This is a genomic window from Apibacter adventoris (genome assembly GCF_002964975.1).
Classification (GTDB): Bacteria; Bacteroidota; Bacteroidia; order Flavobacteriales; family Weeksellaceae; genus Apibacter; species Apibacter adventoris.
Window position 1 is genome coordinate 1 of the sequence record NZ_PSZM01000003.1, and the last position, 57671, is coordinate 57671.

At 29.5% G+C, this 57671-nt stretch carries 65 protein-coding genes and 1 pseudogene (1 of these 66 running past the window's edge); 21 read left to right on the forward strand and 45 right to left on the reverse strand.

Annotated features, from left to right (window positions below):
- The 29 genes and pseudogenes from C4S77_RS02385 to C4S77_RS02495 all read right to left on the reverse strand — a co-directional run.
- On the reverse strand, positions 1-352 hold a 352-nt coding region (locus C4S77_RS02385), incomplete at its 3' end, for an ankyrin repeat domain-containing protein (RefSeq protein ID WP_181042777.1).
- A gap of 2 nt (positions 353-354) precedes the next feature.
- On the reverse strand, positions 355-573 hold the full coding sequence (locus C4S77_RS02390) for a hypothetical protein (RefSeq protein WP_105245813.1): 219 nt from the start codon (positions 571-573) through the stop codon (positions 355-357).
- Positions 574-661: 88 nt separating this feature from the next.
- On the reverse strand, positions 662-904 hold the full coding sequence (locus tag C4S77_RS02395; RefSeq protein ID WP_105245814.1) for a hypothetical protein: 243 nt from the start codon (positions 902-904) through the stop codon (positions 662-664).
- 94 nt (positions 905-998) lie between these two features.
- On the reverse strand, positions 999-1592 hold the full coding sequence (locus C4S77_RS02400; RefSeq protein WP_105245816.1) for a hypothetical protein: 594 nt from the start codon (positions 1590-1592) through the stop codon (positions 999-1001).
- The gene (locus tag C4S77_RS02405; protein ID WP_105245818.1) at positions 1592-1978 is read right to left on the reverse strand and encodes a hypothetical protein; all 387 of its coding nucleotides are present in this window, start codon (positions 1976-1978) and stop codon (positions 1592-1594) included. Before C4S77_RS02405 ends, C4S77_RS02400 begins: the two co-directional genes overlap by 1 nt.
- Positions 1975-2103, reverse strand: a complete 129-nt coding sequence (locus C4S77_RS13305; protein WP_260209354.1) for a hypothetical protein — start codon at positions 2101-2103, stop codon at positions 1975-1977. The genes C4S77_RS02405 and C4S77_RS13305 overlap by 4 nt, the downstream gene beginning before the upstream one ends.
- Before the next feature lie 90 nt (positions 2104-2193).
- Complete coding sequence (locus C4S77_RS02410; RefSeq protein ID WP_105245820.1) at positions 2194-2586, reverse strand: hypothetical protein; 393 nt, start codon at positions 2584-2586, stop codon at positions 2194-2196.
- Positions 2587-2601: 15 nt separating this feature from the next.
- A complete protein-coding gene (locus tag C4S77_RS02415; protein WP_105245821.1) occupies positions 2602-2799 on the reverse strand; it encodes a hypothetical protein in 198 nt (65 codons plus the stop codon).
- Positions 2800-2998: 199 nt separating this feature from the next.
- A complete protein-coding gene (locus C4S77_RS02420) occupies positions 2999-3490 on the reverse strand; it encodes an RHS repeat domain-containing protein (RefSeq protein WP_105245823.1) in 492 nt (163 codons plus the stop codon).
- Positions 3491-3962: 472 nt separating this feature from the next.
- On the reverse strand, positions 3963-4313 hold the full coding sequence (locus C4S77_RS02425; protein WP_105245825.1) for a hypothetical protein: 351 nt from the start codon (positions 4311-4313) through the stop codon (positions 3963-3965).
- Positions 4314-4381: 68 nt separating this feature from the next.
- Positions 4382-5362 (reverse strand): RHS repeat domain-containing protein, encoded by a 981-nt coding sequence (locus tag C4S77_RS02430; RefSeq protein WP_181042778.1) that lies wholly within the window; start codon positions 5360-5362, stop codon positions 4382-4384.
- Between the two features lie 378 nt (positions 5363-5740).
- Positions 5741-6004: a hypothetical protein gene (locus C4S77_RS02435; protein WP_105245829.1), complete on the reverse strand. Its 264-nt coding sequence runs from the start codon at positions 6002-6004 to the stop codon at positions 5741-5743.
- Positions 6005-6131: 127 nt separating this feature from the next.
- A complete protein-coding gene (locus C4S77_RS02440) occupies positions 6132-6395 on the reverse strand; it encodes a DUF4258 domain-containing protein (protein ID WP_181042779.1) in 264 nt (87 codons plus the stop codon).
- A gap of 316 nt (positions 6396-6711) precedes the next feature.
- Positions 6712-7236 (reverse strand): RHS repeat domain-containing protein, encoded by a 525-nt coding sequence (locus C4S77_RS02445; protein WP_317614903.1) that lies wholly within the window; start codon positions 7234-7236, stop codon positions 6712-6714.
- A gap of 122 nt (positions 7237-7358) precedes the next feature.
- The gene (locus tag C4S77_RS02450) at positions 7359-7865 is read right to left on the reverse strand and encodes a hypothetical protein (RefSeq protein ID WP_105245834.1); all 507 of its coding nucleotides are present in this window, start codon (positions 7863-7865) and stop codon (positions 7359-7361) included.
- 10 nt (positions 7866-7875) lie between these two features.
- Positions 7876-8823 (reverse strand): RHS repeat domain-containing protein, encoded by a 948-nt coding sequence (locus C4S77_RS02455; protein WP_260209357.1) that lies wholly within the window; start codon positions 8821-8823, stop codon positions 7876-7878.
- Positions 8824-9204: 381 nt separating this feature from the next.
- Entirely contained in the window at positions 9205-9666 is a 462-nt protein-coding gene (locus tag C4S77_RS02460; protein ID WP_105245838.1) for a hypothetical protein, read from the reverse strand.
- A 61-nt stretch (positions 9667-9727) separates the two neighbouring features.
- On the reverse strand, positions 9728-10582 hold the full coding sequence (locus C4S77_RS13310; protein ID WP_395855936.1) for an RHS repeat domain-containing protein: 855 nt from the start codon (positions 10580-10582) through the stop codon (positions 9728-9730).
- A 463-nt stretch (positions 10583-11045) separates the two neighbouring features.
- Positions 11046-11429, reverse strand: a complete 384-nt coding sequence (locus C4S77_RS02470; protein WP_105245840.1) for a DUF2750 domain-containing protein — start codon at positions 11427-11429, stop codon at positions 11046-11048.
- Between the two features lie 6 nt (positions 11430-11435).
- Positions 11436-11678, reverse strand: coding sequence for a polymorphic toxin type 8 domain-containing protein (locus C4S77_RS02475; RefSeq protein WP_105245842.1), 243 nt, complete (start codon positions 11676-11678; stop codon positions 11436-11438).
- A 22-nt stretch (positions 11679-11700) separates the two neighbouring features.
- A complete protein-coding gene (locus C4S77_RS12855; RefSeq protein ID WP_181042780.1) occupies positions 11701-11841 on the reverse strand; it encodes a hypothetical protein in 141 nt (46 codons plus the stop codon).
- 70 nt (positions 11842-11911) lie between these two features.
- Entirely contained in the window at positions 11912-12076 is a 165-nt protein-coding gene (locus C4S77_RS12860) for a hypothetical protein (protein ID WP_181042781.1), read from the reverse strand.
- Positions 12077-12162: 86 nt separating this feature from the next.
- Positions 12163-12255, reverse strand: a pseudogene (locus tag C4S77_RS13510) (RHS repeat-associated core domain-containing protein); the annotation flags it as partial.
- 12 nt (positions 12256-12267) lie between these two features.
- A complete protein-coding gene (locus C4S77_RS12865; RefSeq protein WP_181042782.1) occupies positions 12268-12612 on the reverse strand; it encodes a hypothetical protein in 345 nt (114 codons plus the stop codon).
- Between the two features lie 226 nt (positions 12613-12838).
- Positions 12839-13204 (reverse strand): hypothetical protein, encoded by a 366-nt coding sequence (locus C4S77_RS02480; RefSeq protein ID WP_105245844.1) that lies wholly within the window; start codon positions 13202-13204, stop codon positions 12839-12841.
- 2 nt (positions 13205-13206) lie between these two features.
- Entirely contained in the window at positions 13207-14274 is a 1068-nt protein-coding gene (locus C4S77_RS13125) for an RHS repeat domain-containing protein (protein WP_260209360.1), read from the reverse strand.
- 119 nt (positions 14275-14393) lie between these two features.
- Complete coding sequence (locus C4S77_RS13130) at positions 14394-15080, reverse strand: hypothetical protein (RefSeq protein ID WP_221405050.1); 687 nt, start codon at positions 15078-15080, stop codon at positions 14394-14396.
- Between the two features lie 223 nt (positions 15081-15303).
- Positions 15304-16347: a hypothetical protein gene (locus C4S77_RS02490; protein ID WP_105245846.1), complete on the reverse strand. Its 1044-nt coding sequence runs from the start codon at positions 16345-16347 to the stop codon at positions 15304-15306.
- 588 nt (positions 16348-16935) lie between these two features.
- Positions 16936-18060 (reverse strand): GNAT family N-acetyltransferase, encoded by a 1125-nt coding sequence (locus tag C4S77_RS02495; RefSeq protein WP_105245848.1) that lies wholly within the window; start codon positions 18058-18060, stop codon positions 16936-16938.
- Between the two features lie 253 nt (positions 18061-18313).
- Between C4S77_RS02495 and C4S77_RS02500 the strand changes: the two genes are divergently transcribed.
- From C4S77_RS02500 to C4S77_RS02520, 6 genes are all read left to right on the forward strand, one after another.
- Entirely contained in the window at positions 18314-19018 is a 705-nt protein-coding gene (locus tag C4S77_RS02500; RefSeq protein WP_260209362.1) for a zinc metallopeptidase, read from the forward strand.
- An 8-nt stretch (positions 19019-19026) separates the two neighbouring features.
- The gene (gene aroB / locus C4S77_RS02505; RefSeq protein ID WP_105245850.1) at positions 19027-20079 is read left to right on the forward strand and encodes a 3-dehydroquinate synthase; all 1053 of its coding nucleotides are present in this window, start codon (positions 19027-19029) and stop codon (positions 20077-20079) included.
- 541 nt (positions 20080-20620) lie between these two features.
- A complete protein-coding gene (locus C4S77_RS02510) occupies positions 20621-21307 on the forward strand; it encodes a TM2 domain-containing protein (protein WP_105193644.1) in 687 nt (228 codons plus the stop codon).
- A 555-nt stretch (positions 21308-21862) separates the two neighbouring features.
- The gene (locus C4S77_RS02515; RefSeq protein ID WP_105193645.1) at positions 21863-22387 is read left to right on the forward strand and encodes a hypothetical protein; all 525 of its coding nucleotides are present in this window, start codon (positions 21863-21865) and stop codon (positions 22385-22387) included.
- A 472-nt stretch (positions 22388-22859) separates the two neighbouring features.
- On the forward strand, positions 22860-23012 hold the full coding sequence (locus tag C4S77_RS12870) for a hypothetical protein (protein WP_181042783.1): 153 nt from the start codon (positions 22860-22862) through the stop codon (positions 23010-23012).
- Positions 23013-23027: 15 nt separating this feature from the next.
- A complete protein-coding gene (locus tag C4S77_RS02520) occupies positions 23028-24500 on the forward strand; it encodes a T9SS type A sorting domain-containing protein (protein WP_105245852.1) in 1473 nt (490 codons plus the stop codon).
- 277 nt (positions 24501-24777) lie between these two features.
- Here C4S77_RS02520 and C4S77_RS02525 read toward each other — a convergent pair whose 3' ends face one another.
- From C4S77_RS02525 to C4S77_RS02565, 9 genes are all read right to left on the reverse strand, one after another.
- Positions 24778-25554 (reverse strand): succinate dehydrogenase/fumarate reductase iron-sulfur subunit, encoded by a 777-nt coding sequence (locus tag C4S77_RS02525; protein WP_105245854.1) that lies wholly within the window; start codon positions 25552-25554, stop codon positions 24778-24780.
- A 27-nt stretch (positions 25555-25581) separates the two neighbouring features.
- Positions 25582-27597, reverse strand: coding sequence for a fumarate reductase/succinate dehydrogenase flavoprotein subunit (locus C4S77_RS02530; protein ID WP_181042784.1), 2016 nt, complete (start codon positions 27595-27597; stop codon positions 25582-25584).
- Between the two features lie 30 nt (positions 27598-27627).
- Positions 27628-28314, reverse strand: a complete 687-nt coding sequence (locus C4S77_RS02535; RefSeq protein WP_105245855.1) for a succinate dehydrogenase cytochrome b subunit — start codon at positions 28312-28314, stop codon at positions 27628-27630.
- Between the two features lie 194 nt (positions 28315-28508).
- The gene (locus C4S77_RS02540) at positions 28509-29357 is read right to left on the reverse strand and encodes an energy transducer TonB (protein WP_105245857.1); all 849 of its coding nucleotides are present in this window, start codon (positions 29355-29357) and stop codon (positions 28509-28511) included.
- 17 nt (positions 29358-29374) lie between these two features.
- Positions 29375-29914, reverse strand: coding sequence for a biopolymer transporter ExbD (locus C4S77_RS02545; RefSeq protein WP_105245859.1), 540 nt, complete (start codon positions 29912-29914; stop codon positions 29375-29377).
- A 26-nt stretch (positions 29915-29940) separates the two neighbouring features.
- The gene (locus C4S77_RS02550; protein ID WP_105245861.1) at positions 29941-30552 is read right to left on the reverse strand and encodes an ExbD/TolR family protein; all 612 of its coding nucleotides are present in this window, start codon (positions 30550-30552) and stop codon (positions 29941-29943) included.
- 79 nt (positions 30553-30631) lie between these two features.
- A complete protein-coding gene (locus tag C4S77_RS02555; RefSeq protein WP_105245863.1) occupies positions 30632-31447 on the reverse strand; it encodes a MotA/TolQ/ExbB proton channel family protein in 816 nt (271 codons plus the stop codon).
- A 193-nt stretch (positions 31448-31640) separates the two neighbouring features.
- A complete protein-coding gene (gene coaD / locus C4S77_RS02560) occupies positions 31641-32102 on the reverse strand; it encodes a pantetheine-phosphate adenylyltransferase (protein WP_105193653.1) in 462 nt (153 codons plus the stop codon).
- A 22-nt stretch (positions 32103-32124) separates the two neighbouring features.
- A complete protein-coding gene (locus C4S77_RS02565) occupies positions 32125-33105 on the reverse strand; it encodes a D-alanine--D-alanine ligase (protein WP_105245865.1) in 981 nt (326 codons plus the stop codon).
- A gap of 165 nt (positions 33106-33270) precedes the next feature.
- Here C4S77_RS02565 and C4S77_RS02570 point away from each other — a divergent pair, with 165 nt between their 5' ends.
- From C4S77_RS02570 to C4S77_RS02635, 14 genes are all read left to right on the forward strand, one after another.
- Positions 33271-34257, forward strand: coding sequence for a PASTA domain-containing protein (locus C4S77_RS02570; RefSeq protein ID WP_105245867.1), 987 nt, complete (start codon positions 33271-33273; stop codon positions 34255-34257).
- 5 nt (positions 34258-34262) lie between these two features.
- On the forward strand, positions 34263-35312 hold the full coding sequence (locus tag C4S77_RS02575) for an RluA family pseudouridine synthase (protein WP_105245869.1): 1050 nt from the start codon (positions 34263-34265) through the stop codon (positions 35310-35312).
- A gap of 99 nt (positions 35313-35411) precedes the next feature.
- Positions 35412-36230 carry a 3-deoxy-8-phosphooctulonate synthase gene (kdsA, locus tag C4S77_RS02580; protein WP_105193657.1) on the forward strand — a complete coding sequence of 273 codons (819 nt, stop codon included), beginning with the start codon at positions 35412-35414 and terminating at the stop codon, positions 36228-36230.
- A 74-nt stretch (positions 36231-36304) separates the two neighbouring features.
- A complete protein-coding gene (hemN, locus tag C4S77_RS02585; protein ID WP_105245871.1) occupies positions 36305-37666 on the forward strand; it encodes an oxygen-independent coproporphyrinogen III oxidase in 1362 nt (453 codons plus the stop codon).
- Between the two features lie 806 nt (positions 37667-38472).
- Positions 38473-39192 carry a hypothetical protein gene (locus C4S77_RS02590; RefSeq protein WP_105245873.1) on the forward strand — a complete coding sequence of 240 codons (720 nt, stop codon included), beginning with the start codon at positions 38473-38475 and terminating at the stop codon, positions 39190-39192.
- A 42-nt stretch (positions 39193-39234) separates the two neighbouring features.
- Positions 39235-39957, forward strand: a complete 723-nt coding sequence (locus C4S77_RS02595; protein ID WP_105193660.1) for a hypothetical protein — start codon at positions 39235-39237, stop codon at positions 39955-39957.
- Positions 39958-39995: 38 nt separating this feature from the next.
- Positions 39996-40697, forward strand: coding sequence for a hypothetical protein (locus C4S77_RS02600; RefSeq protein ID WP_105245875.1), 702 nt, complete (start codon positions 39996-39998; stop codon positions 40695-40697).
- A 51-nt stretch (positions 40698-40748) separates the two neighbouring features.
- Entirely contained in the window at positions 40749-41468 is a 720-nt protein-coding gene (locus C4S77_RS02605; RefSeq protein WP_146106016.1) for a hypothetical protein, read from the forward strand.
- Positions 41469-41587: 119 nt separating this feature from the next.
- On the forward strand, positions 41588-43171 hold the full coding sequence (gene bshC, locus C4S77_RS02610; protein WP_105245879.1) for a bacillithiol biosynthesis cysteine-adding enzyme BshC: 1584 nt from the start codon (positions 41588-41590) through the stop codon (positions 43169-43171).
- 92 nt (positions 43172-43263) lie between these two features.
- The gene (locus tag C4S77_RS02615; protein WP_181042785.1) at positions 43264-44772 is read left to right on the forward strand and encodes a PBP1 and LysM peptidoglycan-binding domain-containing protein; all 1509 of its coding nucleotides are present in this window, start codon (positions 43264-43266) and stop codon (positions 44770-44772) included.
- 34 nt (positions 44773-44806) lie between these two features.
- The gene (gene fabD / locus C4S77_RS02620; RefSeq protein ID WP_105193665.1) at positions 44807-45691 is read left to right on the forward strand and encodes an ACP S-malonyltransferase; all 885 of its coding nucleotides are present in this window, start codon (positions 44807-44809) and stop codon (positions 45689-45691) included.
- A 405-nt stretch (positions 45692-46096) separates the two neighbouring features.
- Positions 46097-46792, forward strand: coding sequence for an ABC transporter ATP-binding protein (locus C4S77_RS02625; RefSeq protein ID WP_105245882.1), 696 nt, complete (start codon positions 46097-46099; stop codon positions 46790-46792).
- A 10-nt stretch (positions 46793-46802) separates the two neighbouring features.
- Positions 46803-48032 carry an ABC transporter permease gene (locus C4S77_RS02630; RefSeq protein WP_105245884.1) on the forward strand — a complete coding sequence of 410 codons (1230 nt, stop codon included), beginning with the start codon at positions 46803-46805 and terminating at the stop codon, positions 48030-48032.
- A 24-nt stretch (positions 48033-48056) separates the two neighbouring features.
- Positions 48057-49304 carry an ABC transporter permease gene (locus tag C4S77_RS02635; protein WP_105245886.1) on the forward strand — a complete coding sequence of 416 codons (1248 nt, stop codon included), beginning with the start codon at positions 48057-48059 and terminating at the stop codon, positions 49302-49304.
- 54 nt (positions 49305-49358) lie between these two features.
- On the opposite strand, the gene C4S77_RS02640 is transcribed toward C4S77_RS02635, so the two are convergent.
- From C4S77_RS02640 to C4S77_RS02670, 7 genes are read right to left on the reverse strand one after another with little or no spacing between them, the layout of a single operon-like run.
- Positions 49359-50603: a sulfate adenylyltransferase subunit 1 gene (locus tag C4S77_RS02640; protein WP_105245888.1), complete on the reverse strand. Its 1245-nt coding sequence runs from the start codon at positions 50601-50603 to the stop codon at positions 49359-49361.
- Between the two features lie 18 nt (positions 50604-50621).
- The gene (cysD, locus tag C4S77_RS02645) at positions 50622-51521 is read right to left on the reverse strand and encodes a sulfate adenylyltransferase subunit CysD (RefSeq protein ID WP_105245890.1); all 900 of its coding nucleotides are present in this window, start codon (positions 51519-51521) and stop codon (positions 50622-50624) included.
- A 2-nt stretch (positions 51522-51523) separates the two neighbouring features.
- A complete protein-coding gene (locus C4S77_RS02650; protein ID WP_105245892.1) occupies positions 51524-52243 on the reverse strand; it encodes a phosphoadenylyl-sulfate reductase in 720 nt (239 codons plus the stop codon).
- Between the two features lie 32 nt (positions 52244-52275).
- Positions 52276-53088 carry a phosphate ABC transporter ATP-binding protein gene (locus C4S77_RS02655; protein ID WP_105245920.1) on the reverse strand — a complete coding sequence of 271 codons (813 nt, stop codon included), beginning with the start codon at positions 53086-53088 and terminating at the stop codon, positions 52276-52278.
- 54 nt (positions 53089-53142) lie between these two features.
- Positions 53143-53991, reverse strand: coding sequence for a PstA family ABC transporter permease (locus tag C4S77_RS02660; RefSeq protein WP_105245894.1), 849 nt, complete (start codon positions 53989-53991; stop codon positions 53143-53145).
- Positions 53988-54890: a phosphate ABC transporter permease subunit PstC gene (gene pstC, locus C4S77_RS02665; RefSeq protein ID WP_105245896.1), complete on the reverse strand. Its 903-nt coding sequence runs from the start codon at positions 54888-54890 to the stop codon at positions 53988-53990. The genes C4S77_RS02660 and pstC overlap by 4 nt, the downstream gene beginning before the upstream one ends.
- Before the next feature lie 9 nt (positions 54891-54899).
- The gene (locus tag C4S77_RS02670) at positions 54900-55859 is read right to left on the reverse strand and encodes a PstS family phosphate ABC transporter substrate-binding protein (RefSeq protein WP_105245898.1); all 960 of its coding nucleotides are present in this window, start codon (positions 55857-55859) and stop codon (positions 54900-54902) included.
- A 410-nt stretch (positions 55860-56269) separates the two neighbouring features.
- Here C4S77_RS02670 and cysJ point away from each other — a divergent pair, with 410 nt between their 5' ends.
- Positions 56270-57671, forward strand: the 5' portion of a protein-coding gene (gene cysJ, locus C4S77_RS02675) for an NADPH-dependent assimilatory sulfite reductase flavoprotein subunit (RefSeq protein ID WP_105245900.1). The gene runs 380 nt beyond the window's last position; 1402 of the gene's 1782 nt are visible here — the first part of the coding sequence; it begins with the start codon at positions 56270-56272; its stop codon lies off the right edge, out of view.

Below are 57671 nucleotides of genomic sequence, written 5' to 3' on the forward strand. Positions count from 1 at the left end.
TACATGCTACTAATAAGGGGGTTGTTGGACTCCCTTTTTCAAGATTACTCAACTGATTAGGATTTGCCCCTAATTTTAGTAATGTTTCTACGGATCTGGGTAAATTATTAGCAACAGCATTCATTAGTATTGTATTTCCATATTCTGGGTCATAGTATTCTAAATCAAGATTCCCTTGTTTTACTAATTCTTTAATCTTTTCTTCGTCTTGATTTTTTACCGCTTTTGATAAAGATTCTAATGGGGTATTTTTAAAGTTATTTAAATCAAATCCCGGCACATAATAATATTGACAACTATATATCTTCGTTGATATAATTAATATAGCTATTATTTTAAATACTTTACTCATTTTTACCATTTTATATTAGGATTAAATCGTTGCTTTGCTTCATCGCTTGCCCGCTGTTGTTCAGGTGTAAGCATCTTATCTACAGCCTCTACCATATTATCTATACTATGTCCATTCCATTTCCCATTTTTTGAAGCTGGAGTAACATAGTGTCGAGTTCCATCAACTGAAGGTAATATAGTTACCATATTTTGCACTAGGTTTAATGGATCAGTGGTCATAACATAAGCATCAATAGTTTCTTTATAACTTTTAAATATAGATTTGAACCTTAGATGACTTCTTTTAGTTGATTTTCTTAGTCTATGCTTATTTCACCTTTTTGCCTCCTTTGGGCTTTAACCTGATCTCTTTCATAAGTTCCTTGCCCTTAATTCTTACGCCTACGTCCATTACTTTTATCCGGCTATTGTTTACATTCATCATAGGTCTACCTTCTTTGATCTCTCCGTTTTTTAAACATACTTTGGAGGCTACTTTTATGCCTCCTGTTTGTGCGTTGACTCCTATTTCTATCAGGAATATTATACTTAGTAGTAATAACTTTTTCATAGTTGTTTTGTTTTATTTTTTATTTTGTTTTTCTATCTTTAAAACACCTCGCAAATGTGAAGGGTTTACCAATCTATTTTAAAATGTAATATATTTACTCTATTACATTGACTAACTTTATATACTCTCCCCCTTCTTTAAAAAATTTTTTAATAAAATTTTCATCTTGAGTAACTACTAATTCTAAATAAGAATATCTACACATTATTAATATTCTTTTATTATCTCCTGCATATATTAATAAAATATTTTGATTATATATATATTCTTGAAATTCAGAATTTTTTATCAGAGACACATTACCTACCACTCTTGAATCCATATCCCATATCGTTTTATGTAACCATTCCTCTGCATATACTTCTATCTTTTTTATTTTAAAATTTTCTCTGATAAATGAAATTGAACTATTTAATGACTTACGTTCTTTATCTTCCTTTGCTTCTATTGATAATGTGATAAAATCATCTCCCGCATACGTCTCATCATAATTATATTTGAAAAAATAAGAATATAAACCATCATAAATAATAATTTTTATCCATTCACAGAACTTAAAAGTCCCTTGATTTATAAAATCAATCTCCACATTATCAGATTCAATACTCCAAATATTCTTATTTATCAAATGATAGAGAAAATCTATTTCTCTATCATTTATCTTATTTATAAATCTTAATGCTTCCATTATTCTTTAGGAGTAACTCTAATTTTATTTATTTCCCCTCTTTTATGTAAATCAAATTCGGAATATGGTTGCCTTATATCAATATTTGAAACTGGGGTAACATTGTATCGAGTTCCTTCAACTGAAGGTAATAAATACCTTGGATTATCTTGCACTTGGTTTAATGGATCAGTGGTCATAATATAAGCATTAATAATATCTTTATATTTTTTAAATATAGATTTGAACTTTAGATGACTTCCTTTAGTTGATTTTCTTAGTCTATGCTTATTTTTCATCCTTTTACCTCCTTTGGGCTTTAACTTAATCTCTTTCATAAATTTCTCACCCTTAATTCTTACGCCTATGCCCATTACTTTTATCCGGCTATTGTTTACATTGTTCATAGTCTACTTTCTTTGATCTCTCCGTTTTTTAAACATACTTTGGAGGCTACTTTTATGCCTCCTGTTTGTGCGTTGACTCCTATTTCTATCAGGAATATTATACTTAGTAGTAATAACTTTTTCATAGTTGTTTTGTTTTATTTTTTATTTTGTTTTTCTATCTTTAAAACACCTCGCAATTGTGAGGGGTTTTTGTTTTTAATTAAACTTATTTATTATTTTTTTATTTTACGATAACAATTTTGATTTGGTAAACTTGCAGATAAATGACCAATACAAAACTCTAAATTTCCATTGTTATATCCTAAATACCCACCCCAATTACCCATTGTGTCTTGTACTAGTTTCGGATATTTCTCTAAATCATCATCTAAATTCAAATAAAAAGATTGAAACCTTATAGCATCATTACTACGTTGCCATTCCCCTTTCATTTTCAATAATAATTTTCCATTTTTATTATAAACTTTCCTATCATATATTCCATTCATCTTAATACAAATAGTATCAAAATTATTTTTATAATCAACTGGAACATAAACTCCTTCTACATCTCTATCTGAGATACAAGATAAGAAGATTAAACTACATAAAATTAATAATTTCATTATTTAAAATATTTATCACCATTTACTAAATCCTTGTTGACCTTGTTGCATTTTAACCTTTAGCTCTGGAGTATATATAAATTCTCCTTTTTGTATCACTTCATTCATTGTTTCTGTCCAGATGTAAGTTTGATAAGTATTCCCATTTAAATGAAATGTAGACCTTTCCCAACTTGGAAGTATTCTATAATGACCGCATTGATTTAGAATCATTTATCATAAACAACACTTTATCATTACCCAAATTATAATATGAAACATTTGCTCTTCCTAAAAACTGTTCCCATCCATCAAAACCTGCCGTTAATGGATTTACTTCTGTATAATCAAAAGTTACTGATCCTTTACTTTTATTATCTGATAAAACTGCAGATCTAGCTTTTGATGCATAAATTGAACTTTCTTTATCTAATTAGCCAAAAATACCTAAAGTAGAATCTTCAAAATCAGCAAACATACTCTTAGTAGGACCTTCTCCTTTATCAAACTCTTTAAATAACGTCCACCAACTTGTGCTTTTTTTCCTATAAGTATATCCCTGAATAAGAGATTTCCCTCCTGTAATTATATTTGACTCTCCACTTTCTCTATCAACAACTTTAGTACTTCCATCCTTTTGATGATAAAAATCTATTTTATCCCCTCCTAAATTACTTATTTTATTGCCCTTCTCATCAAATTCATCTTCACCTTTCATCCCCGTTGGGTCAGTAAACCTAATTGGATTTTGATAGGTATATTGATACGGAGTCATTGTTTTTTCAAACATCGTATCTACACTTAAAAAGATAGACTCCCTCGGATTGTAGTACCTAGCCCCGTAATAGTATAACCTCGTTTTCTCATCCTGTTCCTTTCCATTAAACAAATAAGGGGTATTCCAACTCTGGTTCCTTTCCTCAATTTATACCTCTCCAAACTGTAAATATTCTACATGCTGTACTATTTGTGCGTCTAAGTTAGTAATATAACTGCTACTTCCCAAATGATCCGCATGATCATAATACTGCTTCTTTTCATATTCTTCATTCCCTTTGCCGATTCCTCCTCCATAGGCTTGGCGTTTTTTATCCTTTCCTACACAGCAGAAGCCTGCTCCGTTTACATAATCATTATGCCCTTTTCCATGGTAAGGCTCTTCAAATAAGAATAGTGGGCTTTATTTAGGGAGTATCCTCTGTAAATTCTCCCTTATCCTCTCTTTGGAACAACCCGAATTTACAGAACACAACATCTGGGATATTTATAATACCATTGAACTCCTGCGCTTGCTCTGCATGGACGAGGGAGATAGAGTGAAATAAAAAAGTCCTCGCAAATGCGAGGTTTTTTTGTGTCTATTTTAGCTTATAAGTATTACTTATTATATATTAACCTTAAAGTATTCTAAAATTAATATCAACATTGGTAAAGATTAAAGTTATATATCTATCATCAAGCGTATTCACTAATATTTCCAATCCTCCTTCCTCTAATTTAACATATAATATCATACTAAATATACCCATATTCTTATCCAAATCAAAAAATCTATTCTCATCTCCAACTTTACTTTTTGCCTTTTCCCAATTTTCTATTGTAAATATACATTGCCTATCTAAAAACCGTTTCTGTTCAATTAAATCTGTATATCCTGTAAAGTAAGTTATAATCTTTTTTTTATCTATATCATAACAAAACTTACTTACAACTTCATCATCAAATGAATAATTAAATTTATTTTCCATACTCTATTTATTCAATTACTTTATCTTAATATGTGCAGCAGGACTTTTATAATTAACTGGGTTAAGGTTTATATCGTAAGTTCCTTTATTTCCCCCATAATTAATGTGCATATAATTAAATGGTGTATTTGCATCTGGTCTCCATCTAATCTTAACTTAACTCCTCCTCTTTGATAATGCAAACTTGGTGAATTAGACGGACTAACCTTCTTAAATTCAGCATCTCCAATTTCTCTAATTAATTGATTTCTTTCTAAATTCCCTGCATTCTTTAACCACTCTTTAGCGGCAGTTCTACTCGCTCCTAAACTTTCTGCCTTACTCGCGTTAACAATCGCAGTACCTTCTACAACACTACCCGCTAACATAACATCCATCAACACTCCTAAAGGCATTAATAAAACAGCTTGTGAATCTGGTTCTGTTATTGCAACATACGATACATCTTTTATAGCGTACAAAGTTCTTTCAAATCTATTCAACCTATCAAACATTACAGTCTCAACTTTCTTTGGGTGTCCATAAGTTTTTACATAATCAGATACTGCATCAGTACCACTATAAGCTTTAACGCTATAACCATCTTTATCTACTACATTTACAAATGACTCATAACATCCTGAATTTGTAACCCCACTATAACTACCTGTTTCTGTTAATTTTCTTCCGCCTCCTTTTATTGAACTTGATGTATAAACATCTGTTCTTCTTTTCTCAGGCGGATCTCCCAAACCATCCCCATCTTCCGGCATCATCTCCGTTGGATCAATAAATTTAATCGGGTTCTGGAATGTGTACGTATACGGAGATACATTCGGGTACTTTTCCGCTAACGGATCCACAGATAACCAAACAGACTCCTTCGGATTATAATACCTAGCCCCGTAATAGGATAATCCCGTTTCCTCATCCAGTTCCTTGCCATTAAACAGATAAGGGGTATTCCAACTCTGGTTCCTTTCCTCAATAAACACCTCCCCAAACGGTACATATTCTACATGCTGTACTATTTGTGCGTCTAAGTTAGTAATATAACTGCTACTTCCCAAATGATCTGCATGATCATAATACTTTATCTTTTCATATTCTTCATTCCTTTTGCCGATTCCGCCTCCATAGGCTTGATATTTTTTATCTTTGCCTGCACAGCAGAGCCTGTTCCGTTTACATAAGCACTATTGTTTTTTTCCATGGTAAGGTTCTTCAAAATAGGCATAGTTGTCTTTATTTAGGGAGTAACCTCTGTAAATCTTCTCTTATTCTATTTTTGGAACATAAAGAACTCCAAGAACATTCCACATGGGATATTTACAACGCTATCGAACTCCTCAAATTACTCTGCGTGGACGAGTAGATTAGTTAAATAAAATAGCCTCACTTAATTAAGCGGGTCTTTTTTATATTTCAATTAATGATTATCTTATAATTTATTTAGGTTTACATACCTGAATTATATTATCTCGAACATCTTTTAAATCTTGTAAATGTATTTCATTAGTTAAATCATATTCTAACTCTAATTTATTAATCAAAATATCTTCTAGACAATTCATCAATAAATCTGGATTATCAATATATTTAAAAAGCTCTGACCCATAATCTTTATACTCATCCATTGCTATTTCTTGAGGAACACCTATTGGATTCCATAAAGCTAAAATACAATTTATTTTTTCAATAATACTATTCATAATATATGTCCTTAATCAATTGGTATAAAATGTCCTTTTCCTAAACCATTTTTTGAGCCAACTGCGCTACTAAACATTGCAACCACTTTTCCTTGCCCATTTACAATAACTGTATTTCCTCCTAATGTTATCTCATCTGTACGCCAAACCTACCCGCAGCTTTTACAGCTTCACCTTCTTTAATTTTTAATATATTACTAGCACTAAAACCTCTCTCTATCATTCTATTTACAGCATGTTTAGTAAAACTTTTTATCGCACCTCCTGACTTACCTTTAGATAAAACCATTACCCCTACTCCTAAAAGTACAGCTTGTTTTCGTGTTATATTTCCTTCTTCTATTTTGTTTACTAACATAAGCTCATATTGCATCTGAAAATCCCGGATCATATCCAAATCCTATATACATAAGCGGTCCATCAGTCAGTGGATACTTTTCTTTGAGAAATTAAAAAATCTAAATTGGGATCGTCTGAATTAGCCCCAAATCTTGCTAATATATTTAAATCCGTTGCTACATTGAATGGTCCCATTTACACTTTGTAAATCTATAGTTACACTAGCCTCTACTGTGAATTTCCCTCTGCCTACTTTATTTACAGTTCCTGCTCCTCCAAAATTCTTTTTATTATACTGCTCAGCACGTATTCCATTAGAATGCTTAAAAATATTATTCCATATCCCAGCTCCCTTTACCCAAGTATCTTTAGCTCCTGTTACCGTTACTCCAGAAAGTTCTTTTTCTGGCGGATATGCAGGAGTCTTTCTGTAGGTTTATATAATTAACTGGATTTAAAAAAGCATATGCATAAGGACTAATTTTAGGGTACTTTTCAGCAAGAGGATCCGTTGATAACCACACAGCCTCCCTCGGATTGTAATACCTAGCCCCGTAATAGTATAACCCCGTTTCCTCATCCAGTTCCTTGCCATTAAACAGGTAAGGGGTATTCCAACTCTGGTTCCTTTCCTCAATTAACACCTCCCCAAACGGTACATATGCTACATGCTGTACTATTTGCGCGTCTAAGTTAGTAATATAACTGCTACTTCCCAAATGATCTGCATGATTATAATACTGCATCTTTTCATATTCTTCATTCCCTTTGCCGATTCCCCCTCCATAGGCTTGGAGTTTTTTATCTTTGCCTGCACAGCAGAAGCCTGCTCCGTTTACATAATCATTATGGTCTTTTCCTTGGTAAGGCACTTCAAAATACGCATTGAACACAACAAATGGGATATTTACAACATTCTTTTTCTCATTAAATCCTTAATTCCTGAATCTGAATTGGAACTGTTGGATCTCTTAAATAAAAAGTAATAAAAAACCCGCTCGATGAGCGGATTTTTTTATTTATCAAAGACTTTAATTATTCCTATTGTATCAATATTGTTATATATAATGTCTACAAATAATGTATCCTTAAAGGTTGGCTCTTTCAAATAAATTACAAAATGAGAAGTTATTAAATTATTATTATCGATTAATCCTTTAGACCTATTATAATCTATAGAAAAATATATATCATTACTTATATCCAATTGATCTACAGATATTTGATATGGAAAATTAAAACCATCTAAAACTCTAGTTGTATTTTCAGAAAAATACCCATATTTATACCCTCGTTCTATATAAGCCTTAAACTTTTTTATAGAAATTTCTTTTTCAAAAAATTCTTTACAAACTAAATCTTTGACAAAAACCCCTCTTTCAATAGATTCCTCCTTATTTCCTCTTGTATCTCTTCTATATTGCCATTTTTTATACCCAAACCAACTAGAGTAAAAATAAATCAATAATAAAACTATAATTAAAACAGTCCATAATAATATCTTTATACTATTCTTTTTCATCAATCAATTATTACAATTCTGTTTTTTCTATTTTTTTTGGCTTACTTACTTCTTTTGATACAGATCCTTTCTGAGATTTAATAGTCAAAGCTCCTTCTTTCTTTAGAATATTATTTACATCGACAATTATACCATCTGCTGAAAAAGTATGTTTATCTTCATCTAATTCTTTATAATATGTATTAGGCACTAATATATTATTTCCAATGCTATTTTGTTCTCTAAAACTTAGTTTTCTACCTATCCTCTTTTCAATTGCTGCTTTTAGTGCCTCTTGAGGAACATCAATACAAGAAGATCCTAAAATACCATAATATTCTTTTCCAGCCTGTCTCTTAGCAGCAGATGCTGCTGCTTGATCTTCACTTTTACTAAAGCTTCCTAAGTAAACCATCTTATCATAATTATGTGATTCATTAGGGTTAGAATCCTGTATAATAGATATTACTTTCTTATGAGTTAAGCCTGTTCCTCTAAAATCATTTCGCCCTTTAATTGTACCTAAATCAGCATTTTGACTCTTTCCATAAACAGTTGCTCCTGGACCTGTTCCATTCATAGAATAGTACCTCCATCCATCTTTATCATTTCCTATTAAAACAGCAGCATGTCCAAAAGCCCCACCTTGAACAGCATTGCTATCTATAAGAATAATAATATCTTTCCCATCAGGATCAATAATATTTATTGGATTATTAGCTGAATATGCATAAGGCGAAATACTTGGATATTTTTCCATTTTCGTATCCACACTCAACCACACAGACTCCCTCGGGTTATAATACCTAGCCCCGTAATAGTATAACCCCGTTTCTTCATCCAGTTCCTTGCCATTAAACAGGTACGGAGTATTCCAACTCTGATTCCTTTCCTCAATAAACACCTCCCCAAACGGTACATATTCTACATGCTGTACTATTTGCTCGTCTAAGTTAGTAATATAACTGCTACTTCCCAAATGATCCGCATGATCATAATACTGCTTCTTTTCATATTCTTCATTCTCTTTGCCGATTCCTCCTCCATAGGCTTGGTGTTTTTTATCCTTTCCTTCACAGCAGAAGCCTGCTCCGTTTACATAATCATTATGGTCTTTTCCATGGTAAGGTACTTCAAAATACGCATAGTGGTCTTTATTTAGGTAGTAAATCCTTTCTTATCCTTTCTTTAAAACATAAAGAACTGAACTCTCCGAGCACAACCTATGGGATATTACAACACACTATTAAACACCTGTTTGTACTTACTATTAAAGATAAAATTGAATAAAATATAAAAAGTCACCTCATTTTGACGCAGTCTTTTGTTTTTTTATGTTATTAATTACTAAGAATCCATCTTATCTTACATCAACTTTATCTTTTTTAACTTTCATTAAAATTGCATTTTCATTCATTTCTTCAGTAAAATAAACCTCTTTATTTAATAAAAAAGATATATCTTGTAAATATTTTACTAACTCTTCATGCTCTAATATAGATTTTATTTGTATTGGACTAATATCTTGATCAAGACTATCTGAAGAATTAAAATAACAATTTACAATTACTTTTCCCAAGTTTATTAATGCATAATAATGTACACTCTCTCCATCATTACCCCATATACTTTTTAACAAATTATAATCTATATAATCTAGGCATACTTCATTATAATAATTCTTAAACTTGACTTTATGCATAATATTAACATGATTTATCCATTTATACCACTCTTCATTATTCATATTAAATACTAAAATATCACGTAAAGAACCATCCAAATAATATAATTTATTTTTTATAATACCCCATTCTAACATAAAAATTATTTTTGTTCTTTTAAATATCTAAATCCATTAAAATTACCATTTCTTGAAACATTTACTCCACGACCAGTATTTTTATCAAATTATTCTTAGTTCCATTATTTAATTCTTCAACAATTTTGTTTTTAGAATCTAATACCTCATTTAAAACATTCATCCCAACTTTGTCCGCAGTTTTTTCCAAAAATTTTATATTACTAAAAGAACTACCTTCTCTTCCCGCATGTTTCTGTAAAGCTTGACCAACAACAGATAAACCATTTTTACTTGGAGCTTTTGCTGAAGCAATAAACTTACACATATTTTTTATTAGCGATCCTTTAAAAATTGCTCCTGATATTCTCTTAGTAACAATTACCGATGCTCCCACAACAATAATCGTACCTGTAATTTCCCCTTGAATATATGAGTCTGAAGTAATTTTATCTATAGCAGCACCTGGATCCGATATAGCCTTACCCATTTTATCTGTTGTTTCCAATAATTGTTCAGTTCGCTTAGTATAAACTTCTACAGCTTTCTCATTTCCTTGTAAGCCTACAGATGCTGGCCAATCTTTTATACGTTCCCATGTATTAGTAGCATAACCAACTATAGCATCTTTCATTCCCTTTAAAAAATTACTTTGCTTCCCATTCGGATCTATTAATACGACAGGACTTTGATAACAATATCCATATGTATTAAGGTTTCTTGAGTTAAATACTCCTCCGTTATGTTGACCATCGATGTAGTGCTCCGTTTCCATAATAGGGTTATAACCGCTTAACGGATCAGTACTCAACCACACAGATTCCCTCGGGTTGTAATACCTAGCCCCGTAATAGTATAACCCCGTTTCTTCATCCAGTTCCTTTCCATTAAACAGGTAAGGGGTTTTCCAACTCTGGTTCCTTTCCTCAATTAACACCTCCCCAAACGGTACATATTCTACATGCTGTACTATTTTGCGTCTAAGTTAGTAATATTACTGCTACTTCCCAAATGATCTGCATGATAATAATACTGCATCTTTTCATATTCTTCATTCCCTTTGCCGATTCCGCCTCCATAGACTTGGAGTTTTTTATCCTTCCTTTCACAGCAGAAGCATGCTCCGTTTACATAATCATTTTGGACTTTTCCATGTTAAGACTCTTCAAAATATGCATAGTTGTCTTTATTTAGGTAGTAAATCCTTTCTTATCTTTGCTTAGGAACATCCCGAATTTCGAGAACATTCCACATGGGATATTTACAATACCGTGGAACTTCCTCAGATTGCTCTGCATGGACGAAGAGAAAGAGTGAAATAAAAAAGCCCGATATGTAAATCGGGCTTTTTTTGAGTTTAATTTGTCTAAACTTTTTGGGGCAGTCCAAAAGCAGGAAAGTTAATAATACTTATCTAATTCTTCTTCTAAGTCCAACTTAAATTCATTCAAACTAACAACAAATCCTGTTATGTCATTTATTGGAAAAACATTTATTAAATATTCATTATTATCAATTATCTCATACCATTCATCAATAAAGTCATCCAAAGGAATTTCTCTTATAGTGAAATATTCCCAACCGTTAATCTTACAACTCTCTGCAAATTCTGTAGCGGACCATACTGGCAACATAATATATCCATCCAATTCAGATATAGCTATATCCCCTTCTTTGCTAAATAAAAGATAAATGAATTCATTATCTGCAACTTTTTTAATAAAGTATCTATATCTCTCTAAAGGTGTTAATTTAATAACATTGTCAAATTCATACTTATTCATTATACATTATTTTATAGGTCTTTCTTTATTTTTTCTTCCCCCATTATCATATTTATGTTGTGCTCTATGATCTTTCTTATTTTGAAGTTTAGAATGTTCATAAGAATATCCCTTTGCTGCCTCTCTACCTCTCTCATGGGCTAATTCTTTACCAGGAGGATTCCTTATACTTTTTCTTTTACTTTGTTTTATTAATTTTAATTTCCTGTTTAATCTAAGCCCTATTTGTTTTCCCCAATTTAGGATCATTAGCCAATTGTCTTAATCTTTTTTATTTCCCTAACCTAGCTGTAGATTTTCCCTTTGAAACTGCAATTACCAATAGATCAGTTGCTAACTGAACATCTCCTGCATCTGATTTAGATATATTTTCTCCTAATATTAGCTCTCCTATCCTTTGAATTTCTTGCATCGTTATTTGCTCCGATCCTGAAAAAGGATCTCCCCCAATAGTTTTAACATCAAGTCTAGGCCCATCATAGTTATTCCAATAATGAAATTATCCATATATCATCAATATATCCCAAGCTTTCTACATTTACAACTGAACCTGAACTTTCTCTTGAAGAATTAGAATTAATCTCAGGAAATGGATTGAATAAATTTCTAAAAAAATTACCTATAGGTTCTGATATATTTCTTCCCAACCAACTTCTTTTTTTAGGTCCAGGATCTCTTCATCTTCTGCACTCATCCTTGTCGGATCGGTATATCTAATTGGATTTTTATATGTTTACTTATATGGAGTTCCTGTTTTCTCAAACATCGGATCCACGCTCAACCACACAGACTCCATCGGGTTGTAATACCTAGCTCCGTAGTAGTATAACCCCGTTTCCTAATCCAGTTCCTTGCAATTAAACAGGTATGGGGTATTCCAACTCTGGTTCCTTTCTTCAATAAACACCTCCCTAAATGGTACATATGCTATATGCTGTACTATTTGTGCGTCTAAGTTAGTAATATTACTGCTACTTCCCAAATGATCCGCATGATTATAATACTGCATCTTTTCATATTCTTCATTCCCTTTGCCGATTCCGCCTCCATAGGCTTGGAGTTTTTTATCATTGCCTGCACAGCAGAAGCCTGCTCCGTTTACATAATCATTATTGTCTTTTCCATGGTAAGGCACTTCAAAATAAGCACAATGGTCTTTACTTAGGGAGTAATCTTTGTACATCTTCACTTATTCTCTCTTTGGAACATCCCGAACTCCAAGAACACATCCAATGGGACATTTACAATATCCTGCAACTCATTCGCTCCCTTATCCCTAAAGACGAGTTAGAATTGTTGGATTTGCTTAACAAAGAACTTTGAAAACAAAAAGCGACCGATTTATCGGTCGCTTTCTTTTTAATATTTACTGAATTCTTGTAATTCCTTTTTAGGAAATTTATTCTCCTTTATATAGCTAAAACTTCTATAAACTCTATGTCTATTAATTCCATTTTATCATCATATAAAAATTCACCAACACATTTTTCTAATTTTAAAATTCCTGATTTATATACCTCAAATTCACCAATAATTACTTCAATCGTTATAAGTGGTATTTGATCACTTTCTTTTGAATAACTTTTCTTAATTCTCAAATTTAATACTTCCAAACTATCATCAAAAGAAATTTCTCTTGTGTAAATTTTTTCTAAACCATCTACATCCACTTCAATAACTGGATTCTCAGCAGATAAAGATAAATAAGCATTTAAATCTTTTTTTAACTTATCTAAATCTATATTCACTGAAATATTAAATATAATATTATTCATATTTATTTATTAATTAATTTATCAAAAATTATAACAGGTTTTCCGTTATGTGTTCCCATATTTCCTAATATTCTGTAAGAACCAAACTGCCCTCTACCCAATTTAATTTCATATATTCTTCCTTCTATACCCTTACCTGCTAATTGCTTTATCCCTCCTACTCCTTTTGCTCTAACAAAGCCTTTTTCTCCTGCTCTCAACATTTGATCCAATAATTTAGGTGAAATACCTGCTAATGTTTGATATGTTGATTTTGTTATCCAAAAAGCAGTCTTTGATCCAACTCCTTTTCCTTTAGATATAATAAGTCCTAAACTTCCTAATGCATATTTTTTAATTTGACTATCTCCTTCGTTTGATTCTTTATCAAGATAAGCGAATGCAGCATCAGCTAATCCGGGATCAAAGCCAAATCCTGTATAAATAAGTGCTCCATCTGATGATACATTTCTTTGAGAAATTGAAAAATCTAAATTAGGTTCATCTGAGTTAGTTCCAAAACGTGCAGAAATATTTAAATCTGTTACTTCGTTATAAGGTCCGTTGCCTGGAGTTACATCTACAGTCGCACTTGCTTCAACGGTAAATTTACCTTTACCAACCTTAGTTACTGTTCCTGAACCTCCAAAATTTTGCTTATTATATTGCTCTGCACGTATCCTATTAGAATGCTTAAAAATATTATTCCATATACCTGCACCTCTTATCCATTTATTTTTAGGAGGCGTTACTGTTATTCCTGGAAGTTCCTTTTCTGGTGGATCGGCCGGAGCCATTCCTGTTGGATCTGTATAATTAACAGGGTTTAAATTTGCATAAGCATAAGGGCTAATATTTGGAAACATTTCCGCCAACGGATCCACTGATAACCACACAGATTCCCTCGGATTATAGTATCTGGCACCGTAATAGTATAACCCCGTTTCCTCATCCAGTTCCTTGCCTTTAAACAGGTAAGGGGTATTCCAACTCTGGTTCCTTTCCTCAATAAACACCTCTCCATACGGTACATATGCTACATGCTGTACTATTTGTGCGTCTAAGTTAGTAATATAGCTGCTACTTCCCAAATGATCTGCATGATCATAATACTGTATATTTCATATTTTTCATTCCCTTTGCCGATTCCGCCTCCATAGGTTTGGAGTTTTTTATCTTTGCCTGCACAGCAGAAGCCTGCTCCGTTTACTTAATCATTATGGTCTTTTCCATGGTTAGGCACTTCAAAATAGGCATAGTTGTCTTTTATATCCTGCAGGCTGTGTTCGTATTTTTCTTTCCAGTTTATTTTTACTCCTCGTAGGTCATCGCCGGCATATTCTATTCTGCGAGGATCGGCCCCGAAGCTTTCTATATCGCCGAGTTTACTTACTATTCGTTGGCTTCCTATGTAGTAATGTTTGGTGTATTTCCCGTTAGGGCTCACTACTAAATACGGATTGATATAGGCGGTGAATCGTCCGGTTTGGGTGTTCCCTCCGGCAAATAGTGCGTTTACATACATCTGCTCACTCTCTCCGCTGGTTTTTATCACTCTTTCTCCTGCTGCATCATACCAATAGTTGCTTACATATCCGTTGTCATCAAGGGCACGTAGGCGGTTTTCTTTAGCATTCTTATTCCCGTAGTAATAGGTTACATTGTTTTCAGGATGTTCCGGATAGGTAATTTTCTTTAGCCGTGTATATTCGTATTCATAGTTTATAGTTTTGCCGGTTGGGGCTAAGTTTGAGGTCTGGCAGCTAATTACATTTCCTAGGTCATCATAATATAAGAATACGGTCCCGGCAGAAGGATGGGTAATTTGTATCCTATTTCCCTGCATATCATATCGGGAAGTGGTCTTCTGTCCTTCGGTATCGATTACCTCGGTCAACTGTTGGATGCCGTCGTAGGTGAAACGGGTGGTTATAGTTCCTGATGGACCGGATAATTGTTCGGTTTTTACTGTTAATCCGGATCCGTTGGTATAGGTGGACTGTTTTCCTCCTAAGGCATCGGTGGTAGTGGTTATCCGGGTACGATCCGAAGGGTTCAGGGTATAGGCTGCGGTGCGGTACTCTGGGTTTCATCCGGAAGGGTGGTTTCCTTCATTCGGTCTAAAAGTTAGGATTTTCTTCATATGAGGTGGTCCCGCCTTTTTGGAATAATCCGCTTTTATCATCACGTATCATGCCTGTGATCCTTTTGCTATATTTTCTATCTTGGTCAAGATCCCATATTAGGTAACTTTCACTATCTAAATAGGAGCGTTCCATGGTAAATCCATATTTTACGGCTAGGTAACTTTCTGTTTTTATCCTTTCTAAAGGGGTTAATATACGTCCGTATATAAATAATTCCGGTATATAGGCTTCTGCATAGTCTCCGTCGCCCCCGGGTAGGTCAAATGTGGAAGTGTTATTTACATTGTCGGGATAAGATCTTTGCCCTAAGGATATTACTGAATGGTTTCTTACTCCCCACAAAGAGGTATGGGGTTTACCGGTCCGGTAATAGACAAAGGAACGAAGGGCTCTTTCTCTAAATTGGTTCATATCGGATTCGGGACTCTTCCCGCTATGGTACATAAAGTCATAGCCTTCTTCGGACCCATAATCTAATATGCCTCTTTGGCTTTCTTTGCTGTTGATTACCTTATCTGTACTTAATATAAAGCTATTCCCCGGGACTCCGTTGAATGTAAACATATTCTTGGGTTGGTCCATTGGGTCGGCCCTTAATGAAAACGCTCCTATTATCGTCGTTGTGGTTAGATTTGATCCTTTAATGTATATTTCTTTGGATATTTCATTGTCGGAATCACAAAAATTGGATATGTTTTCTAATTGATTCTTTATCGCCTCTTTATCATTGGCATTAAAACTTAATGCCGGATTAAAGTTATAATTGCGCAGGTAGTTATCGGCTTTACCTAAATATTCAACTCCATAAGCAGCTCCTCGCGGATCGTAATATCTTACTTGTAGTAAGTCTCCGGAATAATCTTCCCATTCATATGATCCATACCAATCTTCGGTACGGGGATGGGCTACCGGCTGCATCCATAAAACCGCTCCGGGCACTCCGCCTGGACCTATTATTTTTTCTTGGGAATATAATAAACAGCTACATAAAGACATCAAGGTGTTGATCTTTTTCATAGTTATATTAGTTTTTTTAATGAATAGCAAAGCTAAAAATTTATATTTCACACCCTAAAATTATTAATGTATATTATTTTTTTCTTGTTTACTGTTTTAAATATAACCCCTCATCCTTATTTTTATTGCAAGATGTGTATTGATTTTTTATTGTGTTTTTATATTTTTTTCTTTATTTTTTTTATTCATTATTATAAATATTTATGTTTCTATGTTAATTATAAATAAATCAGAATTGGATTGATTAATATTTTTGTTTTTTAGGTTTTTACTAAAAGTTACTAAAAAATATTTAATCATTATATTATCCGAAAGTAAAATGTTTATTTATTAAAATAAATAAGTAAATATATTAGAATTATTATTGTATTCCAAAAATAGGCCCAAATCTATATGCTAAAAAAATAGATTTTAAATATTATTTGGATAATGTTATTTATATAATTACTTTTTGTAGTTTTTTTAATTATTTATATACAAACAATTATATATTTAATAAATGATAAAAGTTCATTAAATCTATTTATATAATAATTTTAAGCTTTACATTACATATAATAAGTAATAGATTTAAAAAAAATGTAGTTTTTATATTTCTTTAAAATAAGTTCTTCTTCTTTTATGATTTATGGGATTATAATCTTTCCACAAAAGCTGAATGCTTTTATTGTTTTCTAATTCGGGATTAGTCTCTAAATACCTAATACCCTTAGAATTAAAAAGCTCAAAAAATTCTTTAAGTACTATAGCAGTGATGCCTTTTCTTTGATAATCCGGATGTATTCCTATAAGATAAAAATTTGCCCATTCATTATGTCTAGACGCTTTTAATAAATGATACCAGCCCCAAGGAAACAATTTACCTTTTGCTTTTTGTAATGCTTTAGAATAAGAGGGCATGGTAATAGCAAAACCTACTAATTTATTATTCTCATCAGCTATACAAATTACATAATCTTTATTAATAAAGGGAATGTATTTTTCTTTATAATAATTGATCTGTTTTTCTGAAAATGGAACATAAGTAGGCAAAACCTTATAAGTTTCGTCTAATAGTTTAAACATTTCATCTGCATATTTTATCAATTCCTTCTTGGTATTGAAACGTAAAGCTTTTAATTTATATTTTTGTTGTAAAAGTTCAGAAAATCGAATTACTTTTTCTGGTAAAACATCTACAACCTTAATATAAAACTCTACCCATTCATTAGCTTTAGTAAATCCTAAAGATTCAAAATGTGTTGAGTAATAAGGGTAATTATATAAACCAATCATTGTGGCTAATTTATCATATCCCTTAATCAGTAATCCTGCTTTATCTAAATTAGTAAACCCTACAGGTCCTTCAATTCTTGTAAATCCGTTTTCTCTGGCAAATTCATAAGCTTTATCTAATAAAGCTTTGGTTACATTAAGATCATCTATCACATCAAACCACCCAAAACGTATTTTTTTTATACCTAATAGATTTTGTTCATTTTTATTAAGAATAACAGCAATTCTTCCTACTATTTTTTCATCTTTATAAGCTAAATATTTTTTACATACAGAAAATTCAAAAACAGGATTTTTCCTCTCATCAAAAATTTCCATTTCTTCGGAAATTAAAGACGGTACATAATATGGATTATTTTTATAAAGGAAATTAGGATATTCAACAAATTTTTTTAAATCAGATTGTGTATAAACTTCTTTAATTATTATTTGATCCATACTGTTATTAAATAAGACAAATTTAAATATTATAAAAAAGGAATTACATCAAAAAAAATAGTAATAATCATTAATTATAAAAAAAATGAAAACTTAAAAAAATTACTTCTATTATTTTTTGATGCAAAAATAATATAATAATTTAAAATGTGAGATTTCTAAGATAAATCAGGAAATTTTTTAAATTTAAGATATTTTGCTAATCGATAAAAAAAGGCATAATTTTAGTATTTATCAATAAAAATTTAATTTAATGATGCACGATCCAATTTATATTGCAATTACAGCGGTTATTTTTATAGTGAGTATGATAGTTCAAGGGCAGTTAAAGTCTAAATTTGAATTATACTCAAAAACGAGTCTTTCTAATGGAATGAGTGGAAAAGAGATAGCGGAGAAAATGTTGAGAGATAATGGGATTATAGATGTTCAAGTAATTTCTACACCGGGTATGTTGACAGATCATTATAATCCGGAAAATAAAACCGTAAACCTTTCGGAAGCAGTATACAGTCAGAGATCTACTGCTGCTGCTGCAGTTGCAGCTCATGAATGCGGACACGCTGTGCAACATGCTGTTGGATATTCTATGCTTCAATTAAGATCAAAATTAGTACCTGTGGTAAGTATTAGTTCTAATTTATTACAATGGGTTTTATTGGCAGGTATTGCCATAATGGCATTTTCAGGAAATACAATTGTTTTAGGTATAGGAATTGGTTTATTTGCTCTTACTACTCTTTTTGCGTTTGTTACGTTACCCGTAGAATATGATGCCAGTAATCGGGCTTTGGCTTGGTTAGAAAATAATCAGATTGTAAGACCAAATGAATATAATGAATGTAAAGATGCTCTTACTTGGGCTGCTAGAACTTATTTAGTGGCTGCTTTAGGTTCTTTGGCTCAATTATTATATTTTTTAATGATTTTATTAGGTAACCGAAGAGGAAATAATTAATATTTTATATGAATTTTATCAATCCCATTTATTATAAAAAAGAAGCAATAAAAAAAATAAATAATTTTATTTTAGAATATAATCCTTCACAATTAATTTTTTTAGTAGATTCTAATACTCATCAATTTTGTTTTCCGAAAGTAGTATCAGATATAAAATCTGAATGTAGAATAGAGGTTTTGGAAATAGAGCCCGGTGAAGAAAATAAAAATCTTTATACTTGTATAAATTTGTGGGAGGCTCTAACTGAATTAAAAATAGACAGGAAAAGCCTTTTAATTAATATTGGTGGAGGAGTTTTGACAGATATGGGAGCTTTTGTTGCAAATTGCTATAAACGAGGGATTAAATTTATAAATATACCTACAACTCTTTTAGCTATGGTAGATGCTTCTATTGGCGGTAAAACCGGTGTAGATTTAGGTAGTCACAAAAACCAGATAGGAAATTTTGTTTTACCTGAAATGGTAATGATAGATTCCGATTTTATAAGAACTCTTCCACAAGCACAGATATTAAGTGGATTTGCTGAAATTATAAAACATGGATTAATAGCTGATAGAGAATATTGGAATAAAATCATTCAAATACAAGATTTAAATGCTGAAAATTTAGAAAGCTTAATCTCTGCTAGTATTGATATTAAGAAAAAAGTAGTAGCTGAAGATTTTACAGAAACAGGATTACGAAAAATATTAAATTTCGGGCATACAATAGGACATGCTGTAGAAAGTTTTTTTCTGGAAAATAAAGAACCTATTTTACATGGACAAGGTGTAGCAATGGGAATGATAGTAGAAAGTTATATTTCTGTAGAAAAAGGTTTTTTAGCCTATTCAGACTATCAACTTATTAAACAGTATATTAATTCTCTATATTCAAAAATTTCTTTCTTGAAAGATAATTTTAAAGAAATTTTCATGTATATGCAAAATGATAAAAAGAATGTAAACAATGAAATTAAGTTTGTTCTCTTAAAAAGTATAGGTGAAGCGGTATATGATATCTCAGTAAATCATGAATTGATAGAAAAAGCTATTAATGTATATATAGAGATGTAAACATATCAAATTTTTATCAAAAAATAATTTATTCTTTTTATTTTAATATCAATTGAACTACTTTTTCTTAAGAGTTGAAAAAAATAAGCGGTTTTATTTAAGTTTTGAATTAAATAAATGAATAGTTTTTTATTTACAAAATTTCGAATATCTTAATATATCCTTTTTTTATTAGATTTTAAAAATTTTGTAATTAGTTTAAAATTCATTTTCCTAATAGAACAAAAGAATCAAAAAAATATATGTGATGTTTATCATTTCAGGCTAAATACAGGGATTTTTATTTATATTTGGCCAAAAATTAATATTATGAAAGATTTTAACAACTTAATTACAAATTTTTTATTGCTCATAATCTATCATGCTAGTGAGGTAAAATCAGCCATAAATAACATCTTTTACAACTTTAAAAATATTACTTTTTTACAGACTATATAAGTTTAAATAGTTTTTTTATGTTAAAATAATTAGTATTTCTAATTAAAAAAATAGAGAAGATCTGCAATACTCAATTTATCTATAATTAAATAATTTATTTATAATGAAAAACAAAACTACAGCTGCTCTTTTAGCTTTTTTCTTAGGCGGTATAGGTGGCCACAAATTTTATTTAAACAGACCCGTAGAGGGATTTATATATTTAATATTTAGTTGTACATTGATTCCTGCTATTATAGGTTTTATTGAAGGTATTATTTATTTATGTATGAGCGATTATTCATTTAATCTCAAATATAATGAAATACCAATTCAAACTAATAGTAATAATATTTATTTGTCCCTTAATCAAAATTTAGCTCATGGTAATGGCGGGTATCACTCTCAACAAAATAATACTATTTATGAGAATAAAAATATATTACCTAAGACTCAATCTGAAGCCTTTTATTTTATATTAATTAAAACATCCCAATTAGATGGAGAGGTAACAAAAAATGAATATCAACGTATGGAAGTTGTTTTAAAATTATTTTTTAATGATAAGGTTTTAAATATGACTACAGACGAAAATAGGATTAAACCTATATTACATGAAGATACTTTTGTGGTAATTGACAAATGCCTTGAATTTATTGATGATAATGAAAATTTATTAAAAGTTATTATAGAATTCAGTAATAAAAACGGAATAATAAATGAAGAAATAATGAACATTATCAGGTATATTTCTAAAAAGTCAGGAATGTCTAAAAATGTTTACACAGAAATAATTAATAATTATAAATAAGTAGTTTATACTACAAAAATTACTATCGCAAGTAAAAGACTAATTTTATATTGAATGAAATAAAATATTCAGATTATAATATGTGCAAAGTTATTTTCAAATCAAAAAATAGCTTTTGAAAGTAAATTTAGTTAATGTATAAAATATCTTATAATGTAATGATGGTTTAAATTTATTTTTTTTCCTTATTTATGATGATGACAGTATTATTATAAATATAAAAAAAGATAATCATTTTAAAAAATATAGATTAAATTCTTAAATTATACAATTGTTAAATCAAAAAAAGATCTTTTTAAAGTTCACAAATTTTTTTAAATTTACTTTTCTTAAAGCATACAAATTTGTGACCTGAAATTTAACTGATATTTTGCTTGAAAATAAGTTTTTAACCATTATAGATCCAGATAAATATGATCAACTTATTTAGAATTAAAAGTTTTGAAAATTAATAGATTCTTAGTTAAAGTTCATTTTAAAAAATAAACACACATAATATATCACAACCAGCTAAATACAGGGATTTTTATTCATATTTGGAGTAAAATTAATATTATGAAAGTATTTATAAATTCAATATCGATCTTTTTTATAGGATTAATCTTAATTTCATGTAATGATTCATTTCTTAAAAATGCTGATTTATTACTAATTAACTTAAATAAAATGAATTATGCCTCAAGTAATGTTTGTTCATATTATTCTAATGTATGGAAAAATGCAATATACAATGAAGAAGAATATTTAGATGCTTCCAGTCCTTACTACCTCAAAGACTATAATCAGGCACTTATTATAGCAAAAGATACAAAATATATAAAAGATGAAGTAGCTTTTATTGTAAAAAGCAAAAAGAAAGTTGACAGTTTAATGAAATATATTAGTGAACATTCAATTAAAAATCAAGCTTTGTATGATGATTTGTTTGAGTTATATGTAAAATCTAAAGAACTTACTTCATTGGCTCTAAAACCTTCCGGATCATTGATCTATTTTGATGATAAAACAAATAATCTTTCGTATGAAATTGTAAATCTTTCTAATAGAATTAAAATTGAATTAGAAGCGAAGAAAAAATAATTAAAAAAAATACTTTCTTTATAAGAATAGTAATTTCAGAATAAGTACAAAATTTACATTTTATTCTATAAAATATATTCCTACAAATAAAAACGACAACAGTTTTATTAAAAACTTATTTCTTATTTAATAAAAAATGTTCAGTGAGGTTTCTTTCAAAAAGAGAAAAGCTTTGTCTTAGGTTTATAACCCCTAAGTGAAAACAGCATCCATTTTCAAACCGGAAACTTATTTAGGTAAGAATTTTAATAATAAAACAATCTAATTATTTTAAAGATGAACTAAATAATACAATAATAACTAAAATATAATAGCAAAATTTTTCACCTTAGATAACAGAATAATATTAGAACAAAAACACAATAAATAACAAATATATTTATATAAGTATTTCTTAATCTTAATATATATTATATAATAATATTAAATATTATCCCTATATTAGCTATACAACCAATTAAATATATTACTTATGAAAAAAATTTTATTATTTATGTTAGTATTGAGTGTATTCAGCACTCATAGTTTGGCTTTTGGAATTTATTCTGCCGAAAAACAAAATTATCTTAAAAAGAATTTTGTAACTTCTACAACTTCACAATACGACCCAATGGATGTATTGTGAATATTGAATTTTTTAATGCAGTATTCTGAAGATAATAAAAAATGGAATTACGAAATCGCAGGTTTTACCTGGAATGATATGGTTGAAGCTATAAATGGAAATCCAGATGTGGTTTTAAATAAGTGTAATAATATATATTATACTTTTACTTGGGAAATATCAGGAAATCTAAAAGTTTTAACTAAATTAAATTTTATTAGTTATAATATTTTTTCTAAATATTCAGGAACATTTGATGGTAAATATTTTAAAAATTTACAAGTTTTAGATCTTTCTCATCTTAAAATTACTTCTCTAAATGTATCTAATAACGCTAAACTAGTAGATCTTCGTTGCGCAGATAATCTAATTACCATTTTAGATGTATCTAAAAATTCTAATTTAGAAATTCTTTGGTGTGAAGTTAATAATATAAAAACTTTAGATGTTTCTAAAAATCGTTACCTATCTAGTTTTGACTGTAGTTTTAACGAAATTAAAGTTTTAGATATATCTAAAAATAATCAATTAGAAGAAATTTACTGTTCAGGTAATAAAATCAGGAGTTTAAATATTCCGAAAAATCCAAGACTAAAATATCTTGAATGTTATGGTAATGAACTCAAAGTTTTAGACGTTTCAGAAGCTTTTAACTTAGTAGATTTAAATTGTAGTGATAATAAACTAAATGCTTTAGATGTTTCTAAAATTACCGGGATAAAAAGAATAGATTGTGCTGGAAATTTAATTAACACCTTAGATTTATCTAACAATTATAATTTAGAAGCTCTTTTTTGTTATGACAATCAACTAACAGCTTTAGACTTATCTAAAAATAAAAATTTTTATAATTTAATTTGTTATAATAATCAATTAAAATTCTCAACTTTAAAAGGAACTTTTACTGGATTAAAAATCAAACCTTGGATAGGTTCTCAAGCTATACTAAAAGGAGATACTAAAGGTTTTTTTGAATTAATCGACCTTTCTACTGAATATAACATCAACGGAACTTTAACAACCTTTAAATGGTATGATAAAGCCACCAATCAAGAAGTGGGGGTATTTGCCTCTAAAGGAACTTTTTATGCAGGTCCGGCCAATGCAGGAAAAACCCTTATTTGTAAAATGACTAACACTTTATATCCTGATTATATAAATCAGAATTTTATTTTAGAATATGAAGTAAAAATTAGCAATTCTACGACTCAAGGATTCTCTGCTAAAACTAAGGATTTTAAAATACCTGAAAATTTTATTTTAACAAATTCTAAAGCAGAAGCTTCTAACTTAAAAATATTTCCTAATCCGATAATTGATATATTGAAAATCAATACTCCTTTACATATTGAAACTGTAAGTGTTTATGATTATTCCGGTAATGAAGTAAAAAAAATAAGTCCAGTTTCAAGTAAGGAAATTAATCTACAAGGTTTATCCAGCGGCAATTATATACTCACCATACAAACCTCTCAAGGGGTTATTACAAAAAAGATTATTAAGAAATAAAAATTCTTAATAAAAGAAAAGAACCCGCCAAAGTGCGGGTTTTGTTTTTTAAAGAAAGACAAAACAGACAAATTTCAGCTTTAGTAAATATTTTAAAATTTATATCTGTATCTTATCAAACGGGTAATCTAAACTGTATAAAAAGATAAAATTGATAGTTTTCACCAAAATTAGATTTATTGTATTTAGGAAGTAATATTATTATAAAAATATTAAGCATAAAAAACTCGAATTGTAATAATTCGAGTTTTTTATGCTTAATTATAAAATTTAATATTTATTCAGCTTTAATGTCATTTACTATACTTGCATAAATAAACTCTCTATTCATTCTAGCAATATTTTCTAAGGAAATTCCTTTAGGACACTCTACTTCACAAGCCCCTGTATTAGTACAGTTTCCAAAACCTTCTTCATCCATTTTTCTTACCATATTTAATACACGGCGAGTAGCTTCTACCCTACCTTGTGGAAGCAAAGCAAACTGAGATACTTTAGCTGAAACAAATAGCATAGCTGAACCATTTTTACAGGTAGCCACACAAGCTCCACATCCTATACATGCTGCAGCAGCAAATGCTTTATCTGCTTTTTCTTTTTCAATTGGAATTGCATTCGCATCTATCGTATTACCTGAAGTATTGACAGATACAAACCCTCCCGCATGTTGAATTCTGTCGAAAGCAGTTCTGTCAACAATTAAGTCTTTTATTACAGGAAATCCGGCAGATCTCCAAGGTTCAATTACAATAGTATCTCCATCGTTAAACATTCTCATATGTAACTGACAGGTTGTAATTCCCCTATCCGGTCCATGTGCTCTTCCGTTTATAAATAATGAACACATACCACAGATACCTTCTCTACAATCATGATCAAAAGCTACCGGTTCTTTATCAGAGTCTACTAATTGTTCATTTAGCATATCCAACATTTCTAAGAAAGAACTTTCTGTAGAAACGCCTTGTAATTTATATTCTTCAAATTTTCCTTTTTCAGTTTTACCTGCTTGTCTCCAAACTTTTAATGTTAAGTTTAATAATTTTCCTGCCATTTTATTTATATTTTTTTACAGGTTATTTTATTTATAATTTCTTGCTGCAATTTTAATATATTTATAATTCAACTCCTCTTTATGAAGAATTTCTTTATTTATATCCTCTCCATTATATTCCCAAGCAGCTACATATGAATATTTTTCATCATCACGAAGTGTTTCTCCTTCTTCTGTTTGATATTCTGTTCTGAAATGCCCTCCACATGATTCGTTCCTATTTAAGGCATCCATTGCCATTAATTGTCCTAATTCAAGAAAATCTGCTACTCTTCCTGCTTTTTCTAATTCTAGATTAATGGTTTTATCTGAACCCGGAACTTTTACATCTTTCCAAAACTCTTTTCGCAATTCTTCAATTTCAACAATTGCTTCTTTAAGACCTTTTTCATTTCTAGCCATACCCACTTTATTCCACATAATTTTACCTAATTGCTTATGAAAATAGTCTACTGATTTAGTTCCTTTATTATTCAAGAAAAATTCTATTCTCTCTTTTACATGCTTTTCAGCTTCATCAAACTCCGGTGTATTCGTACTAATTTCTCCAGTTCTAATTTCATCAGCTAAATAATCTGCCATGGTATAAGGTAACACAAAATAACCGTCTGCTAAACCTTGCATCAATGCTGATGCTCCTAATCTGTTAGCCCCATGATCGGAAAAATTAGCTTCTCCTGCTACAAAACATCCTGGTATAGTACTCATTAAGTTATAATCTACCCAAATACCTCCCATAGTATAATGCACAGCCGGGTAAATTTTCATAGGGGTTTCATAAGGATTATCACCTGTAATCTTTTCATACATGGTAAATAAGTTCCCATATTTAGCTTCAACTACCTTTTTCCCTAATTTTATAATCTCTTCTTCAGAAGGATTATGTATATCTAATTCGTTAACTTTTTCTTTTCCATATTTAACAAAAGAAGCTGAAAAATCAAGATATACCCCCTCTCCTGTCGCATTGTTTTCAATTCCGTATCCTGCATCACATCTTTCTTTAGCTGCTCTTGATGCAACATCTCTTGGTACTAAATTTCCAAAAGCAGGATATCTTCTTTCTAAATAATAATCTCTATCTTCTTCTTTTATCTCTGTAGGTTTTAACTTTCCAGCTCTGATAGCTTCAGAATCTTCTTTTTTCTTTGGTACCCATATACGTCCGTCATTACGTAATGACTCTGACATTAGAGTTAATTTAGACTGTTGATCTCCATGAACTGGTATGCAAGTAGGGTGGATTTGTGTAAAACAAGGATTTGCAAATGCTGCTCCTTTTTTATGTATTTTCCAAACGGACGTACCGTTAGACCCCATAGCATTGGTGGACAAGAAAAATACATTTCCATATCCTCCTGAAGCTATTACTACAGCATGAGCAGAGTGTCTTTCTATTTCACCGGTAACTAAATCCCTTGCAATAATTCCTCTTGCTTTTCCATCTATAATTACAATTTCCAACATTTCATGTCGGTTGTACATTTGAAGACGACCTTTACCGATCTGTCTATTCATAGCTGAATAAGCTCCTAATAATAATTGTTGTCCGGTTTGCCCTGCTGCATAAAAAGTTCTTTGTACCTGAGTTCCACCAAAAGAACGATTATCTAATAATCCTCCATATTCTCTCGCAAATGGAACACCTTGAGCTACACACTGGTCTATAATTGCACCCGATACTTCTGATAATCTATATACATTAGCTTCTCGTGCTCGATAATCTCCTCCTTTAATAGTATCATAGAAAAGACGATATACACTATCGCCGTCATTTTGATAATTTTTTGCTGCGTTAATTCCTCCTTGTGCAGCAATTGAATGCGCACGTCTTGGAGAATCTTGATAACAAAAGGCTTTTACTTTATACCCCATTTCTGCTAAAGAAGCTGCAGCTGAGCCTCCTGCTAATCCTGTTCCTATAACAATTACATCTATTTTACCACGATTATTGGGAGCAACTAAACGCATGTGGTCTTTATGATTTTTCCACTTTTCATGGATATCTCCTTCTGGAATTCTTGGATCTAATTTTATACTCATAATCGAACTTTCTTAATATTAATAAAACTACTAAATTAAACTATTGCCTTTTAAGTAAAAATAAATTGCTATTGAGGCAAATCCGATAGCAATAAATATAAAGTAGGCTTTTCCTACTATTTTTATAACTGGAGTATAAATACTATGATTAACTCCTACTGATTGAAAAGATGATGCAAAACCATGACTTAAGTGTAATCCTAAAAATATAAAAGCTACCACATAGATTAATGTATATATAGGACTTTTAAAAAGTTCTGTAACCAATAAATAATCATCTTCTACACTTCCAAACTTAATCGGTAAAAAATAATTATATAAGTGTAACACCAAAAAAACCAGAATTAATAATCCGGTATATATCATGGTTCTTGAATTAAATGGTGTATTAGCGGAAAATTGATTAATTGCGTATCTTTCTTTTCCTCTAGCTTTTAAATTTTTACGGGTTAACACAATTCCTAAAATAATGTGATAAATAAAACCGAAAGCTAAAACAAACTGCATAATCTGAATTAACGGATTAGTAGCCATAAAGTGTGAAGCTTGGTTAAATATCACTTCTTCTTTAGGTAATAAAGTTCCCTCACTATCTGTATTACCGGCAAATAATGTTAAATTAAGTCCTAAATGCACCAATAAGAAAATCATGAGAAAAAAACCTGTCAAAGCCATCATAAATTTCCTTCCAATCGAGGAAGAGTAAAATCGAGTCATATTATTTCAATATTTTAATTTGATAGCAAATTTAAAAAAATACAGAGGTTCATGTGTATGACAAATGTCAGATTTACTACTTTTAGACTATTTCTAAATAATTTAATTATTATTTTAGACCTACTATATGTAAAAAATATAAAAACTGTATCTATTTAAAGAAACAGTTTTTATAAATAATTTTAATTAAAATTTTATTGAGGTGGGATTCTAAACACAACCGGAAATCTAAATATAGATCTAACAGTTTTACCGTTCACCATGGCAGGCTTCCATTTTTTAGTTTGTTTAATAACCCTTACGGCTTCCGCTCCACATCCATCACCAATATCTTTAACAATACTAACTTGGGAAACAGAACCATCTTTTTCTACCACAAATTTTATCATTACACGTCCCTCAGTATTCCTATCTATAGCTCTTGAAGGATACTCTATTCTACTGGCAACAAATTTCCGTAAAGATTCAATTCCACCGGGATATTGAGCTTCCTGTTCAACATCTCCGTCAAAAATTCTATTATCATTAACAGGTGGGGTTACCGGAGGAGGAATAGACGCCGCTGGAACATCATTTTGCTTACCATGAGCAATAGCTGCATCACCTGTTCCTTTACCGTCTTTATTTTCTAATCCAAGAGCTTTATCTTTTGTTTCCTGTACTTGAGGAACGGTTTCTTCTTTTACTACAACTTTCTTAGGTTCCGGCATTACCATCTTAACTTGAGCCACTTCATCCTGCTGTGGAGGAGGTGGAGCTTTAGGTTCTTCCGGCTTTATTTCTACCACATCATCTTTTTCATCAGGAGGATTTAAATCACTTAAATTTACTTTTACTGCTTCTTTAGATTTTTCATTCGATTCTGCTTCCTTTCTATTATAAACGTATAATAGCAATATGAACAAAATAAAAATGGCTGCTCCTATAAAAAAAGCTTTAGTAAGATAGCCTTTTTCATTATTTCTCAGTCTGTAAGCTCCGTAATTTCTATTTTTATGTTCAAATATTATATCGTCTAATGACTGTAAATGCTTATCTGACATTTCATTACTTTTTATAGTTAATTTTTAACTTTCTCAATATACACAGATTTTTCTGTTGAAGAAAGATCTTTAATTCCGTATCTAGTAGAATTCGTTATTTCCATCTCATCCAAAATATCAACTAGATTTTTATAATTAGAGTCATCCGTAGGTTTAATAATTATAGTAAACTTATCCGGATCTGCCTCTTTCTGAGCTCTCAATATTTCTTTTCTTATTCCTTCTTTTGAATAATTAGTTTCTATTAAATTTGAAGGACTTAAATCTTTAAGTTCTTGTTGATGCCAAAAAACTTTATCTTTTTTTCCTAGAATTATAGTAAACGAATTTTTAATTTTAATTTCAGGAATATCTTTTGGGGGAATTTCTACCTTGGGTGGCATATTTAAATGCATAATATTGGGCTTACTAAAAGTGGTTGTAAACATGAAGAATGTTATAAGTAAGAAACCTAAATCACACATGGGAGCCATGTCTACATTAATACTCATTTTTTTAGATCTTACTTTCCCTCCGCCTTTACCTTTACCACTACTTGTGTCTACGCCTGCTGACATTTTATTAATTTTTAGTTAACATTAATTTATTCTGGTTTACTTTCTGAAGCAGTAATCAATTGAAATTTATTCATATTCTTATCTTGTAAACGATTCATCAAATTTTTAAATTTAGGATATTGGGTTTTTACGTCACCTCTTATACCTAAATCTAAAGAATCATTTGAATCTTTCGCAATCTTTCTAGCTTCAAAAACCCAATCAGTAATTTGCGGATTCAAGCTATCTCCGGGAATTCCCGGAACATTCATTCTTTCTCTGACATTTTCAGGAGCATTTAAATATTCCTTTAAGTTTTGAATAGGTACGCCAAAATCATTGATTTTCTTAAACTCATTTTTCTCTTTTTGGGTAAATTTAATGTTATATTTTTTTCCTATAGCTTCTAATAAAGGAATTCTATATTTTTCTTCATCCATAGAAAAATAATATTTCCCATCTTTTGTCATAGATATTCTCATAACTCCATGATCTTTTATTTTGATCTGTGATATGGAAGATGGAGGATCAATGGTTACGGTTTCTTTAGTTTTAAATTGAGTTGTCAATATAAAGAAAGTCAGTAATAACCACGCCAAATCACTCATTGGCGTCATGTCTATATGTATACCTTGTCTCTTTGGTTTTACTCTTGCCATTTTTTTATTATTTATTTATAAATAATTTTAAATATTAATAATATGTTTCTTAATTGTATTAAGAAATTATTATTTATTATTAATGGTGAGAAGCAAAAGACTGTTGTATACTTAAACCTACTTCATCAATTTTAAAGGTTAATGTATCTATCTTAGAGGTAAAGAAATTATACATAATAATTGCTAAAGCTGAGGTACCAATTCCTAAAGCTGTGTTTACAAGAGCTTCTGAAATACCTACAGATAATGCAGCTGCATCTGGTGATCCACCGCCATCTCCTAAAGCAAAGAAAGCTTTAATCATCCCGATTACTGTTCCCATCAAAGCTACTAATGTACCTATTGAAGCAATAGTTGCTAAAATAGTCATGTTTTTTTCTAACATAGGCATTTCTAGAGTTGTAGCTTCTTCTATCGTTTTATTTAAAGATGCTAATTTTTGTTCTTTATTTAAAGTGGTATCATTAGCTAATGCTTTATAAGAAATTAGCCCTTCTTTTACCACGTTTCCTATAGATCCTTTCTGTTTATCACACAAAGAAATAGCATCGTTTATTTGGTTTTTATCTAATAATTTTCTAATTTCGTTTACAAACCTGGTCAAACTTCCGGTACCTTCTGCTTTTCCAATAATAAAAAATCTTTCTATTGAAAATACTAAAACCATTAATACAAAAGAAATTAGAATAGGAACAATAATTCCTCCTTTATGAATAATACCCATAAAATTTGATGGTTTTCCATCTACTGTTTCTCCTTGAAAGTTCCCTTTTGCTCCAAAGAAAAAGATATATATTAATATACCTAGAGCTATTAAAATTAAAATTGTTATAAACGGATTTAAGCCTCCAGTTTTTCTAGCTGAATTTGTTTGAGTTAATTGTTGTTTTTCCATTTGATATAAAATTAAATTTTTGAATATTTTTCTTCTTATTTATTAATTATATTAATTTGCATTCTTTTATTTGGCTTCCTCTAAAAAACAAAAACGTTAACCTTTTTTTAACTTCAAGATTTATGCCAAGACTTACGAAATAGCCTTTTATTCCCATAAGGATAAATATAAAATATAACTAAATTGTTTTTTTTTATATTCTTACTGGTTTTGGCACTAAAATTTCATAATGTCCTTTGTATTTCATAATTTCTCTAACAATACTTGAACTTATAAAAGATTTTCCTGAGGAAGTTAAAAAAAACACTGTCTCTAAATTTTTATTTGCTAAGGTTCTATTGGTATGAGCTATTGCTTTTTCAAATTCAAAATCTGCAGGATTTCTAAGTCCTCTAATTATATATTGAGCTTTTTTTTCAAAACAATAATCGATGGTCAATCCTTCAAAATGATCCACTTCTATATGGGGAAAATGCTCTACAGTTTCTTGTATCCATTGCATCCTTTTTTCTAATGGAAACATATATTCTTTATTTGAGTTATTTCCTATTGCTACGATAATTTTATCAAATAATGGTACTGCTCTTTCTATTATATCAAAATGCCCCAATGTTATAGGATCAAATGAGCCTGGAAACACAGCAATTTTTTCCATATATATAATTTAATTTTCAAATTTATTTATTAAATCTATGCAAAGCCAAGTTTATTTCATTATCCAATAAGTCAGAAAAATTATATCCAGCCTCTTTCACTTGTTGAGGGAATATACTTGCAGGAGAACAGCCAGGTGTTGTATTTATTTCTAAAAAATATGGAATTTCGTTTACTATTATAAAATCTAATCTTGAAAATCCTGTCATATTTAATAATGTATAAATACGAGCTGCCATTTCCTTTATATTTTTATTTTCTTGACTGCTTAGCTTAGCAGGAGTTATTTCTTCAGATGCTCCTAAATATTTAGCCTCATAATCAAAAAATTCATTTTTTGAAATAATTTCGGTGGTATTGATTACCAATACCTTTCCTTGATAGTTTATAACTCCTACTTGAACTTCTTTTCCATTCAAGTAACTTTCTATTAATATTGAACTATCTTCTTCAAAGGCTTTTTGAACTGCAGGTAAAAAATCTTCAATGTTTTTTACTTTAGATACCCCTAAACTTGATCCCGATTGATTGGGTTTGACAAAACATGGTAATTGTAACTTGTCAACTATTTCTGTCGGATTTATATTTTCTCCTTTGTTTATATAAATGGAGGAAGCCATGGGTATATTATATTTTTTTAAAACAGAAAGTGTGTCTTTCTTATTAAAAGTTAGGGCTGAATTATAAAATGAACAGCCTGAATACGGAATTTCTAATAATTGCCAATAAGCTTGCATTAAACCATCTTCTCCCGGAGTGCCATGTATTGTATTTAACAAAACATCAAAATGAATTTTACTTCCATTTAAATTAAAACTAAAATCACCTCTGTCTATAGGATATAATGTGTTTTCAATAGAGACCCCCCACCCTTCTTTTAATATAATTACTTTAAATACTTCATATTTCAATTTATCAATCTGACTATAAAAATATTCTCCACTTTTCAGTGAAACATTACTCTCATCGGAGTATCCCCCCATTACAATTCCGACTTTCAACATAAGAATTTATTATATTATTAAAAAATAGATTTATTTAAAATTATTGTATAATCAAATAATGTGATGAATCATTATTTTCTATTGCTACACAAAATTAAACATATTTTTAACTATTAAACCATATTATTTTTATTTATTTATATATTTGCTTAGTAAAAAGCATATATGAAAATATTAAAATTCATAATTTCCTGGCAATTCTGGGTTAGTGTTATAATAGTTATCGCCATTTCATTTGTACTATTACAAGGTACTTTTCTTTGGTTGAATGCATATACTAATCATGGAGTTCAAGTAGAAGTTCCTAATTTAAGCAACCTTAATTTAGAACAAGCTATAGTCAAACTCGATGAAAGTAATTTGGAATATGAAATTGATACTTCAAAATATGATCCTAAATATAAACCATACCAAATATTAGATATATATCCATTAGTAGGCTCTAATGTTAAGAAAGGAAGACGTATTTTTATCCGAGCAAATGCAAAAACTTGGAAACCTGTAGTAGTTCCCAATATAATAGGCAAATACAAATATCTAGCTTTCAGTCAATTAGATTTAGTTGGTTTAAAAGTTTCCGATACTATCTATGAGCCTAATTTAGCTGTAAATACAGTTATAAAAATTTTATATAAAGGAAAAGAAGTTCAACCGGGCGTAACTTTACCCAGGTTTTCTCCTTTAACTATAGTTTTAGCAAAGGGGTTGGCTAAAAATGTTTCTGTGCCTAGTTTTATTGGTTTGGATGAAACAACAGCAAAAGGAATGATTACTGAAAATTTATTTTCGGTAGGTTCTATAATTTACGATGATCCTGAAGATAAAGGCAATGCCCGAGTTTATTATCAGGTTCCTGTACCTTCTTCCACATATGACCAAGGTCAGGCAATAGATCTATACTTAAGTTCTAAACCTCTTGAAAAATTAAAAGATAAAATTAGAAATTTAGATCAAACATTTAATAGACGCTTTATTAATGATTCTGATTCTTTAAATTTAAGTAGCCCCGTTAATGAATTTGAAAATAGTCCTTCCACTCATAATAATACAACTAATACTCATAATTCCGAAACCAATACTTCTCCTCCTCCCCCTAAAACAAATACATCTAGAGAAGAACATAGAAGACCCAACCGAGTTATTATAGAGTAATAAATATGGGAGATACAATAAACTTAATACCAGAGGTTGATACTGATGAAATGTATGAACACTATAAGTTTGTAGTTGATAGGGGTCAAAATTCTATGCGTATTGATAAGTATTTGGTAAATTATATTGAAAATTCTACTCGCAATAAGGTACAACAAACTATTAAGGCAGATAACGTTCTAGTCAATAATTCCCCTGTTAAATCCAATTACAAAGTAAAACCCAATGATATAATCTCCGTTGTTTTAGCTCATCCTCCTAAAGAAACCAATATAATTCCTCAAAATATACCTTTAAATATTGTATATGAAGATGAAGATTTACTTGTTGTAAATAAAGAGGCAGGAATGGTTGTGCACCCTGGTTTTGGCAATTTTGAAGGAACATTAATTAATGCTTTAGCCTATCATTTTAACCAACTTCCATATTTTCAGAATGATTTAGATAAACGTCCGGGTTTGGTTCATAGAATAGATAAGGATACTTCTGGATTATTGGTCATAGCTAAAAATGAATTTGCTATGAACTTCTTAGCTAAACAATTCTTTAATAAAACTACACAACGTGTATATCAAGCCTTAGTATGGGGTAATTTTGAAGAAGATGAAGGAACTATAACCGGACATATTGGAAGAGATATAAAAGACAGAATGCAAATGTCTGTATTTCCTGATGGTACGCATGGAAAACATGCTGTTACTCACTATAAAGTTTTAGAAAGATTCCGTTATGTCACTTTGATAGAATGTACTTTAGAAACTGGAAGGACACACCAGATTAGAGCACATATGAAATATATCGGGCATATTTTATTTAATGATGCCAGATATGGTGGAAATCAGGTATTGAAAGGGACTACTTTTAGTAAATATAAACAATTTGTTGAAAATTGTTTCCAAATTATTCCTCGTCAGGCTCTACATGCAAAAACTTTAGGATTTATTCATCCAACAACAAAAAAAGAAATGTTTTTTGAGGTGGATTTACCTGAAGATATGCAAAAAGTTTTGGAAAAATGGAGAACTTATATAAATTATTCATCGCTATCTGAATAGCTATTACAATGTATTAAAAAACCATCTAATTTTAAATCAAAATATTTTGGTAACTTTGTAAGTGTATACATACCTATAAAATACTCATTAAGATTAAAGATGAAAAATAGTTTATATAATATACCAAAAATAAAAAATACTGAAACAAATAATTTCGTACTTATAGCCGGACCATGTATTATTGAAGGAGAGCAAATGGCAATGGATATAGCCGGTAAAGTAATAGAAATAACCAACAAGCTAGGGATTCCCTATATATTTAAGGGATCTTTTAAAAAAGCCAATCGGTCTCGTGTAGATAGTTTTACAACTATTGGAGAACAAAAATCCTTAGAAATACTTAAAAAAGTCGGTGATTCTTTTCATATTCCTACAACTACAGATATTCATGAAAATCAACATGCTGCCTGGGCTGCTCAATACGTAGATGTTTTACAAATTCCTGCATTTTTAATTCGCCAAACTGATTTATTAGTAGCAGCAGCTAATACTGGAAAATACATCACATTGAAAAAAGGTCAGTTCCTTTCTCCGGAATCCATGCAATTTGCAGCACAAAAAATTAAAGATTCTGGTAATAATAATTATGCTATTATTGATAGAGGCTCTTCCTTCGGATATCATGATTTAATTGTTGATTATCGTGGAATTCCAACCATGAAAAAATTTGCTCCAGTACTTTTAGACGTAACTCATTCTTTACAACAACCAAATCAAATTTCTGGTGTAACCGGTGGTCGCCCAGATATGATTGAAACCATTGCTAAAGCAGGTATTGCTGTAGGTGCCGACGGTATATTTATAGAAACTCATCCTAATCCTGGCAAGGCTTTATCTGACGGAGCCAATATGTTGCAATTAGATTTATTAGAAGATCTATTGGAAAAATTAGTAAAAATCAGAAAAGCTATTTCTTAAATTTATAAAGTATTCTTTAGGTTTATATTCTTTACTTATTATTAACGTTAAGTGATGATATTGACTAATTTAAAATGTTAAACTATTTAATTAAAAAATATAATGTTCCTGGTCCGAGATATACCAGTTACCCTACGGTTCCATATTGGGACTTAGAAGGATTTTCTACAGAAAAATGGATAAATACCTTAAAAAAATCTTTTTTAGAAAGTAATTCAAAAGAAGGGATCAGCCTATATCTACATCTTCCATTTTGTGAAAGTTTGTGTACTTTTTGTGCTTGCTATAAGAGGATAACCAAACAACATAATGTGGAGCTTCTTTATATTGAAGCTATACTAAAAGAGTGGAATTTATATATAAATCTACTTCCAGAAAAACCTATTATCAGAGAATTGCATTTAGGGGGAGGAACTCCTTCCTTTTTTTCTCCTAAGAACCTTAAATTTTTAATTGAAAATATTTTATCTAAAACAAATATTCATCCTAAAAAAGAATTCAGTTTTGAAGGACATCCAAACAATACTACCCATGAACATTTACAAGTATTATATGATTTAGGTTTCCGAAGAGTCAGCTTTGGGGTACAAGATTATGACTTACAGGTGCAAAAAGCTATTCACAGAATACAACCTTTAAAAAATGTGAAACAAGTTACAGAAACTGCCCGAAAAATTGGTTATGAAAGCATTAGCCATGATTTAGTTTTTGGTTTACCCTTTCAAAATTTAGACAAAGTCATTAATACTATTAAAATAACTGAAACGCTACAACCTGACAGAATTGCTTTTTATTCTTATGCTCATGTTCCCTGGATTAAAGGAGTTGGACAAAGGGGGTTTAAGGAAAAAGACTTACCCAGTGGAGAAGAAAAAAGAAAACTTTATGAGAAAGGTAAAGAATTATTAGAAAATATGGGATATTCAGAAATAGGAATGGATCATTTTTCACTAAAAAGCGATTCTCTTTATCAATCGATGATTCATAAAAAAATACATCGAAATTTTATGGGGTATACTTCATCTTCCACTCAAGTGATGATCAGTTTGGGGGTTTCCTCTATTTCTGATAGTTGGTACGCTTTTGCTCAGAACGTAAAAACTTTAGAAGAATATTATCAAAAACTGGAAAATAATGAATTACCTGTATTTAAGGGACATATCCTTACTAAAGAAGATTTGTTTATAAGAAGGCATATATTAAATATCATGTGCCTATTGGAAACACATTGGCAAAATTCTATTTTACAAGAAAATTTTCCTGAAATAATAGATAGACTTAAAGAATTTGAAGATGACGGATTATTAACATTAAAGGATAATCAAATACTAGTTAAAGAAGAAGGAAGATCTTTTATAAGAAATATATGTATGGCCTTTGATTTAAGAATGATGAGAAAAGCTCCGGAAACTAAACTGTTTTCAATGACAATCTAAAATTTATTTATTTTAAAATAAATTTTAAAACAAGTTGAATTTAAATTAAAACCTTAATTTTCATTCCAAAAAATTAAATCAAACATAAATTTTACGCTTCACTAAATTCTTATACATTTTCATTAATCATTATTGTGCTTAATTAGTTCTACTTTAAATATTTTTTATTAAAAAAAGCATAAAAAATTAAAATGTTTTTTTACCTCATTTAGACTTGCTAAAATTGAAATTTTAAAGATTATTCATATTTGTATATAGTATTTATCTGAGGAATATAGACCTATTCAAAATATTTTTTATTTTATCATATAATAATTAAAGTTTGTTATATTATATAAAAATAAATAAAATCGCATTATATTCTATTTATAAACCATAACTATTTTTTTTATTATATAAATCAATTAATACACATATAGTACACATACAACAATAATAATATAAAACAAATATAGAATACTTAAAAATAATATAGTATAAATTAATAACCAAACTACTTTAACACAAAAATTAAAAAATAATATTAAAAAAAATATACACATTTAATATAACATTTAACCTTTTTTCATATTTATTGAATAAATTATTTGGTTTGTAATAAATTAATTTATAAATTCACATGCTGAAATTTTTGAAATACAACATTTCTAAACTAAAGCATGATTTAACTAAATAAAATAAGACAGATAAATCAAAGCTTTGTTAATGAGTGTTTTATGATGTAAATTAAATAACGAGTAAAAAATATAATAATTAACACTACTAAACTCTGTTATAAGATAATTTTATTAATTTAATATATAATTATGAAAAGAAGTTTAGTTGCTTTAATTATGCTGTTTAGTATTTCATTTTCGGGAAATGCCCAGGTAGGTGTAAATACTAACACTCCTATGGCTACTTTACATATCGAGAACCTGCCCTCCTCAGCTACTGTTGCCGAGGGCATATTAATACCTCGTGTAACAGTAGCTGATCTTGATGCTCAAGATTCTAAGTACCAAAATGATCAAAATGGTTCTTTAGTTTTTGTAACCGACAATTCTATGGGGACTCAAGGAAAAAAAACAAGTAATATCAATGGAAGAGGTTTTTATTTTTATGATGCAAAATCTTCAAAATGGGCTTCTGCAACCCCTTCTTCTAACGGATATGGAGATAGTGGGAGCTTTACCGCGACTCCAATTTCATTTGATCTAGTAAAAACAAATCCTACAACTTTAAATTTAAATAGCTATGTAAATGATTATAACTATTTTGAATTTAATAAAGATTCAGCACCAGTGGATGCTAAAGCTGAAATTTATAATATAACATTTCCTTCAGCTCTAGTTTTTAAAAATAAAACTATATATTTCTTCTCTAGAATACCTGACAGTAAAAACGGAGGTGTACGTTTTACTAATGTCCCTTCAGAATTTATTAACTCAAATAACCTTGGGTTAAGTGGAAATGCATCAATTCGTCTTTATTCAGATGGAACCAGATGGTATTTAATGTCTGGAAATTTTTATGTCAATCATTAAAAAATAATTTTTCCTTTATTATAACTTCTAAAAATTGAATTAATGAAAAAAATTATTCTATCAATATTTATTTTAGCCGGAATTTCTTTTGCTAGTAATGCTCAGATTTTAATTGGTGATGATGGAAATACAACCAAAGCCCATGCTAATCTGGAAATAGTTAAATCAAAAAATACAGATAACATACCCAGTGGAATTTTAATTCCGCGTCTTACTGTAAGTTTTCTTGAAAATAATGAAATTGCTAAATTATATGGAGCAAATCAAAATGGGGTATTAATATTCGTTTCTGATAGTCCAGGGAATAGTTCTATAACTAGTAATATTACCAAACCTGGATTTTATTATTTTGATGCTACTCAAAATAAATGGTTTAGTATAGATGCTAACAATTATGGAAAAGGAAATTTTAAACCTATTCCGGTTAAAATTACTTTAAGTCCCGGAATTACATGGAATAACTGGAAATCAAATACACCCGAAGGAAAACCTTACAGTAATTATAATTATTTTGAATTTCAAGGAACAGTTGATGATACTACTAAAATTTATATGCCGGATCCTTCTGTTTGGCCAACAGGTGCTACTATCTATATAAGAAATAATACGAATGGAACAATTGGATATGATAATATAGATCCAAAAAATTTTGTAGCTAATACTTTAACAAACCATTTTGAACAAATTCCCAATAGTGCTACTCATCAATTATATTCCGATGGTACAAGATGGTATCTTATGGGAGGGACTGCTTCGGATTTATAAAATTTAATATTAATTTTTATTATTTAAAAGATAAAAATATGAAAAAAAATTTCTTACTTATGACATTATTGCTTACTATGTGTATAATGGGAAAAGCACAAATAGGCATTAATCAAAATTCGCCGATGGCCAATTTAGATATAAAAGCATCTGTCACCCCTACTTTTGCTGAAGGTTTATTAATTCCTAAAGTAAGTGTGAGCTTATTAGATGCTATGTCTTCGCGTTATAATCAAGATCTGGACGGCGTTTTGGTAAATGTTACACAAATTACGAATTCTACAGATTCCAAAACAATTGATATTAAAAATGTAGGATTTTATTACTATGATCAACCTCAATCTAAATGGAAAAGAACCGATGTAAATCTAGGTAATGGTAGTTTTACACCCAACATTATTAAAATGGCAGTATCTAAAAATACAAAATGGAGCAATTATGTAAATTATAATTATTTTGAATTTTATGAGGATGGTAGTTTTAATAGTACAATTAACATGCCTGCTCCTAATGTTTTCGCAAATAAAACCATTTATCTTAGAAATAATGCCGGAGGTAATCTAATGCTAGATTGTACCGATAAGACAGATTTCCCAGATACCATCAATCCGGACAATTCTGTAACTCAAAACATCGGTTTAGGCGGTTTATTATCCTATTCTTTATATGGAAGTTCCGCAATTCAAGCCTATTCTGACGGAAATAGATGGTATCTTATGTCAGGTCAAAAGACTTTCTAAACAATAATTTTACAAATTAAAAATAAATTATAATTATTTAACAAATAAATTATGAAATCAAAAATATTTAAACTTTTTTTATTATTAACATTATCCATGACCGAAATCATAAATGCTCAAATTTCAGTCTATAATGCCCCTGATACCAAAATTTCAGAAACTAGTTATTTTTTTGATGCTTCTCTTACTGAAGGTTTAAATAACCCAAATTTAGGTAGACTATTTGGATTTCCTGGAATAGATTTGACTAGATTTAAATTTGATGTCGATAATGTAAGGGGTAAGGTTTATCCCTCTTTCTATGATGGGGCATTAGTATTTAATAAAACCCCCGGAACAACTGTTGATGGTATTCCTACTGTAGTAGGAAGAGGTTTTTATTTCTTTGATAACCCAAAAGGTAAAAATATAACTAATGGACAATGGATAAGATTAGGTGGTACTGATTATTCTTCTAACGCTCCAAACGGAATTATAACTAGTAATACTATAGATGGAAAACCTATTTATAGTTATAAGAGTACCTTTACACAAAAAGCAGGGGAAACTAAAACTGAATTTGATCTAACAGTACCAACCGGAATCACAGGGTTATTTAAAATTACAATTTATAACACAGACCCCAGTGTAAACTACTATACAAATAGTGTTTACTCCTTAACTATGGACGCTAATAGTAGTAATACAGTCAAATTGGTAACAGGTGTTCCTCATATTTCTATAGTATATCCTGAAGGTACATATAATTATATATTAGAATATTTAAAATAACCTAGTTATTTTGCTTATAATAAAAAAATGACTTCTTTCCGAAGTCATTTTTTTATATCTTATTCTGAATCGTTTATTTCTTATTTCTGACTTTCAGTTTTTTATTGTAAATTTGCTAAGTGAGAAATCGTATTAATATTGCAGAAATACCTGGTATCTCCCCTACAATTAAAGATTACCTTAACCTTGGGGAATCGCTTGCCCCATATTATAAAAGAACCCTTTCTTTTGATAATTTATTAATACAAGCTAAAGATAAACTATCTTCCTTTTCTTATAGGAGTGAACTCTCTGAAGAGTTATACAATCAACACAAAAATTTAGATTTATCAGATAAACAAAAAGAAAATTTATTAAAAATATCCCAAGACTATACAGTGACCATAACTACCGGTCATCAATTGAACTTAATGTCCGGACCTTTATATTTTATCTATAAAATTTTGCATGTAATAAAACTATGCGATGTTATAAATCGTGATCAAAAGGATTATCATTTTGTTCCAATTTACTGGATGGCTACTGAAGATCATGATTTTAAAGAAATTAATCATTTTTATGTACAAAATAAAAAGTATGAATGGAAGGGCGAACACACAGATTTTGTAGGAGAACTTCCTACCCAAGAACTTAAAAGTGTATTATCCGAATATTATGAGAGCCTAAAATATTTTCCTAAAGGAAAAGAGCTAAGATCAATTATAGAACAATCATATTTTTCTCAGTCAAATTTATCAGACGCCACCCGTTACCTTGTTCATAAGCTATTTAAAGAATATGGTTTATTAATTATAGATGGAAATAGTAAAAATTTAAAAAAACTTTTCATTCCTTGGGTGGAAAAGGATATTAAAGAGCAAAAATCATATCAAATTATTTCTGATACTATTAAACTACTTAAACCTTTATATAAAATTCAGGTTAATCCCAGAAAAATAAACTTTTTTTATCACGAAAATAAAGAACGACATCGAATAGATGAAACTAACGGAAAATATTATATTTTAGGAACTTGTAATAATTTTTCACAAAAAGAAATTTTAAATCAACTGAACGAAAATCCGCAAAAATTCAGTCCAAATGCCTTAATGCGTCCGGTCTATCAAGAAGTTATTCTTCCCAACGTTGCTTACATTGGCGGAAATGCAGAAATATCTTATTGGCTGGAATTAAAAAAATATTTTGATAATCAAAAAATTCCTTTTCCTATATTAATCCCCAGAAATTCATTTTTACTTATTAATGAATCTCAGGAAAGAAAAATGGATATTTATAACTGGAAAGGTAAAAGATTATTTCTTCCTAAAAAAGACATTATAGATTCTGTTGTACAACAAAAATCAGATTTTAAATTTGATTTTCTTAGTTATAAAGAAAGAATACAAAACATTTTTTCAGATCTTTTAAAAGAATCCGAACATACTGATCCTTCCTGGAAAAACATGATCTTAGCCCAACAAAAAAAACAGTTAAATGGACTTAATAAAATCAATACCCGCTTCTATAAAGCTGAAAGAATAAAAAATCACGAACTTATTTCTAACTTTGAGAATCTTCATTTAGAAATATTTCCTCATAGTACATGGCAAGAAAGAATCGAAAATTTTTCTTATTATTATTCTATCTATGGAAAAAAATTCTTTAATTATTTATATAACGAAATTAGTGAATTTGAATCTGTTATGAATATAATAACTATATAAAAAAAATAATTATTTACATTTGCATCAAAGTTATTAAAAAAATGAAAAAATATTTTTTACTATCAATAATATTGCTGTTTAACTCTTTTATAATGGCACAGCAAAAAAAACATATAGTAGAAGCTAAAGAAACTTTATATGGATTAAGCAAAAAGTACCAAATTTCTATAGATGAATTAAGAAAGTCTAATCCTCAACTTAAAGATCGGGCTCCTCAAATAGGAGAAACACTCATAATTCCAGATAAAACTTCTAGCCCTAATCAAAAAAAGAAAGATAACGCTGTAACTACAAACACATCAAATAAATCATTTGAAAAAGATATAGACACATCTAAAGAATTTATCTATATAACTGTAGAACCCAAAGAAACTCTTTATAGGATAAGTAAAAAATATAAAATAAGTATTGATTCCATAAAAAAATTAAACCCTAATATGGACGAAAAAGGTCCTAAAATTGGGGAAATATTAAAATTATATGCAACCACTAATAAAATAAAAAATCAGAATTCTAAAGATTCTGACTCAACTAAATCAAACGCAAAAGAAGATAATGTTGCTATATCTAAATCAACAGTTAATGATAAAAATGAAAATGTTATCAATGTTGTAATGTTTTTACCCTTTCATACTGAAACTACAGAAAAAAATGAAGAAAGAAATATAGCTAAAGAATTTTATTCAGGAGCTTTTATCGCCTTAGACTCGCTAACCAACAAGGGGAGAAAAATTAATGTAAATTTATTGGATAGTGGAGAAGATAATAAATTTAAGGAAACCCTTAATACTTATGATTTTTCTAATACTCAACTAATTATTGGTCCGTTGTTTAAATCAGGAATCATATCTGTTGCCAATAAAATCAAAAAAATACCAATAGTTTCTCCTTTTACTTCTAGTGACGAATTAGATAATTATTCTAATTTAATTCTCTATGACACCAAAGATCAAATTTTAGCAGAAAAGCTAGTAGAGGAAATGATGAAAAAATATTCCGGTGAAAAAATATACATACTATATGATAATGATCATGTTGAGGTAGCACATTATGTAAAATCTTTACTTCTAAATAAAAAGAAAAATATAGAAATTGTATTAACTCAAAAAGCTGAAGATATTAAACCTCAACAAAATTTGGTTACTCAAGAATACAATAAAATTTATTCTATAATAATTTCAGAAGATAACAATTTATTGACAAACTATTTAAATAATATTATAAACTGGAATACTGATCAATTGCAACCTATATCTTTATATTATTCTTCCTTATTTGATAATAAAAAATATAGTGGAAAGTTATTAGATTTCGGACTTATTTATTCAGATACAAAATATGTTAACGAATATGGTTTTAATGAACAAAAAACAATAAATGCATATAAAAAGAAATTTTGTAATACTCCCGGTAAATATGCTATTGTAGGTTTTGATGTAACCTATGATATTTTAAACCGAATGGATAACAATGGAATTTTATATGATAAATATATGAAGAGTGAAGCAAAACAATTAAGCAATAAATATTCTTTTATAAGGATTAAAAATAATGGTGCTTGGGCAAACCAAGGAGCTAGAATCATACAACTTCTTAAATAATAACAATTAATTTATATAAACACAGAAAAATTTAATGAATTCGTTAGTATTTCCTGGACAAGGAACTCAATTCCCTGGTATGGGAAAAGAACTGTATGACAGTAGAACTGATATTAAAGAAATGATGAATTCTGCTAATGATGTATTAGGGTTTGACATTATTAATATTATGTTTAACGGTACGGAAGAACAACTTAAGCAAACTAAAGTAGCTCAACCTGCAATTTTTATTCATTCCATTGCCGCCGCTAAGATTAATGAAAATGCTAGAATAGAAATGGTTGCCGGACACTCTTTAGGAGAATTTTCTGCTTTAGTCGGTAATGGAGTGTTATCTTTTGACAGTGGATTAAAACTTGTGTATGAAAGAGCTTTGTCTATGCAGGAAGCTTGTGAAGAAAATCCGTCTTCTATGGCTGCTATTATAGGACTTCCGGATGAAATTATCGAAAATGTATGCCAAGAAATATCTACAGATAAAAATCTGGTTGTACCGGCAAACTATAATTGTCCGGGTCAATTAGTTATATCTGGTCATACACCTGCTGTAGAAAAAGCTTGCGAAATCTTAAAAGAAAAAGGAGCAAAAAGAGCATTGATTTTACCTGTACATGGAGCATTTCACTCTCCATTAATGCAAATGGCGCAGGATAGACTTGCTAATGCAATTAACAATACCAAGTTTAATACTCCAAGTGTTCCTATTTATCAAAATGTTACAACTACTCCTGTAAAAGAAGTAGAGCAAATCAAAAAAAATCTCATCAAGCAACTCACCCTTCCTGTTAAATGGAAACAAACTATACAAAATATGATTGCTGATAATTGTTCTGTTTTTATTGAAACAGGTCCTGGTAAAACCTTACAAGGGCTTATTAAAAAAATTGATAATTCTGTAGAAGTTTCTTCATTATCTTAATTTAAAATATATAAAAAGCTAACTTTATTAAAAAAGTTAGCTTTTTTATAAAAGAATTCTATCTAACTTCTTTTTCATTTTTATAATTTTTCTTTAAATCTTAAATTAAAATTAATCAAATCAATTAAGTTCTTTTATTACGAAATCTTCCTTCAATTAATTATTTAAAAGAATAAGTTACCTACATAATTTACTCTATACACGTAGTTTCCTTATAATTTTTTAATAAAAATTCATACAAAGTAAATATTTTTAAACCTTTTATACAATTATTACCTATACATTTTTACTAATATTAATTTACGGAATATTTTTTAATAATGTTATTTAAATATTTATAATTTAGATATCTATATGTAACATTTAATAATAATCTTATACAAATTAAGTAATATATAATATACCATGATCTCATTAAAAAATATACAAAAATATTATGACATAGGACACAACAAATTACATGTTTTAAAAGGAATAAATTTAAATATAGAGGAAGGAGAAATGGTAGCTATTATGGGCTCTTCAGGATCGGGAAAATCAACTTTATTAAATATTTTAGGAATTTTAGATTATGCAGATTCAGGGGAGTACATTTTAAATAATGTCACTATAGGAAAAGGATTAAGTGAAAATAAATCTGCAGACTACCGAAATAAATTTTTAGGTTTTGTATTTCAATCTTTTAATCTTATAGGATTTAAAAATGCTTTGGAAAATGTAGCTTTACCTCTTTATTATCAAAAAATTAAACGAACCAAAAGAAACGAAATAGCTAGAGAATTTTTAGAAAGTGTGGGTTTAGGAGATCGTGCAGATCATATGCCAAATGAGTTATCTGGAGGTCAGAAACAAAGAGTAGCGATTGCTCGAGCTTTAGTTACACATCCTAAAGTAATTTTAGCTGATGAACCAACCGGAGCATTAGATAGTCAAACTACCTATGACGTAATGAAATTTTTACAGCAGATCAATAATGAAGGTAAAACCATTCTTATAGTTACTCATGAGTCTGAAGTTGCACAACAATGTAAAAGAATTGTTCATTTAAAAGATGGGATAATTGAAAGTGACGAAATTATTTCTCAAGATGTTTTAATTTAATATATAATCTATGTTTGATATAGATCGATGGCAGGAAATATTTTATTCAATTAAACAAAATAAGCTTAGAGCTTTTCTATCTGGATTTACTATCACTTTGGGTTTATTTATATTTATAATCTTGTTTGGAATAGGCAATGGACTTCAAAATGGTTTTATGTCACAGTTTATAAGAGATGCTACAAACCTTATCAGTATATTTCCGGGAAGAGCTACTGAAGCCTATAAAGGATTACAGGAAAACCGAAATATAACTTTAAAGAATGAAGACTTAAATCTTATTAAAAAAGTTTACAATAAAGAACTTGAATATAAGACATCTGTTATTTCTACATCTGATACCGTACGATATGGTATGGAAACAGGTAAATATCCCATTCAGGGGATCTTTCCTGAAAAACAATATATTGAAAAAATAGTAATGATTTCAGGTCGCTTTATTTCAAAAAATGATATGAATAATGATCAGAAATTTGCTGCCATAGGCAGATTAATAGAAAAAGATTTATTTAAAAATGGAAATGCCTTAGGGAAATATATCTCAATCGGAGGCATAAATTATAAAATTATTGGAGTATTTTCTGACAGTGGAGGAGATAGAGAAGAAAGAATTATTTATGTACCTATAACTACTTTACAATTAGCAAAAAAAAATTCTGATACAATAAATCAGATTGATTTATCCTACAACTCTTCAATGAATCCTCAGCAGGCAATTAAATTAGGAAAAAATATTGAAATGAATTTAAGATCTAAGCTAAAAATATCTCCATCAGATAAATCAGGCTTGTATGTAAGAAACAATGCAGAAAATATGGGTGATACATTTGCTTTTTTTGCTGTCATTTCTTTTTTAGTTATTTTTATTGGATTTGGAACTATTATGGCTGGTATAATAGGCATTAGCAACATTATGGTTTATATTGTTAAAGAAAGAACTAAAGAAATTGGTGTAAGAAAAGCTCTGGGAGCAAAACCATCTAATATAATTGGTCTTATATTGCATGAATCTATATTTATAACTGTTATTTCGGGAATTTTAGGAGTTTTACTAGGCATTTTAACTCTATATTTAATTGGAGATCATTTATCGGATTATTTTATAGTGGATCCATCTGTAAGTTGGACATTAATATTATTTGCAACTTTCTGCTTAATTATTTTTGGAAGTATTGCCGGCTTTATACCTGCTCGTAGAGCTGCTAAAATTAAACCTATTGAAGCTTTAAGAGCAGATTAATATAATAAATTTAGACAAAGTATTATGCTTATTTTTGAAAGAGAAACTTGGAGCGAAATTTATTATTCTTTGAGTAAAAACAAATTAAGAACCATACTAACAATGATAGGGGTTGCCTGGGGAATGTTTTTATACGTTTTTCTTTTAGGAGCTGCTAAAGGTGTTGAAAATGGATTTAATAAAATATTTGATGGATTTGCTACAAATAGCATTTTTTTATGGGCTGATTATACAGGTGAACCCTATAAAGGTTATCCTAGAAATAGAGAATTATTTATACATATTAATGATGTAGATTATTTAAAAAAAGAAGTGCATGAAATAGATTTTATTGTTCCTAGAAGTGTACGAAATTCAGCTCAAGGATTAGTGTCCCATGGAAATATAAGTAAAAATTATAACATTTATGGAGACTACCCTATTGCTTCTAAAATTGAAAAAAAGGAATTAATTGATGGAAGATTTCTAAATGAAAACGATATTTCTCAAAATAGAAAAGTAACTGTTATCGGAAAAGAAGTTGCAGATCAATTATTTAAAAAAAATGAAAAACCTATTGGAGGTTTTATTAAAATAGGAGGAATTTATTTTCAGATAATAGGTATTTACCGATTAGCCAATGCCAGCATAGAAGGAGAAAATACAATATATATCCCATTCAATACTTTTCAAATTCTCTATAATAAAGGAGATAAAATTAATTGGATGGCAATTTCTATAAAACCTCAATATAATGTAAAAACCGTAGAAAAAAAAATCAAACTATTACTCAAAAAAAAATATGATGTTGCACCTACTGATGAAAAAGCTTTTGGAGCATTCAACTTTGCAGAAAATTTTAAAAAAGTTACAGGCTTTTTAACTGGTATGCAAATATTAACCTGGGTTGTTGGAGGGCTTACTATTTTAGCTGGAGTAATAGCCATTTCCAATATTTTATTAATTACAGTAAAAGAAAGAACCCTTGAAATTGGAATTCGAAGGGCTTTAGGTGCCAAACCTGGAGAAATAAAACAACAAATTTTATTAGAAAGTGTTTTTTTAACTGTTTTTTCAGGAATAATCGGATTTATCGGAGGTATTTTACTTCTTATTTTCATACGTTCCTCTATAGGAGAAAGCCCTAGTTTTCCATTTTATAATCCTACGGTTAATTTATGGAATGTCTTAATAGCTTTAACAATTATGGTTGGTTTAGGGGTTCTTATTGGACTTATTCCGGCAAAACGTGCTGTCCAAATTAAACCTATTGAAGCTTTACGTACTGAATAAAATCAAAAGAATTTATCTGTAGATAGATAAATTCTTTTTTAATATTATTATTTATTATTTAACAAAACCAACTGCTACAGTATTATTGGTTTGCATGTCTATTAAAATAAATGCTCCATTCATTTTGTTATCTTCATATTTATCCAAATATAATGGTGAAGCTAACTTTATATTTACCTCTGAAATTTCATTCATAGATATTTCTGAAGCTTCAAATTTAGCAGATGGATCTTCCGGAGGAATAATATAATGAATTTCATGTAACTTACATACTCCCATTCTAGCTCCTGCTTGTATACCATATTTACCACTTAAGGTAGCTTTTTGCTCGTCTAACCAAACTAAATCTGCCAAAATATCTTTATTGATAAGAAAATCTTTATTTTCTTTAATTAGCATGCTCCCTCTACTAATATCTATATCATCAGACAGTCGTATTTGTATAGATTGTCCTTGTTCTGCTTTTTCATAAGTGGTTTTATACTTTCTTATTTCCTGCACTTTACTTTTTTTCCCGGAAGGTAATACTATAATAGTATCTCCTAATGAAATCGATCCACTTATAATTCTTCCAGCATATGCTCTATAATCAGTAAATTCTTCATTCTGAACATGTAAAACTTGTTGTATATCCATTCTAAAGTCAAAATGTTCCGATTGTGTTTTACCTATGGTATGTAATAGCTCAGATAGAGTTTTTCCTTTATAAAATGGCATATTATCAGATTTATACACGATATTATCACCTTTTAAAGAGCTTACAGGAATAATAGCTATTTCTTGATCTTGTTTAGGATACTGTTCTAACATATTATTAATCTGACGTGAAATATTCTGAAACACTTTCTCATCATAATCTACTAAATCCATTTTATTAATACAAAATAAAATATGCGATTGCCTAAGTAAACGATTAATAAAATAATGTCGATAAGTTTGTTCTAACAGTCCTTTTCTGGCATCTATTAAAATAATTGACACTTCAGAATTTGAAGCTCCTGTAACCATATTACGTGTATATTCTACATGTCCCGGACTATCTGCAATAATAAATTTACGTTCGGGAGTAGAAAAATATATATGGGCTACATCAATAGTTATTCCCTGTTCCCTTTCAGCTATAAGCCCATCGGTAATTACTGAAAAGTCAAGATCGGATAAACCTTTTTCTTCAGTTTTTTTCTTTATTAAATCTTCTTGTTCTTTAGTAAGTGCTCCATTGTCATAAAGTAGTCTCCCTATTAAAGTGCTTTTTCCATCATCTACACTACCTGCTGTATTTATTTTTAATAAATCCATCTATTCGTTTAATTAAAATTAAAAATATCCTGTTTTTTTACGTTCTTCTAGAGCTGCTTCGGATCGTTTGTCATCCATTCGAGCTCCTCTTTCAGATGTCTTTGACGATTTATTTTCTTTCATAACTTCTTCAATAGTTGTTGCATTTGAAAGAAGAGCTGCTGTACATGTCATATCTCCCACAGTTCTAAATCTTACTATACCTTCTAGAACTTTATCTGAATCCACTAAATTAAGATAATCAGAAAACGCTATATAGCTTCCATCTCTTTCTACTAATTTTCTGGAATGTGCAAAATAAATAGAGGGTAATTTAATACCTTCTTGTTTTATATAATTCCAAACATCTTCTTCTGTCCAGTTACTTATAGGAAAAGCTCTAACATTTTCACCAAAATGTATTTTACCATTTAATATTGTAAATAATTCCGGTCTTTGTTTTTTTGCATCCCATTGTCCAAAATCATTACGAACAGAAAATATTCTTTCTTTTGCCCTTGATTTTTCTTCATCTCTTCTTGCTCCTCCCATGCAAACATCAAACCCAAATTCCTCTATTGCATCTAGAAGAGTCACTGTTTGTAACGAATTTCTACTGGCATATTTCCCGGTTTCTTCTTTTACTTTCTTTTGATCTATACTATCTTGTACATATCTAACAATTAATTCTACCCCTAATTTTTTAGCTAACCAATCTCTAAATTCTATAGTTTCCGGAAAATTATGTCCGGTATCTATATGTAAAAGCGGAAAAGGAATTTTAGCCGGGTAAAATGCTTTTTGAGCCAATCGAACTAATGTTATGGAATCTTTACCTCCTGAAAATAATAGTACGGGTTTGTTAAATTGAGAAACTACTTCCCGTATTATATAAATACTTTCATTCTCTAAAGTTTCTAAATGTTTATCTAAACTCATTATTAATTATTTTTATCTTTATGTATGTGTAAACCACATTCTTTTTTTCCGTTTTCCCACCACCATCTTCCAGCTCTGAAATCTTCACCTTCTTGTAAGGCACGGGTACAAGGTGCACATCCAATGCTAAGATAGCCTTTTTTATATAAGCGATTAATGGGTACTTGATTTTGTTTTATATATTCTTCTACTTCTTTTAGAGTATAATTTAATAAAGGATTAAATTTAATAAGATTATGCGTATCATCCCATTCTAAAAAATGCATGTTTTCTCGATTCGGTGATTGTTCTGCTCGTAAACCTGTTATCCACAAATTTGCTTCTTTTAAAGCCCTAGCAAGTGGAATTACCTTTCTTATATAACAGCATTGTTTTCTGTTTTCTATACTTCTATAAAATCCATTTATACCAAATTCTTCAACGTATTCTCTTATATCTTTTTCATCCGGATAGTATATTTTAAATTTAAAATTTTTATATTTTATTTGTGAAGACTGAAACACATCATAAGTTTCTTCAAAATTTCTCCCTGTATCTAATGTAAAAACTTCTACTTTTTCTACATAATTATACAATATATCTGTAATCATTTGATCTTCAATACCAAATGAAGTTGAAAAAACTTTTTTTCCTGGAATAGTATCTAAGATATATTTTATTTTTTCAAATACTGGGAGTTCTTTAATTTCCTTATTCCAATTTAATAAATCTTCATGCCTCATTTTATTTAATTATAACATATTTAAACTAATCATTAACTAAATGCCCCTGAAAGATATTTTTGTGTTAATACATTTTTAGGGTTATTAAAAACTTCTTGAGCTTCTCCTTGCTCAACTATTTCACCTAAATACATAAATATTACATTATCGGCAATTCTTAATGCCTGAGTTAAAGTATGTGTGACTAAAACAATGCCATATTCTTTTTTTAAATCCAAAAATAATTTTTCGATGGTATTACTGGAAATTGGGTCTAAAGCAGATGTAGACTCATCCCCTAAAATAAACTCAGGCTCTACAGCTAAACCTCTTGCTAAACATAGTCTTTGTTGCTGTCCTATAGATAAACTTGAGGCAGAGGTATGTAATCTGTTTTTTATCTCTTCCCATAATCCGACTGCTTTAAGATAATACTCAACAATTTGGTCTAATTTCTTTCTTCCTCTAACTCCATGTATTTTACAACCATAAGTTATATTATCATAAATCGACATTGGTAATGGAGTTGGACGTTGAGATAATAATCCAATCTTTTTTCTTATATGAGTAATTTCGACATTTTTATCATAAATATCTTCATTATCTACTAAAATGTTTCCAGTAATCTTTACTTTATAAATTGTATCGGTTAGTCTATTAATACTTTTTAATAAAGTTGTTTTTCCACATCCTGATGGTCCTATAATACAGGTAATTTTACGATTAGGAATTTCAACATTTATATCTTTTAAAATATGTTGATCTTTAATGTAAAGATTAAAATTTTTAATTTTTATACTAAAGGGATTATGTATTTCTCCAAATTTATTGTTAGGTAAAAATGATTGACTTATTTTACTCTTCATTTTTTTAGAATCAAATAATAAACGATTATTTATAAACGATTGCATTATTAGGAATCATGAAATTTTATTTTTTGAAAATTTATATAAAAATAATCTACCCAAAATACTTAATATCAAAACTATAATAGTTAACAATAATGCTGCAGCATAGGCTTTATTCTGAACATCATCGGATGGACTACTCAACTGAAAAAATATAGATAAAGGCAAAGTAGCGGCCGGTTGATTAAGTGATGTGGGTATATTATCCGTAAAACCTGCTGTAAACATAACTCCGGCTGTATCTCCTATGGCTCTACCTATAGATAAAAAGGTTGCTGTGGCAATTCCCGGTGCAATTTGTCTTATTACAATTTTTAAAGTTTCTAAACGAGTAGCTCCTAACGAATATGATACCTCCAATAATTCTCTAGGTAACTGTTTAGTCACCTCATCCATAGATCTAATAAATATAGGAATTATTAAAAGCGAAATTACTATAATACCTGCCAAAAGAGAGGTTCTTAATCCCAGAAAAACCATAATAGTGAACCCAAAAGCTCCATACACAATTGAGGGTATTCCAAATAATACATCATAGGTTAAACGTGCAAATTTTGCTAAAAAATGTGTTTTCTTTAAATATATATTTATATAAAAAACTACAGGAATGCTAATTAAAAGGCCAATTAAAGTAGCCCCGCCTACAATATACAAGGATCCCACAATAGCATTAAGTATTCCTCCTTCTTTACCTATATAAAACCCACCACCAGGAAGTTTTGAAATCATATCCCAAGATAATACAGGTATTCCTTTTTTTATAACAGTCCAAAGTATACTTCCTAAAAAAGAGATTACTAAAATGATAGAAATTATCATTAAAATATTCATAATCTTTTCTTCTAAAAATTTAATTTTCATAAGATATATTTAGCTTCTACTTTCTGAAGTATTATTCTGGCTCCTACGTTAAATATTAATATAATCATAAACAATATTAAAGCGGCAAACATTAATGCTGATTCATAATTTGGTATAGATAACATTTCTCCATAATTATTAGCTATTAATGCTGGTAAAGGATAACAACTATCTAAAATAGAAGTAGGTTTTGCTGGTACATTACCACAAACCATAACTACGGCAATCGTTTCTCCAAAAGCTTTGGATATTGATAAAACTATTGCGGCTAATATACCAGGAAAAGCTCTCCTTAAAACTACAAACTTAGAAGTTTGCCAATGTGTGGCACCTAAAGATATTGAAGCATCTTTCAAATCTTGTGAAACATTTGATAATACTTCTACAAAAAGGCTTATAAGAATTGGGATAATCATCACACCCAAAACGATTCCTCCTGCTAAAACTGAATATCCACTAGTAAAATCGGAAAATTTAGGTCCCAAATAATCTGAAATCCATGGTACTATAATTAAAACTCCCCAAACTCCATATATAATTGAAGGAATACCAGCCAAAATATCTAAAACAGGAAAAATTATTTTTTTCATTGTCCTATGCGATTTTTCTGTAATATATAAGGAGGTTAAAAGAGAAATAGGCAATGCAAACAAAACAGATAGCATTGTAACACTAAGAGTTCCATATATAAATGGTAAAAAACCAAATTGTCCTTTTAAAGGCTTCCATTGTGAAGAAAATAGCAATTCAGAAAGTGGAAAGTTATCTAAAACAGGAATTGATTTTGCATACAATCCTATACCTATAAGAAATAATAACAATATAGAGGCTACTGTTATTAATAACATATATTTTTCTGCAAATTTATCTTTAAATATCCGCCACTTTAAACGAGACATCCGTGTACTTTAATTTAATTTTTTTAATTCTTCTTTTCTATCTTCCTCAGACAAGGCTACATAACCATTTTCTAATGTGTATTTTTGTCCTTTAGATAATACAAATTTTAAAAATTTTACTACTATAGGTTTTATAGGTTTTCCCTTGGTAATTATATACAGATTTCTTGCTGGAGGAGACGGGTATTTTTTTTCCGAAACAGCCTTTAAAAGCATTTTTAAATCATCATAAAAATTTTCATCTTTATCAATAATTCCATTGTTATTAATATCTATAGGGAGAATAGTTAATCCTTTATAAGGTTTTTGGCTTTTCAAATCATATACATAAGCAATATTATTAAATCCTATAGCAAATTTGTCTTTTTGTACAGCAGATGCAACTCCAGGATCTCCATATACTGCTATTCCTTCCAAATCTTCTTGTTTTTTATTAATCCATGCTGCCCATGTTTCTGCTGCTCCACATGCATCAGCCCTAGTATATATACGAATAGGATAATTATTTTTACTACTTTTATCAATCTGATTCCAATACGAAATAGTATTATTCCATAATTTACTAGCAACTTCTTTTTTTAGCCCTATTTTTTTTATGTGATCTAAACCTGGATTATTTTCATTAATAGTCGCTACTACTGCATCTTTAGCTACAGTTATAGAATAAGCTCCTTTCTTTATTTCTTCTTTATGTAATTCCCTAGATACCATGCCTAAATCAACTATACCTGAAATTACATCCGTCATTCCTTTACCGGCTCCACCTCCAGAAATATCTATTCTTACTTCGGGGTTTTCTTTTTTAAATTCTTCTGCCCACTTCACAACCATAGGATATAACGCAAAAGCACCTGAAATTTGAATTTCATTTGTATTATTATTAGGGTCATCATTTTTTGTTACAATCTTCCTATCAGAACAGGAAAAAATAAAAATTAGACTTATTATTACAAAAGCATTTTTTATCATTTGTTACCCCCCTAATCTTAACTCTTATTTATTAATATGCAAATATAAATAAAATCTATAAACTATATCGATTAAGTAGGAATTAAATATAAAAATATTCTATATTATTAAATGTTTTCATTTATTGTTGATTAAATAAAATTATCACATATTATTTTAATAATAATTGAATTATTATCATAATACTACTTTTTAAGTAAAAAAAAAGCAATTAATAAATCAATATAATTAACATAAAATTATTTTAAATATAAATCCATATTTTATATTTTTTTTATTTAATAAAATAATATTTTATCCTTTTTAATTTGTAAGTTTGTCAGTTGTATTGATATAATGAACAATACTTATTTTATATTATTTTATACCATATTTTTATGTATTTAAATAGCCACATTGGACAATAGAAAATGAATAATTTAACTTTGCCAATCACTCAAGAACAATTAAAGAAGTTAAATGCTCTTCTCAAAGAATTGAACTCAACTCAACAGGCTTGGCTTGCAGGATATTTATGGAATGCCTCTAACAATTTGAATCCAGAAAACACCTGTTTAACTGTAAACAATGAAATAAATTCTTTAACAACAATTACTATAATTTCTGCTTCTCAGACGGGTAATTCCAAAAAAATAGCAGAGCAACTCTTTGTAGATATAGAACGTATAGGTTTAAAAGTAAAACTCATTCAGGCTGGTGATTATAAATTCAAACAAATTTCTCAGGAAAAATATTTATTTATAATAACTTCCACTCATGGTGATGGAGAGCCTCCGGAAGAGGCATTAGCTTTATTTAAATTTTTATTCTCTAAGAAAATAACCCATTTAAACAGTCTTAATTATTCTATTTTAGCATTGGGCGATTCTTCTTACGATTTTTTTTGTAAAGCAGGTAAAGATTTTGATTCTCAGTTGTATAAATTAGGTGGAAAACGTATAATGGATCTGATGGAATGTGATTTAGATTATCAAAAAACTGCTGATCTTTGGAGACAAAATGTAATAAATTATTTAGAAAAAAACCTATCTTCAATTACTCAATCAAAATCTCAATCTCATCAAGAAATTTTAGTTGAAAGCAGTATTTATACCAAAGAAAAACCTTTTCATGCTCAAATTTCCGTAAATCAGAAAATTACAGCAAGACAAGCAGATAAAGATATTCGACATATAGAAATTGATTTAGGGGATTCTCAACTAAAATATCAACCCGGAGACGCATTAGGTATCTGGTTTAAAAATATGCCTGAATTAATTAATGAAATACTATCTGTGCTTCAATTAGCTCAAGATAGTCCAGTTAATTATTTTGGAAAAACTATTACTTTATTTGATGCTCTTACCCATCACTATGAATTAACACAGAATACTCCAATTATTGTTACTAAATATGCGAAATTTGCCGGAAAATCAAAATTAAACCAAATAATATCTAATGAATTTGATTTAAAGGAATATAGTAAAAATACCCCCATTGTAGACATGATTCTACAATATCCGGCTATCATTACTGCTGAAGAGTTTTTATCTTGTTTACGTCCATTAACTCCTCGTTTATATTCAATTGCTTCTTCTCAAGAAGAAGTAGGCAATGAAGCTCATATAACAGTAGGAGTTGTTAAATATTTAAAAAATGGTAAAAAAAGATATGGAGGGGCCTCCGGCTACCTTTCTTTTTTAAAAGAAAATGATGAAGTAAAAATATTTATCGAACCCAATGATCGTTTCCGTCTCCCTACTTCTAACGTTCCTATAATTATGATAGGCTGTGGTACAGGAATCGCTCCTTTTCGTGCATTCATGCAACAAA

Excerpts from the sequence above, each read along its gene's own strand:
- C4S77_RS02390 (WP_105245813.1), bottom strand. The coding sequence starts at position 573 with ATGACCACTGATCCATTAAACCTAGTGCAAAATATGGTAACTATATTA.
- C4S77_RS02395 (WP_105245814.1), bottom strand. The coding sequence starts at position 904 with ATGAAAAAGTTATTACTACTAAGTATAATATTCCTGATAGAAATAGGA.
- C4S77_RS02400 (WP_105245816.1), bottom strand. The coding sequence starts at position 1,592 with ATGGAAGCATTAAGATTTATAAATAAGATAAATGATAGAGAAATAGAT.
- C4S77_RS02405 (WP_105245818.1), bottom strand. The coding sequence starts at position 1,978 with ATGAACAATGTAAACAATAGCCGGATAAAAGTAATGGGCATAGGCGTA.
- C4S77_RS13305 (WP_260209354.1), bottom strand. The coding sequence starts at position 2,103 with ATGAAAAAGTTATTACTACTAAGTATAATATTCCTGATAGAAATAGGA.
- C4S77_RS02410 (WP_105245820.1), bottom strand. The coding sequence starts at position 2,586 with ATGAAATTATTAATTTTATGTAGTTTAATCTTCTTATCTTGTATCTCA.
- C4S77_RS02415 (WP_105245821.1), bottom strand. The coding sequence starts at position 2,799 with ATGATTCTAAATCAATGCGGTCATTATAGAATACTTCCAAGTTGGGAA.
- C4S77_RS02425 (WP_105245825.1), bottom strand. The coding sequence starts at position 4,313 with ATGGAAAATAAATTTAATTATTCATTTGATGATGAAGTTGTAAGTAAG.
- C4S77_RS02435 (WP_105245829.1), bottom strand. The coding sequence starts at position 6,004 with ATGAATAGTATTATTGAAAAAATAAATTGTATTTTAGCTTTATGGAAT.
- C4S77_RS02440 (WP_181042779.1), bottom strand. The coding sequence starts at position 6,395 with ATGATCCGGGATTTTCAGATGCAATATGAGCTTATGTTAGTAAACAAA.
- C4S77_RS02450 (WP_105245834.1), bottom strand. The coding sequence starts at position 7,865 with ATGAAAAAGAATAGTATAAAGATATTATTATGGACTGTTTTAATTATA.
- C4S77_RS02460 (WP_105245838.1), bottom strand. The coding sequence starts at position 9,666 with ATGTTAGAATGGGGTATTATAAAAAATAAATTATATTATTTGGATGGT.
- C4S77_RS02470 (WP_105245840.1), bottom strand. The coding sequence starts at position 11,429 with ATGAATAAGTATGAATTTGACAATGTTATTAAATTAACACCTTTAGAG.
- C4S77_RS02475 (WP_105245842.1), bottom strand. The coding sequence starts at position 11,678 with ATGATCCTAAATTGGGGAAAACAAATAGGGCTTAGATTAAACAGGAAA.
- C4S77_RS12855 (WP_181042780.1), bottom strand. The coding sequence starts at position 11,841 with ATGCAAGAAATTCAAAGGATAGGAGAGCTAATATTAGGAGAAAATATA.
- C4S77_RS12865 (WP_181042782.1), bottom strand. The coding sequence starts at position 12,612 with ATGTACAAAGATTACTCCCTAAGTAAAGACCATTGTGCTTATTTTGAA.
- C4S77_RS02480 (WP_105245844.1), bottom strand. The coding sequence starts at position 13,204 with ATGAATAATATTATATTTAATATTTCAGTGAATATAGATTTAGATAAG.
- C4S77_RS02490 (WP_105245846.1), bottom strand. The coding sequence starts at position 16,347 with ATGAAAAAGATCAACACCTTGATGTCTTTATGTAGCTGTTTATTATAT.
- C4S77_RS02495 (WP_105245848.1), bottom strand. The coding sequence starts at position 18,060 with ATGGATCAAATAATAATTAAAGAAGTTTATACACAATCTGATTTAAAA.
- C4S77_RS02500 (WP_260209362.1), top strand. The coding sequence starts at position 18,314 with ATGATGCACGATCCAATTTATATTGCAATTACAGCGGTTATTTTTATA.
- aroB (WP_105245850.1), top strand. The coding sequence starts at position 19,027 with ATGAATTTTATCAATCCCATTTATTATAAAAAAGAAGCAATAAAAAAA.
- C4S77_RS02510 (WP_105193644.1), top strand. The coding sequence starts at position 20,621 with ATGAAAAACAAAACTACAGCTGCTCTTTTAGCTTTTTTCTTAGGCGGT.
- C4S77_RS02515 (WP_105193645.1), top strand. The coding sequence starts at position 21,863 with ATGAAAGTATTTATAAATTCAATATCGATCTTTTTTATAGGATTAATC.
- C4S77_RS12870 (WP_181042783.1), top strand. The coding sequence starts at position 22,860 with ATGAAAAAAATTTTATTATTTATGTTAGTATTGAGTGTATTCAGCACT.
- C4S77_RS02520 (WP_105245852.1), top strand. The coding sequence starts at position 23,028 with ATGCAGTATTCTGAAGATAATAAAAAATGGAATTACGAAATCGCAGGT.
- C4S77_RS02525 (WP_105245854.1), bottom strand. The coding sequence starts at position 25,554 with ATGGCAGGAAAATTATTAAACTTAACATTAAAAGTTTGGAGACAAGCA.
- C4S77_RS02530 (WP_181042784.1), bottom strand. The coding sequence starts at position 27,597 with ATGAGTATAAAATTAGATCCAAGAATTCCAGAAGGAGATATCCATGAA.
- C4S77_RS02535 (WP_105245855.1), bottom strand. The coding sequence starts at position 28,314 with ATGACTCGATTTTACTCTTCCTCGATTGGAAGGAAATTTATGATGGCT.
- C4S77_RS02540 (WP_105245857.1), bottom strand. The coding sequence starts at position 29,357 with ATGTCAGATAAGCATTTACAGTCATTAGACGATATAATATTTGAACAT.
- C4S77_RS02545 (WP_105245859.1), bottom strand. The coding sequence starts at position 29,914 with ATGTCAGCAGGCGTAGACACAAGTAGTGGTAAAGGTAAAGGCGGAGGG.
- C4S77_RS02550 (WP_105245861.1), bottom strand. The coding sequence starts at position 30,552 with ATGGCAAGAGTAAAACCAAAGAGACAAGGTATACATATAGACATGACG.
- C4S77_RS02555 (WP_105245863.1), bottom strand. The coding sequence starts at position 31,447 with ATGGAAAAACAACAATTAACTCAAACAAATTCAGCTAGAAAAACTGGA.
- coaD (WP_105193653.1), bottom strand. The coding sequence starts at position 32,102 with ATGGAAAAAATTGCTGTGTTTCCAGGCTCATTTGATCCTATAACATTG.
- C4S77_RS02565 (WP_105245865.1), bottom strand. The coding sequence starts at position 33,105 with ATGTTGAAAGTCGGAATTGTAATGGGGGGATACTCCGATGAGAGTAAT.
- C4S77_RS02570 (WP_105245867.1), top strand. The coding sequence starts at position 33,271 with ATGAAAATATTAAAATTCATAATTTCCTGGCAATTCTGGGTTAGTGTT.
- C4S77_RS02575 (WP_105245869.1), top strand. The coding sequence starts at position 34,263 with ATGGGAGATACAATAAACTTAATACCAGAGGTTGATACTGATGAAATG.
- kdsA (WP_105193657.1), top strand. The coding sequence starts at position 35,412 with ATGAAAAATAGTTTATATAATATACCAAAAATAAAAAATACTGAAACA.
- hemN (WP_105245871.1), top strand. The coding sequence starts at position 36,305 with ATGTTAAACTATTTAATTAAAAAATATAATGTTCCTGGTCCGAGATAT.
- C4S77_RS02590 (WP_105245873.1), top strand. The coding sequence starts at position 38,473 with ATGAAAAGAAGTTTAGTTGCTTTAATTATGCTGTTTAGTATTTCATTT.
- C4S77_RS02595 (WP_105193660.1), top strand. The coding sequence starts at position 39,235 with ATGAAAAAAATTATTCTATCAATATTTATTTTAGCCGGAATTTCTTTT.
- C4S77_RS02600 (WP_105245875.1), top strand. The coding sequence starts at position 39,996 with ATGAAAAAAAATTTCTTACTTATGACATTATTGCTTACTATGTGTATA.
- C4S77_RS02605 (WP_146106016.1), top strand. The coding sequence starts at position 40,749 with ATGAAATCAAAAATATTTAAACTTTTTTTATTATTAACATTATCCATG.
- C4S77_RS02615 (WP_181042785.1), top strand. The coding sequence starts at position 43,264 with ATGGCACAGCAAAAAAAACATATAGTAGAAGCTAAAGAAACTTTATAT.
- fabD (WP_105193665.1), top strand. The coding sequence starts at position 44,807 with ATGAATTCGTTAGTATTTCCTGGACAAGGAACTCAATTCCCTGGTATG.
- C4S77_RS02625 (WP_105245882.1), top strand. The coding sequence starts at position 46,097 with ATGATCTCATTAAAAAATATACAAAAATATTATGACATAGGACACAAC.
- C4S77_RS02630 (WP_105245884.1), top strand. The coding sequence starts at position 46,803 with ATGTTTGATATAGATCGATGGCAGGAAATATTTTATTCAATTAAACAA.
- C4S77_RS02635 (WP_105245886.1), top strand. The coding sequence starts at position 48,057 with ATGCTTATTTTTGAAAGAGAAACTTGGAGCGAAATTTATTATTCTTTG.
- C4S77_RS02640 (WP_105245888.1), bottom strand. The coding sequence starts at position 50,603 with ATGGATTTATTAAAAATAAATACAGCAGGTAGTGTAGATGATGGAAAA.
- cysD (WP_105245890.1), bottom strand. The coding sequence starts at position 51,521 with ATGAGTTTAGATAAACATTTAGAAACTTTAGAGAATGAAAGTATTTAT.
- C4S77_RS02650 (WP_105245892.1), bottom strand. The coding sequence starts at position 52,243 with ATGAGGCATGAAGATTTATTAAATTGGAATAAGGAAATTAAAGAACTC.
- C4S77_RS02655 (WP_105245920.1), bottom strand. The coding sequence starts at position 53,088 with ATGAAGAGTAAAATAAGTCAATCATTTTTACCTAACAATAAATTTGGA.
- C4S77_RS02660 (WP_105245894.1), bottom strand. The coding sequence starts at position 53,991 with ATGAAAATTAAATTTTTAGAAGAAAAGATTATGAATATTTTAATGATA.
- pstC (WP_105245896.1), bottom strand. The coding sequence starts at position 54,890 with ATGTCTCGTTTAAAGTGGCGGATATTTAAAGATAAATTTGCAGAAAAA.
- C4S77_RS02670 (WP_105245898.1), bottom strand. The coding sequence starts at position 55,859 with ATGATAAAAAATGCTTTTGTAATAATAAGTCTAATTTTTATTTTTTCC.